The organism is Pseudomonas sp. PSPC2-3 (genome assembly GCF_049898265.1).
Lineage (GTDB): Bacteria > Pseudomonadota > Gammaproteobacteria > Pseudomonadales > Pseudomonadaceae > Aquipseudomonas > Aquipseudomonas veronii.
Genome location: NZ_JAFCXJ010000019.1, coordinates 1 through 55521, shown reverse-complemented (window position 1 = coordinate 55521; position 55521 = coordinate 1). Strand labels below are relative to the sequence as shown.

Sequence of the window (55521 nt, the reverse complement as noted above, 5' to 3'; positions counted from 1 at the left end):
CGCCGGCCTTGAGCGCCGGTAAGGACCCCGTCTTATGTCTCTACGCAAAACCCTGCTTGCCGCATGTTGCGCAAGCGCCTTATTGCCGCTGACAACGCTGTATGCCGCCGAAGCCCAGCAGTTTCCCAGCGAACAAGGCAGCATCAGCGCCACGCCGATCGCCAAAGGCCTGGATCATCCGTGGGCCGTGGCGTTTTTACCGGACAAACAGGGCTACCTCGTCACCGAGCGTCCCGGCCACCTGCGGGTCGTCAGCCCGGATGGCAAATTGTCGGCGCCGCTGACCGGCGTGCCTGAGGTCTGGGCCAAGGGCCAGGGTGGTTTGCTCGATGTGGTGCTGTCGCCGGACTTCAAGCAGGACCGCCTGGTGTACTTGTCATATGCCGAAGGCGGCGGCAAGGGCGGCACAGCCGGCACTGCGGTCGGTCGCGGGCGGTTGGCGGATGACCTGAGCGGTTTGCGCGACTTCAAGGTGATCCTGCGCCAGGAGCCCAAGCTCTCCACCGGCAATCATTTCGGCTCGCGCCTGGCCTTTGACCGCGACGGCTACCTGTTCGTCACCCTGGGTGAAAACAACGACCGGCCCACCGCCCAGGACCTCGACAAGCTGCAAGGCAAGGTGGTGCGGATCTACCCGGACGGCCGCGTGCCGGATGACAACCCCTTTGTCGGGCAACCGGGTGTGCGCCCCGAAATCTGGTCCTACGGCCAGCGCAATCCGCAGGGCCTGGCGTTGAACCCATGGAACGGCACGCTCTGGGAAAACGAGCACGGGCCGCGTGGCGGAGATGAAATCAACATCATCGAACGCGGCAAGAACTACGGCTGGCCCATGGCGACTCATGGCATCAACTATTCGCTGACACCGATCCCCGAGGCCAAGGGCAAGGTGGTGGACGGTACTGTGGCGCCGCACCATGTGTGGGAGAAATCCCCAGCGATCAGCGGCATGGCATTCTACGATGCCGACCGCTTCCAGGCATGGCAGCACAATCTGTTCATTGGCGCCCTGGCCAGCCAGGAGCTGATTCGCCTGCAGTTCGACGGCGACAAGGCGATCCATGAAGAGCGCTTGCTCGGCGGCTTGAATGCGCGAATTCGCGACGTGCGGCAAGGACCGGATGGCTTTTTGTATGTGTTGACCGATGAGGATGATGGGGTGTTGTACCGAGTGGGTTTGAACCAGGATTGAGCAATAAGCCGCAAGCTTCACGCTTGCGGCTACAGGCTAGAGTCCCAACTCCGACAGCCCCGGATGATCGTCCGGACGCCGCCCCAGCGGCCAATGGAACTTGCGCTCGCTGTCCTTGATCGGCATGTCGTTGATGCAGGCAAAACGGTTGGCCATCAGGCCGTGCTGGTCAAATTCCCAGTTTTCGTTGCCGTAGGAACGGAACCAGTTACCCGAGTCGTCGTGCCACTCATAGGCATAGCGCACCGCGATACGGTTATCGCTGAACGCCCACAACTCCTTGATCAACCGGTAATCCAACTCCTTGGCCCATTTGCGGCTGAGGAAGTCTTTGGCTTGTTCGCGGTTGTAGGCGAATTCAGCGCGGTTACGCCACTTGGTGTCCAGGGTGTAGGCCAGGGACACCCGATGCGGGTCGCGGGAGTTCCAGCCGTCTTCGGCCAGGCGGACTTTTTCGATGGCCGACTCGCGGGTAAACGGCGGCAGGGGTGGGCGGGTTTCTGCAGGGGATGACATTGGGCGGCTCCTTAAAACAATAAGGGTTGATCGAAAGTTGCGATGCCTGTGGGGTTAAAGCCCCAATAACGTTCGTGCCATGGATTGCGCCGTATCCGCCGCGGTGGCATCGCCCGTCACCAGGGCCACGGTAATGGCGCCATCGATCAGGATCAGCAGTTGCGCGGCCTGCCGTTGCGGCTCGGGCGTGCCATGGGCTTGACACAGTTCGAGCAGGTACTCGAAGAGTTTGTGTTTATGCGCCTTCGCCAGCAGGCGTACCGGGGCTTGCGGGTCGCCGGTTTCGCCGCTGGTGTTGATGAATGCGCAGCCGCGAAAGTCCGCCGAACCGAACCAGGCCTTGAGCGCGTCGAACACTGCGAGCAGGCGCTCGCCGCTGTCTTCACGGCGTTCCACCTCGGCCCGCAGCCAGTGCATCCAGCGCGCGTCGCGACGTTGCAGGGCCGCGATCACCAGTTCGTCCTTATTGGCGAAATAGCGGTAGATGCTCTTTCGGGAGACACCGGCGGTTTTCACCAGGAAGTCCATGCCAGTGGCGGCGATGCCGTGGCGATAGATCAGCTTCTCGGTGACGTCGAGGATAATGTCGCGGGTAATATCGTTCATGTGTCATACAGTAGAACGATCGTTCTTCTTTCGCAACAAGGTTTTTCACTGACTGGCAACGAGACCTGAGCACCCCCATGGTGTAAGCTCTGGGCCTCTTCGGATTCGACCCATTGCGAGCCTTATGCCGTCGTTCTTCAAACGTTCCCTGTTGCCCAAACTGCGCGCTTTCCCACTCTCCACCGAGGCGATTGAGGTGCTGTCCGGCGCCGCTGCGTTTCGTCGTTGCCTGCTGGAGAAAATTTCCCAGGCTACCCAACGCATCTATATCGTCGCCCTGTACTTGCAGCAGGACGAGGCGGGGCAGGAGATCTACGACGCCTTGCACGCCGCCAAGGCCGCACGCCCGGAGCTGGACATCGTGGTGCTGGTCGATTGGCTGCGCGCCCAGCGCGGGCTGATCGGCGCCGGTAAACAGCCGGGCAACAGCGCCTGGTACCAGGCCATGACCCAAAGCCATGCCACCGAGGTGCCGGTCTACGGCGTGCCGGTGCAGACCCGCGAACTGTTCGGCGTGTTGCACCTCAAGGGCTTTGTGATCGACGACAGCGTGCTGTACAGCGGCGCCAGCCTGAACAACGTGTATTTGCACAAATTCGACAAGTACCGTTTCGACCGTTACCACCTGATCCACAGCGCACCGCTGGCGGATTCGATGCAACACCTGGTGGAGCACGGGCTGATGGCATCCAAGGCCGTGCATCGCCTCGACTTGCCCAACCCGCCGACGACCCGCAGCTTGCGCAACGATATCGGCGACCTGCGCAGCCGCCTCAAGCACGCGGCCTACGACACCACCAGCGGCCAGCTGCCCAACGGCCACCTGTCTGTCAGCCCCTTGCTCGGTGTCGGTAAGAACAACCCCCTGAGCCGGGTGATCCTCGAACTGATCGCCAGCGCCCAGCATCAACTGACCATTTGCACGCCATACTTCAACCTGCCGCTGCCGGTGACCCGGGAAATCAACCGCGCCCTGGCGCGCGGGGTGAAGATCGACATCATCGTCGGCGACAAGACCGCCAACGACTTCTACATTTCGCCCAGCGAGCCGTTCAAGGTGATCGCGGCCTTGCCGTACCTCTACGAAATCAGCCTGCGCCGCTTTGCCAAGCGCCATCAGCCGATGATCGACAGCGGCCAGTTGAACCTGCACCTGTGGCGCGACGGCGACAACACCTACCACCTCAAAGGCATGTGGGTCGACCAGCGTTATACGTTGCTGACCGGCAACAACCTCAACCCACGCGCGTTCCGCCTTGACCTGGAAAACGCCTTGCTGATCGATGACCCCAAGAGCGAGTGGCTGGAACCCCGGCGCACCGAGCTGGCGCAGATTTTCCAGCACACCACGCGCATCGAAGGTTATCAGCAGTTGCAGACCCTGGTGGATTACCCGCAGGCAGTCGGCAAGTTCCTGCGCCGCGTCAGCCGCGTGCGGATCGAGCGGTTGTTGTATCGCATTCTGTAACACGGGCATCGCGCAACGAACTCTCTTGCTGCCTTCAAAGCCTTGAGAGTTCGCCTACACGCAGCGCTGGCCCAGGCGGGTATGTTTTCTCTCGACAGTTCTTAAGGACAAGAACTCTTGCCATTCACTGGTAGAGAGGAACTAGAAATGTCGCCCGTCTCCCCAATCCTTCATGCCCGTTCGCCAATTCCGCTGGCGCTGAGCGCCGCGCCGGCGCCGATTGGCAGCATCATCCCCGAAACCGTTGTGCGCAACCGGCGCGCGGCGCCATCCGACCTACCGGCCAGTGCGGCGCCGCCATGGACCTTGCGGCCAGCGCCGGCCACGTCGGCGGAGGCCGATCATCAGTTACACACGGCGTTGAGCACCTCGGCCCTGCGTCAGTTAGCAGACTCGAGCGTCCAGATTCCCCATGGCGCCACGATTCGTCCAGGCTTCGAGGCGCTGCGCAGTGCCTTCAATACCGCCGAGATGCGGGCCTGGGTCGCCAGCAAAGGGATGGCCCTGGATACCGTCGTGGTCAAACCCGACTCGGTCAGTGGTTGGGTCGTCGACAGTGGGGTAGCGACACAAAAAACCTTCACCTTGAACGACACCTCGGGATGGTGGCAGGTCAGCACCAGGCTGCGCGCCGCCGCTGCCGCCCTGGATGTGGCCGGCAACGGGCTTGCGTATGTGCATCCCGAGAGCGAAGGCTTGTCTCGCAACGCGGTGTTGCAGGGGTATGGTATGACCCCGCCGCACACCGCCGACGAACTGCAAACCGTGCGCCAGGCACTCTCGACGGCGGATTGGTCTGCCTTGTCGCCGGAGGTCAAGGGGCGCCTGGAGCAGCGCAACCTGAGGGCTAGAAAAGTCATCGACGTGATGGACGAGCGCGTGCATCTGGCGGGCACCTTGAGTGAGCGCGTGCGGCACCTCTCCGATGAAGACGAGGTGCTGCTGGCCGACGTGCAAACGCCGATCAGCCGCACCTCGTCGCTGGCGATTGACGGCGCCGACCAGGCAATGGTCAGCGAGGTGCTGGCGTCCCATGGGTTGTCGGTGCCGAAGACGGCGTGGGAGGTGCGCAATATCCTGCGCTGGCTCGACGCTGCGCTGCCGCCAGCGCCGGCGCTGGGGGACTATACGCAGTTGATCGCGCGTCAGTGGGCCCCTGGCGTCTTGTCCGACGCCGACAAACGCTTCGTGGCGGAGTTGAGCGATGACGATACTCCTGGCAACAAGCCTGCGGTGAACCTGCTGCGCGTCCTGGATATCCGCGGGGTGCTTGCTCTCAACAGCGCAGGCACCTTGCGCGCCGACGCTGATCGCTTCCTCGAGCAGGTCCTGAACAGCCCCGTGGCGTTGAACTGGGGCAGGGCCGTGGCGCGCAATCGCCAGTTCCAGGGCGCGTCCGGCAGCGATCAACTCTCGACGCTCGAGGCCAAGCAGTGGGTGCTGGCGGCCATCATGCTGCAAATCGACCCCGACGCCCCGGGACGCCCCGGGACCATTGCCGGCTATGACATCTACCAACCTGCCAACAATGGGCGGACGCTGGCCTCGGTACGCACGGATATCGAAACGCACCTGTGGAAAAAAACCTCACTGGACCCCAAGGTCGCGCCCCTGTTGGCCCACCTGTTTCTGGCCGCTGCCGCCCCTGAGTTTCTGATTCGGGATGTTCCTTCCACGCTGCGCATGGGGTCTGCGGAATGGGCGGATTTGCGCCTGGGCGTGACCTTTGCCGAACGTCAAGGCGGCGCGGGCAGCTCGCGGGCGATGAGTTACCCGGAAATCATGGCGCTTGCCCGACTGGATGCACGCACTGCGGACGAGGCGGCAGTGCTGGATAACCACGGCGTCGACGTGTTGCTGGACTGGGGCTTGATGCAAGGGGTTTACGCCAAGACCGCCGACGGTCGCTATACACCGCAGCACTACGAGCAGGCCAGTGAAGCCTTTCAGGCCCAGCGCGAGCAACTCCTGCAGGCCCTGATGGCGTTCAAGACGCCGCTGCCGACACGCCGGGACCAGGCGGTCGCGAACCTGCAGAAGGTGTTCCCGGAACTCAGCGGGCCCCAGTTGCAAGCGTTGCAGGTCTACGTTGCGGACCCGGACGAGCGCCGCAACATGAAGGTCTCGGAACCCAAGATCCGTTCGCTGATCGAGACCTATATGACCGGCGACCTGGTCAGGGACCGCTGGATGCTGCTGGAGGCTGACACTCCCGGCGCCACTGGCGCTGCAAGAACGCCCTTTTCAAATACACGCCCAAGTCGCACCGAACAAGCCGCCATCGTCAAAAACGTGCGCGCCCTGAATGCCAGGATCAACCGTTTGCCCAGCCTGCCGGGGCAAGTGGTGAGCGAAGTCGACGGCTACCTGGCGAGCCTCAAGCAAGGCTTGGGCATTACCACCAAGCGCATGATCGCCAACTTGCCCCTGGCTGATCGCCAGGCCCTGGAGTATGGCGCCGTCGAGCTGTTTACCCTGCGCGAACAGATCGACGGGGTGCCCACGCTGGACCAGACATCCGCGCAAGTCGAAGCGCGACGAGGGCGCAAAGGCACGCTGATCCGCTGTGACTACAACGGGGGGATCAGCTACTTTGAAGTGTTCCCGGCCAAGATGATGATCGTTAAGCGCACGGACTTACCCGAGCAACTGGTGCTGGGCGGCACCCTCGAAGAGACGCAGCGCACCTACGGACGTTGGGCGCCCTCGACGGTCCTGTTGCAGAACGGCGCAGTGGAGCCGTTCGACTTCAACGCCTACACCTCCGATGCCTTGCCGCGATCGGACGTTTCGTCCGCCGGCATCATTATCGATAAGCTCGGTGATACCTTGCCGGCCGTTCCCGCGGCTGCGGATGGCCGCGTGAGCGCGGCGGTGCCCAACAGCTTTGCATCGCCCCGCAGCCAAGCGATTGTCGACCGGATCCTGCAGGGCAATTTCATTCATCACCGCGACAGTGTGCTCAAGTATGCCCAGGGCCAATTACCCCTTGAGCAACAACGAGAAGTGTCGCAACGCAACGACAGTATTTTGCTGAGCATGATTCCGTTTGTCGGGGCCATCGTGGACCTGGCCAAGGGCAATATCATCGAGGGTACGCGGGGCTTGTTGATCGATACGGCCGGTGCGTTTCTAGGTGGCGCGGGAACGGCGGTGCGCTCGTTGGTCAAATCCACCAAGGTCGTCGCGCCTTTTGGCGCCAAGGCATTCCGCGTGCTGGAAAAGGGCGTGAGCGTGGTCAGCGCGTTTTTGAATCCGGTAGATGGCGCTGCCGATCTGTTGGTCAACAGTGCCAAAGGCGTGCTCGCCTTGCCTCGCGCGTTGAACAGCGCGCCCAACGTGTCGGCGTTCGCGAACATGCTCGCGGCGCAGGAAAAGTTGCGCACATTCTTCGGCGTACACGCGGCAATAGATCGCGCGGTGGCAACGCACAATGGGCACCATCAAGGCGTGCCCATTCGAGCGGTGCAGATGGGCGCGCATTGGTATGCGGCCAATCCTGAAAGCGGCTTGCCGGTCGGTACGCCGTTGGAGGGGTACCGACCGTTGAGCGAGACCTAGAGGGCTCAGTTCAAACCCAGTTTGCCGCGCAGGGTCGACAGGTCTTCAGCCAGGGTATTGACCGGGCCGACCAAGGCTTTGCGGTCGTTTTCCTTGACCTTGTCGTAGGTCTGGAAACCGCCGTCCGCCGTCTTGTACTTGGCCAGGATCGTGTCCACGCTGGCGAAGTTCTTGTCGACCTTGGCCAGGAAGGCCGTGTCCTGTTTCTCGATCTGGCCGCGGAACAGGTCGACGATTTTCTTCGCGCCGTCGATGTTGCCCTGGAAGTCATACAGGTCGGTGTGGCTGTAGCGGTCTTCCTCGCCGGAGATCTTGGTGGCGGCGACTTCTTCGAGCAGGGCTGCGGCGCCACCCACGACTTTCTCCGGCGGGAAGGTCAGGCCGGCCACGCGCGTCTGCAGGTCCTTGACGTTGTTGTTCAGGCCGTCGGCCAAGGCGTCGAGGCCGTGGGTAGTGTTTTCGGCGAACAGGCTGTACTCGATACGGTGAAAGCCGGTGAAGTCGTCGGCTTTCACGCCTTTTTCGTGGTCGTCGACCCGCGAGTCGATGGCCGCGTCGAGGTCGCTGAACAGCTCGGCGATCGGTTCGATGGCTTCATAGTGCACACGGGTCGGCGCATACAGCTGCTTGGCGGTGGTCAGGTCGCCTTTTTTCACCGCGTCGGTGAACGCCTGGGTCTGGGTCGCCAGCTCAGCGATTTGTTCGGTGACGTAGATCTTGTAGTCCGACACCGGGCCTACCAGGTCCAGCGGCGCCGTGGCGGCGAAGGCCGCCAGGGGTGAGAGGGTGATTAACAGCGACAGCGCGAGAGTCGACTTGTTCATGGGACGGTTTCCGCTTTAAGTGTTGGCAGGGGGTTGAACGTGCGTTGCAGCAAGTAGCGTGCGCCCGATGAAATCCTTCGGTCCCGTTGCCCCCGGCAAGGTGAAGAAATACCCGCCGCCGACTGGCTTGAGGTACTCCTCCAGGGGCTCGCCGTTGAGCCGGGTTTGTACGCTGATAAAACCTTTTTCCAGGTCGGCCTGGTAGCAGATGAACAGCAGCCCCATGTCCAGCTGACCGTTTTTGTTGACGCCGTTGGAGTAGTTGAACGGCCGGCGCAGGATCAGGTTGGCCTGGGTCTGCGGCGTGCGCGGGTTGGCCAGGCGGATATGGGCATCGAGCTTGGTCAGCTTGCCTTGCGGGTCTTTGCTGTAATCGGGCACTTGGGCTTCGTGCTGGCCACCCATGGGCGCGCCGGTGGGCTTGATGCGGCCGATGATGCTTTCCTGTTCCTGCAGCGGCGTGCGGTCCCAACGCTCGACAAAATTGCGAATGATCCGCACCGCCTGGTAGCTGCCATTGGCCGCCCAGGCCGGTTCGTCACTGCCGGGCTGCACCCAGACCACTTGGTCCATGGTCTTGGCATCGTTGGAATTCGGGTTGGCCGAACCGTCACGAAAGCCCAGGAAGTTGCGCGCACTCTGCGCAGGCTCGCCGGGGCGGGCGGGCGCCTGTGGCGGCACGCTGCCTTCCTGCTTCCAGCGCACCAGCAGCAGGTCGGGCAGGTTCTTCACGATGTCGCGCAGGGCGTGGATATTGGTATCCGGAGTGTTGGAGCAAAATTGCAGGCTCAGGTCGCCGTGGCACTGCGCCGCTTCCAACGCATCGTTGGGGAAACCGACCATGCGGATCAGGCGCTTGGGTTTGGCTGCGCTGAGGCCGAAACGCTCATCGAACAGCGATTCGCCGACCGATACGGTGATGGTCAGGTTATCCGGCGTAACCACCGGGCCGAGGATGCCCGAATCGGTGGGCGGCAGTTTCGGGTCGACCTGCGGCACGCTGCCGCCGGTCATCAGGAAGCTGATGCGCTCGTTGAGGGTGCGGAACAGCCGCTCCAAGTCGTCGCGATCACCAGCCAGGACATCGAAGGCCACCAGCATGCCGCAGGCCGGGCGCGGGGTGACGATGCCGCTTTGGTGCTTGCCGAAAAAATCGTGATGGTCCTGGGTCTTGTCGCTGCGCGGGGCGGTGGTCACTTGCTCGGCGGCAGCAGCCATGGCCGGGCAGCTCAAGGTGCTGCCGGCAAGCGCGGCACCGGTGGCGGCCATGCCCAGCAGGACGCGACGGCGTTGAAGGTCTAACGGTGGTAAATCACTCATGTATGCGGTCGTCTTCACTGTAGGCCGGAGAGGCCAAGGGCGGGGTCGATTCCATCGAGTGCGGCGGCCAGTACCTTGGCCTTGTCGGCGATCTGCTTGCGCTGATCGGCGGTAACACGGTCGTAGCGGCTGAACTGGCCGTCGACTTTCAAACCATCGAGCGCCGTCTCGAACGCGGCGAGGGCCGTGTCGATGTTCGGCAACAGGTCGGCGGCGGACTTGCTCAGCAGCGGACGCATCAGGTCCACCACCTTGCGCGCGGCATCCAGGTTGGCGGCGAAACCGTTCAGGTCGATATGGCTGTAGCGCTCTTCTTCGCCACTGACGGCGCGCACGTCGGCCAGGCTATTGAGGTTGCGCACCACGATGCTCACCAGTTGTTCCGGTGGCAGCGACTGCGCCAGCAACTGTTGTTTGAGGGTGCCGACGTCGCTCACCAGGCGCTGCGCCAGCGGGGCCAGGCCATCGAGGCTGCGTTGCTGGAACAGGCCGTATTCGAGGCGGTGGAAGCCGCTGAAGGCTGGGTCCTGCTCGCGTTTTTCGAAATAATCGGCGCGGGCGTTGATCGCGTTGTCCAGTTGCGCCAGGCGTTGCGACGCCGCGGCGAGACGCTGATAAGCCTCGCGGGCCGGCACATACAGCGCCTGAGCCTGGGCCAGGTCACCGGCGTCGATCGCTTGTTGCAAGGCGGTCGTGGCCTTGATCAGAGCGCTGGCCTGGCTGCTCAGGTACACCCGGAATTCCGACAACGGCCCGATAAACGCCACCATCGACGGCTTGGCCTTGGCTTGGGCGTCGGATGCCGCCGTCGGCGTTACGTGCAAGGTGCCGCGCGGGTTGCTTAACAGGCCGCAGGTAATTGCATAGTCGCCGGGCAACAGATTGGCATTGATCACCTGGCTCAGGCCCGGCGCGATATTTTCGCGTTCTTCGACCACCAGCACGCCGTCGAGGATCTCCCATTCCACCGCGCGGTCGGAGCGGTTGATGATGCGAAAACTCGCGCGCCCGGCCGCAACGGTCAGTGCGTTGGGTTCGCAGGCGTGGCCGTGAATGGTCACGACGGTTTCATCTTGGTGGGTCTGGCGCTTGGTCGCTGCCAGCTGCGAGGCATAGTAGAACAGGCCGCCGGCGGCGATCATCACGACCGCCGAGCCGGCTACCGCCCAGCGCAAGGCGCGTGGCGGCGAGGCCGGTTGAGGAGTTGGGTTGGACAAGGGACGGTCCTTACGGGTGAGAAACGGAAGAGGGCGCGGCGACCGGCTTGGCGGGTGCCGCGGGCAGGAAGAACATCGCCAGGGCCACCACCAGGTAGATCAGGTAGGCCCCCAGCGTGCTGACGGTCGGCGCATCCTGATAGCCGAACATCCCGGCGAGTACCGAGCCCACCGGGCCATCCATCGGCAACGTCGCGCTGACATCGAACAGCACGCTTTGCAGGTGGTTCCACACGCCGGCTTCATGCAGGGCCTGCACGGAGTTGGCGAGGATGCCGGCGGCCACCACCAGGATGAACAGGCCGGTCCAGCGGAAAAACGCGCCGAGGTTCAGGCGCATGCTGCCGCTGTAGATCAGGAACCCGACGATGATCGCCAGCACCAGGCCGAGCAGGGCACCCAGCGGTGCGCCGGGGCCTTCACTCTGCTGGAACACCGCCAACAGGAAGAACACGGTTTCCAGGCCTTCACGGGCCACGGCGAAAAACACCATCAGGATCAGCGCGGTGACTTGGTGGCGCGAGCCGGCCAGGGCATGGTCGAGGGATTGGTGCAGCGAATGTTTGATCGAGCGTGCGACCTTGCGCATCCAGAACACCATGGAACTGAGTATGCCCACGGCGACCAGGCCGACCACGCCTTCGAACAATTCCTGCTGCTTTTGCGGAAATTCGGCACTCATCAGTTCCAGGCCGCCACCGACCAGCAAGGCCAGGGCCGCGGCGAGGAAGACACCGACCCACACGGCGGGCATCCACTGGCCACGGCCGGTCTGTTGCAAGTAACTGGCGATGATGCCAACGATCAATGCGGCTTCAATGCCTTCGCGCAACATGATGAGAAAGGGAACAAGCATTCGACACCGCAGGGAAACTGGATAGGAAGCTAAGTTGTAACATAATGATACTCATTGCCAAACAAGAAACATTGACCTTTACTGAACGGCGGCTGAACGGTGGTGGCAAAGCTCAAGCGCCCTTATGATGCACCCCACCTTTTGTGCCGTTGGATTGCCCCACACCCATGTCGGAAAAAGACACCATCTCCATCCATCTTGTGCGCGAAGCCCTGTTGCAGAGCTGCGCGTCGGGAGCAGCGAGCGTTGAGGCCTTGAGCAAGGCGGGCATTGCTCCCGAGCTGCTGTTGCAGCCTGGTGCACGTGTCTCGGCCACGACCTACGCTCGGTTGTGGCGCCTGTTGGCGCGGCGCCTGGACGATGAGTTTTTTGGCATGGACCCGCGCCCGCTCAAGTCCGGCAGCCTGGCGTTTCTGTGCCGCGTGGCCATGGCTCAACCGACGGTGGCGGCCGGGCTGGAAACCGGCTTGGCGTTCCTGTCATTGATGTTCGAGCATTTGCCTGCCCAACTGGTGCGCCAGCAAAGCCTGGCGGAAATCGTGCTGCTCGAAACCGAGCCCGAGCCGCGCCGGGCGTTCAGCTATTTCACTTATTGGATGATCGTCCACGGCGTCGCCTGTTGGCTCGCGGGGCGGCGTATACCGATCCTGGCCATCGAACTGCGCTGTCCACAACCGGATTTTTGTGACGATTACCGGGTGATGTTCTCCGACAACCTGCGTTTCGACCGGCCGCGCACGCGCATGATCTTCTCCGCCGATTGCCTCGACCTACCGATCAAGCGCAGCGCCGAAGAACTCAAGCGTTTCCTTGGCCACGCACCGGCCAATATCCTGGTCAAATACCGCGACCCCGACAGCCTGGCCACGCGCATCAAGCACGACCTGCGCCAGATGCCGCCCGACATCTGGCCGGAAACCGACGGCCTGGCCGCCAACCTGTGCATCTCCGCCTCGACCCTGCGCCGCCGCTTGGCGGAAGAGGGGCAAACGTATCAGGGGCTCAAGGACAGCGTGCGCAAAGAGTTGGCGATTGTCTGGCTGGCCGAACCGCAGATCAGCTTTGCCGAAATTGCCACGCGATTGGGATTTGCCGATGCCAGTTCGTTCTACAAGGCGTTTCGTAAATGGGTCGGGTCGAATCCGGGGCATTATCGTAGTTTGATTTTGAACGAGACAAATCGCCTGTGATGGAGTGGGTGTACGGGATAAAGAGCCAAACTCAGGCACGCTCCTCTATCGAGAGATCACTGCGGGAAGAATTAACAAAAAATGCCCGTGCATTGATTGCATGATTGGCAGCGAACATGCCTTGAACATATTCGGGGATGCCTTGTGACCGCTTCACGTTGGGATGGCTTTCAAGAAACGAAAGGCAATCGTCCAGCTTTCGTTAAATAAGGCGATTGCCTTGTATTTTACGTCTGTTTCAGCTTGCTGGCCGTTGGCATCAAAAGCACCCAGACCAGATATGAGCATATGAAACGCCTCGCCATCAATTACGTCGTTTTCATAAAACCGTCTGCCGACTTTTTTAGTTCGTTGGTGGTGATCGATGTCATGTCGTAGTCTTTCAAAAATGCTTTCAGATCATCAATCAACTCTTGTTTTCGAAGCTTCAACGTGTCCGAAGCTTTTGATTCTTCCGTTATCGTGAATGTATTGATAACCTGTTTCGGGTTCTTTATCTGGAACGGGTTAGACGCTTTGGTGTACCTCATTTGTTCCGCGGTCAATAAAACGGCCATAGTGAAATCCTTCATTAGTCGAAACGTACACTTTTATATCGGGCCACTCTTGTACCTACTTTAAAAAAGTGCCGTGACCGAATGGGCCGTGGGGCAAAGAATTGGCTGGATGCGACCAATCCAAGGAGATTTTTACATCAGAAGGCGCTGATGGCCTTCGTGCCCGTTGCATTACTGTGGTCATGTTATTTAACGAAAACAGTCTGTTGGAATAGATGCGAGGAAGTGTCTGACAGCGATTAGCTTGCGAGGGGTAGTCTATTTCCCAAATTGATCTACCGCGTGCAAATCCACCGGCTAAATCCGCGACAGCGCTTGAGCCGTTAATTAGATTACGACGCCATCTTCATTCAATCAGGAATGCATGCATGGCAAGCAACAGGCTCACATCAACCGGTTCCCTTCGCCCACTTCGGCTGAGAGTTTTTTAATGTCTCAGCCCTACGCGTTTATCAATGATTGGCAACAAACCTCAGTTGAACTCAAGGCAAGATTGCGCTTGAGCCAGCACGCCGAAGCCAAGTTCGACAGGCTCAATACCCATATTCGAAACGTTGTGGTGCTGCCGGGGCAGTTGGTCATCATCGGTGATGACTCCACGGCGTTGTGCAAGCCGGAAGAGCATCTGCTGATGCAATCCGCCTGGCGTATCCGCCATAGCGTGATGGCCGAAGGGGGCGACGCCTTTGCCCTGCAAAACTACGATTTGTTGCAGAAACTGCTCGGCTACACGTCGCTCGGTATCGGCACGGCGGGGGATGCTTGGAATCGCCACTTGAAGGCGATCGTCAAAACCCTGGAAGAAATCGATGCCCTGCATAAACAGGCGTTGCGCCGAGGCGGTGGCGCAGCGCGGGAGGAGTTTTTGGCGCGTCGCCAAACGCTGTTCGCCAAACTGGAGGCACAACTGCGCGGGTTCGCCCGTTACGGCACGGGTTTGCGTAATGAAGGCTCGATCAAGAAAATGCTCGGTATTTCCACCAAGAGTTATTTGCATACCGGGGAGATCAGTCGATATGCCGAGAGGATTGCGCGGATTTCCAGGGTGGCGAAAGTGCTCAAGGCAGGGACGCCGTTGGGGATTGCTTTGAGCGCTGCGTCCACTGGGCTGGAGATCAAGGAAGCCTGTTCCACGGGGAGGGAAGAGCAGTGTACGAAGGCTAAGTATGTGGAGGTGGGGAAGCTGGCAGGAGGCGTTTCATTAGGCGCTGCCGGAGGGTTGATTGGATCGAGTTTGTGTCTTGCCGTACTGGTACCAACAACGGGTCCAGGTTCGCTGGCTTGTCTATTAATCGGTGGCGCGGTGGGCGGCGTCGCAGGAGGCGCGCTTGGCAGTAGGGGTGGGGAATTAGTGGGTGAAAAGATCTATGAATATTAACGATTTCCTAAGTTCTCATATCATTTTCTGGTTTGAAATAGCGTTGTGTATTTCACTCGGCGTTGCCTTGCTGATCTATGTTTTTCTGGCCTATCGGCGTTTGGAATACATGGAGCGCCTTCTGAATAAATGCAGTTTCGTTGTGTTTCACGCCCAGTTTTGGGGCAACTCACCGCGAGGGAGAATGATGCGATTCGGCGCGGTCGCAGTAGCAGTATTGCTGCCAAAGCGGAACTTAAAACGTGGTGTCATTGACTGGCAGCAAGTCCAGGAATTTCCTCGCTGCCTGAAAAACTTGTTCCGTGGTATCTATTTCGTCATCGTCGTTGTCTTTATGTACGGCATCGTTTTTTGGCTGCCTAAATGAAATAGTGTTTAGTAGGAATATTTTTCTTAAGTTGCCGAGCCAAAAAGCCCCGTGATCGAATGGGCGGCGGGGATTGGCAGCAGAGGTGGGGAAATGGTGGGTGAAAAACTCTATGAGTATTGACAACTTTCTAAATCCTCTCATCTTTTTTTGGATTGAATTAGCCTTGTGTGTTTCGGTCGTCGTTGTCGTACTAATAGGTGTTTTCCTGGCCTATCGACGGCTGGAATACATGGAGCGGCTTTTGAATAAATGCAGTCTCGTCGTATTTCACTCCCGGTTTTGGGGAAACTCCGCGCGAGGAAGAATGATGCGGTTGTCTGCAATTACAGTGGCAGTACTACAGCCAAAGAGGAATTTGAAGCGCGGCGTTATTGACTGGCAGCAAGTTCAGGAATTTCCTCGTGGCCTTAAAAACCTGTTCAGGGGAATGCTCTTCGTTGGTGTGGTTTTCTTTGCCTTTGGTACCTATTTTTGGCTTTGCAAATAGTGTTAGGTATTGACTATTTCTTAAATTCTCGCGTTATGTTTTGGTTTCTGGTGGCGTTAATACTCTCTATCAATATCGTTGTACTAATAGGCGTTTTTCTGGCCTACCGACGTCTCGACTACATGGAGCGCCTTTTGAACAAATGCAGTCTCGTTACCTTCCACTCTCAGTTTTGGGGCAACTCGCCGCGAGGAAGAATGATGCGGTTATCTGCGGTTGCAGTAGCCGTATTACTGCCAACATGGAATCTGAAGCGCGGTGTCATTGACTGGCAGCAAGTCCAGGAGTTTCCTCGCAGCCTGAAAAACTTGTTTCGTGGTATCTATTTCGTCATCGTCGTTGTCTTTATGTGCGGCGTCGTTTTTTTGGCTGCGTAAATGAAATAGTATTCAGTAGGAATGTTTTTTCTTAAGTTGTTGAGCCAAAAAAAGCCCCGTGATCGAATGGAGTACGGGGTAAAAAACTGGCTGGATGCGACCAACCAAAGAGACTCTTTACATTGTCTGGTACTAGTGACGTTTCGCGTCATTTGCGTTGCCGCAGTCATATTGGTTAACGAAAATATTCCATTGGAATAGCTATTAGGAAGTGTCTGACAGCTATTGGTAGGCGAGGGGAAGTCCATTTCCCAAGTTGATCGACGATGCGCGAATTTATCTGGTAAATCCGCGACAGCGCTTGAGCCGTTAATTAGATTACGACGCCATCTTCATTCAATCAGGAATGCATGCATGGCAAGCAACAGGCTCACATCAACCGGTTCCCTTCGCCCACTGCTGCTGAGAGGTTTTTAATGTCTCAGCCCTACGCGTTTATCAATGATTGGCAACAAACCTCAGTTGAACTCAAGGCAAGATTGCGCTTGAGCCAGCACGCCGAAGCCAAGTTCGACAGGCTCAATACCCATATCCGGAACGTTGTGGTGCTGCCGGGGCAGTTGGTCATCATCGGTGATGACTCCACGGCGTTGTGCAAGCCGGAAGAGCATCTGCTGATGCAATCCGCCTGGCGTATCCGCCATAGCGTGATGGCCGAAGGGGGCGACGCCTTTGCCCTGCAAAACTACGATTTGTTGCAGAAACTGCTCGGCTACACGTCGCTCGGTATCGGCACGGCGGGAGATGCGTGGAATCACCACTTGAAGGAGATCGTCAAAACCCTGGAAGAAATTGACGCCCTGCATAAACAGGCGTTGCGCCGAGGCGGTGGCGCTGCGCGGGAGGAGTTTTTGGCGCGTCGCCAAACGCTGTTCGCCAAACTGGAGGCACAACTGCGCGGGTTCGCCCGTTACGGCACGGGTTTGCGTAATGAAGGCTCGATCAAGAAAATGCTCGGTATTTCCACCAAGAGTTATTTGCATACTGGAGAGATCAGCCGGTATGCCGAGAGGATTGCGCGGATTTCCAGGGTGGCGAAAGTGCTCAAGGCAGGGACGCCGTTGGGGATTGCTTTGAGCGCTGCGTCCACTGGGCTGGAGATCAAGGAAGCCTGTTCCACGGGGAGGGAGGAGCAGTGCAGGCAGGCGAAATATGTGGAAGTGAGCAAGCTAGGAGGAGGGGGTCTGGGGGGGATGGCAGGTGGGTCTATGGCGGCAGCTTTATGTTTCACCGTACTACTCCCTACAACTGGGCCGGGATCATTGAGTTGCCTGTTAATCGCAGGTGGGACCTTGGGCGCGGTTGGGGGCAGTCTTGGAAGCGAGTTGGGTGAGTACGCAGGGGAGAAAATTTATGAATATTGACTACTGGCTCAATCTTCCTCTTAAGTTCTGGTTTAGTGTGAGCGTTCTGTTTGTAGTCCTTAGCATCAATGTAGTCGGCATTTTCCTGATGTATCGACGATTGGATGAAATGGAGGATCGTTTAAATAAATGCAGCCTTGTCACTTCTAACAAACAGTTCTGGGGCGATTCGATACGAGGAAGAATGATTCGGCTGTGTGCCGTCACCTCAGCGGTTGTTATGCCGTGGTGGAACATAAAGCGCGGTACTGTGGATCGGCAGCAAGTTCAGGATTTTCCTCGCGGTCTCAAGCGCTTGCTTCAGGGAAAGATCCTTGGGGAAGTACTTTTTATGACGTCTGCCATATCCAACATATTTTATAAATGGCTAACACGCTGATCAGCGACACAAAAAAAGCCCCATGACCAAACGGACCACGGGGCTAAAAATTGGCTGGATGCGACCAACCAAAGGAACTCTTTACATCATTTGGCACTGGCGGGGGGAACCGCAGGCGCTGTAAGGGGCAGTTATGGGAGTTAGCTCGGCAAGTAAGTAGGAGAGAAACTATATGAATATTGATTGTTTTATTTATCATCCGCTGAAGCTCTGGTTTGATTTGACTCTGTTTTTTTTGGTCTTCATCGCCTTTGTGGTTTTGATATACCTGGCTTATCGAAGACTCGACGAAATGGAATATCTTCTAAACAAATGCAGTCTTATCACACCCAATCAACGTGTTTGGGGTAATTCGATTCGAGGAAGAATGATTCGACTATCTGCCGTCACCGCAGCGGTTGTTCTACCAAAGTGGAACGTAAAACGAGGTGCAGTGGATTGGCAGCAGGTACAAGCCTTTCCTCGTAACCTCAAGCGATTGCTTCAGGGAACCCTGCTTGTTGGAGTGCTTTTTCTAATGAGCGCCACCGCTGACATCTTGTATAAGTGGCTACATCAGTAACTGCGACACAAAAAAAAGCCCCATGACCAAACGGACCACGGGGCTAAAAATTGGCTGGATGCGACCAACCAAAGGAGCTCTTTACATCACTTGGCCGTAGCGACCACCGTATCCGGCTGCCAACCGCCACCCAGCGCCTTGTAGATCGCAACAATCCCGCGATACAGATCAACCTCGGCCTGGGCCTGAGAGTCTTCGGCGGCCAGGCGTTCGCGTTGTGCGTCGAGCAGCACGAGGAAGTCCACGGTGCCTTCGCGGTAGCGGATCGCCGCGAGGTCGGCGGCGGCGCGGCTGGATTCGCTTTGGCGGATCAGCGAGACCAGGCGTTGCTGACGCTTGCCGTAGTCGCTGAAGGCGTTCTCGGATTCTTCCAACGCCAGCAACACTTGCTGCTCGTAGTTGGCCAGGGCGCCATCGGCCTCGGCATCGGCGCCGCGCAGGCGCGCACGCACGCTGCCCAGGTCAAACGCGGCCCAGGTGATGCTCGGGCCGAGGGCCCAGGCATTCGCCGCGGATGAACCGATCTGCGAACCGCGCCCGGCGGTGAAACCGAGGAAGCCGCTGAGGCTGACCCGTGGGAACAGGTCGGCCTTGGCCACGCCGATGCGCGCGGTGGCGGATGCCAGTTTGCGTTCGGCACTCAGAATGTCCGGGCGCCGTTGCAGCAGTTGCCCTGGATCGCCGATCGGCAGCGCCTTGGCAATCGCCGGCAAGTCTTTCGGGCTCAGGTCCACGCTCAGCTTGTCGGGGCGCTGGCCGAGGAGGGTGGCGATGCGGTTGCGCTCGCGCACTTGTTCGGCCTGCAGTTGCGGCACGCTGGCTTCCACCGCTGCGAGGCGGGCGTCGGCACGTTCCACGTCGAGTTGGTCGCCCACACCGGCATCGCGCAGGCTGACGGTGATGGTGCGCGACTCCTGCTGGTTCTTCAGGTTGTCCAGGGCGATGCGTTCACGCAGTTGCGCGCCGCGCAGTTGACCGTAGGCGTCCACCAGTTCGGCAATCAGCGTGACTTGCAACTGGTACAGGTCGGCTTCGGCCGCTTGCTGGTCGGCGTCGGTGGCTTCCAGGTTGCGCTGGATGCGGCCGAACAGGTCCAGCTCCCAGGCCATGTCCAGGCCCAGGTCATAACGCTCGCTGTTGACGCGCTTGGTGGTCTGGCCAGGGATTTGCCCCTTGGCCAGGTCACTGCTGGCGCGGCTGGTGATGGTCGGCATCGCGTCGTTGCTGGCGTCATCGCGGATCGCCCGTGCGGCCCGCAGGCGGGCAAACGCCACACGCAGGTCGCGGTTACCGCTCAGCGACTGGGTCACCAACTGGTTCAGAGTCGGGTCGTCGAACTGCTGCCACCAGATGCCTTCGAATTTCCCGTGGTCGTATTTTTTGGCATCGGCGGCAGCCGTGATATTGGCCGCCTCCGGGGTCTGGGTTGTGTAGTCCGGGCCCACGGCACAGGCGCTCAGCGCCAGGACCAGCAAGCTCGGCAGAAAGACTTTCACACTCATTGCTGTGTCTCCAGCTTCAAGGCCTTGGCCGCTTTGCGCGCGTCCTGGCGCTCCACATAGCGACGGATCAGTACGTAGAACACTGGTGTCAGCAACAGCCCGAAGAAGGTCACGCCGATCATCCCGGAGAACACCGCCACGCCCATGGCATGCCGCATCTCGGCACCGGCACCGCTGGACAGCACCAGGGGCACCACACCCATGATGAAGGCGAACGAGGTCATCAGGATCGGCCGCAGCCGCAGGCGGCAGGCTTCCAGCACCGCGGCGAGCGGGTCGAGGCCTTCCTGCTGTTTATCCTTGGCGAACTCGACGATCAGAATCGCGTTCTTACAGGCCAGGCCCACCAGCACGATCAGGCCGATCTGGGTGAAGATGTTGTTGTCGCCGCCCGAGATGATCACCCCGGTGATGGCCGACAGCAGCGTCATCGGTACGATCAGGATCACCGCCAGCGGCAGGCTCCAGCTTTCGTATTGGGCGGCCAGTACCAGGAACGCCAGCAGCACACAGAGCGGGAACACGAACAGCGCGGTGTTGCCCGAGAGGATTTGCTGATACGTCAGGTCGGTCCACTCGTAGGTCATGCCGTTGGGCAGTTCATCCTTCAGCAGTTTTTCAATCGCGGCCTGGGCCTGGCCGGAGCTGTAGCCCGGTGCAGCGTTGCCGTTGATTTCCGCGGTGATGAAGCCGTTGTAGTGCATTACGCGGTCCGGGCCGGAGGTGTCGCTGACCTTGATGAAGGTCGCCAGCGGGATCATCTCGCCTTTGTTGTTGCGCACTTTCAACTGGCCGATCTGGTCTTCATCCAGGCGGAACTGCTGTTCAGCCTGCACGTTGACCTGGTAGGTGCGGCCGAAGCGGTTGAAGTCGTTGGCATACAACGAACCCAGGTAGATCTGCAGGGTGTCGAAGATGTCGCTGATCGCCACGCCGTGGGTCTTGGCCTTTTCGCGGTCGATGGCGGCATCGACCTGGGGCACGTTGACCGTGTAGCTGGTGAACAGGCCGAACAGCTCCGGCGTGCTGCGGCTCTTGGTGATGACGTTCTGCACTTCTTTGTACAGCTCTTCGTAACCCAGGTTGCCACGGTCTTCGATCTGCAGGCGGAACCCGCCGATGGTGCCCAGGCCCTGTACCGGCGGCGGTGGGAAGATCGCCATGTAGGCTTCCTGGATGTCGCTGTACTTGCCGTTCAGCGCACCGGCAATCGCACCGGCGGACATGCTCGGGTCTTTACGCTCGTCGAACGGTTTGAGGGTCACGAACACGATGCCGCTGTTCGGGCTGTTGGTGAACCCGTTGATCGACAGGCCCGGGAAGGCCACGGCGCTTTCCACGCCCGGCTGTTTCAGGGCGATGTCGGACATGCGCTTGATCACGTCTTCGGTGCGATCCAGGCTCGCGGCGTCCGGCAATTGGGCGAAAGCCACCAGGTATTGCTTGTCCTGGGCCGGTACGAAACCGGTCGGGGTGTGGGCAAACCCGAACCACGTCAGCACCATCAGGCCGGCGTACAGGAACAGCGCGATGCCGCTGCCGCGGATCACCCGGCGCACGGTGCCGACGTAACCATGGCTGGCTTTTTCGAAGAAGCGGTTGAACGGCCGGAACAACCAGCCCCCCAACAGCTTGTCGAGCACCTTGGAGAAGCGATCCTTCGGCGCGTCATGGCTGCGCAGCAACACGGCAGCCAGGGCGGGGGACAAGGTCAGCGAGTTGAAGGCCGAGATCACCGTCGAAATCGCAATGGTCAAGGCGAACTGCTTGTAGAACTGCCCGGTCAAGCCGCTGATGAAGGCCGCGGGAATGAACACGGCGCACAGCACCAGTGCCGTGGCGATGATCGGCCCGGTCACTTCGCTCATGGCCTTTTCAGTCGCCTGGAACGGTTCCAGGCCCAGCTCGATGTTGCGCTCGACGTTCTCCACCACCACGATGGCGTCATCCACCACGATGCCGATGGCGAGTACCAGGCCGAACAAGGACAGTGCGTTGAGCGAGAAGCCGAACAGGTGCATCACCGCAAACGTACCGATCAGCGAGACCGGCACCGCCACCAACGGAATGATCGAGGCGCGCCAGGTCTGCAGGAACAGGATCACCACCAGCACCACGAGGATCAGCGCTTCGAACAGGGTATGCACCACCGCCTCGATGGAACCGCGCACGAAGATGGTCGGGTCGTAGACGATGCTGAAGTCCATGCCTTCGGGGAAGCTCTTCTTCAGCTCCGCCATTTTGTCGCGCACTTCGTTGGAGATCTGGATCGCGTTCGAGCCTGGGCGCTGGAAGATCGGGATCGCCACGGCCGGTTGGTTGTTGAGCAACGAACGCAGGGCGTATTGGCTCGAACCCAGCTCGACCCGCGCGATGTCTTTGAGGCGCGTGATTTCACCGTTATCGCCGGAGCGAATGATGATGTTCTCGAACTCTTCTTCCGTGACCAGACGGCCCTGAGTGTTCACCGACAACTGGAAGCTGGTGGCATTCGGTGCAGGCGGCGCACCCAGCGCACCGGCGGCCACTTGACGGTTCTGCTCGCGAATCGCGGTCACCACATCGGTGGCGGTCAGGTTGCGCGAAGCGGTCTTGTTCGGGTCCAGCCAGACGCGCAGGGAATAGTCGCCCATGCCGAACAGCTGCACATCACCCACGCCGCCCAGGCGCGCCAACTCGTCCTTGATGTTGAGCAAGGCGTAGTTGGACAGGTAAAGCATGTCGTAACGCTGATCCGGGGAGGTCAAATGCACCACCATGGTCAGGTCGGGGGAGGCCTTGTCCACGGTGATACCGATGCGCGTCACTTCCTCGGGCAGCTTGGGTTGCGTGCGCGTCACACGGTTTTGCACCTGCACCTGCGCGTTGTCCAGGTCGGTGCCCAGGGCGAAGGTGATGGTCAGGGTCAGTTTGCCGTCGGCGGTCGACTGCGAGGACATGTACAGCATGTTCTCGACGCCGGTGATCGCCTGTTCCAGCGGCGCGGCGACGGTTTCGCCGATGACTTTGGGGTTGGCGCCAGGGAAGTTGGCACGCACCACCACGGTCGGCGGCACCACTTCCGGGTATTCGCTGATCGGCAGTTGGAACAGCGAGATCGCGCCAGCGATCAGGATCAACAGCGAGAGCACCGCTGCGAAGATCGGCCGCGAAATGAAGAACTTGGAAAAATTCATCTTGAGTCGTATCCCTTAACCGCGTGGAGTCGCGACGGCTGCGAGCTTGGGCGCGGTTTTTTCCGGCGCCACTTGCTCCAGGTTGCTGGCTTCAAGCGCTTGTCGTTGTTGGGCCAAGGCGGCGAGGGTTTCCTTGCTGGCCATCGGGATGGTTTCCGGGGCGACCGGCGCGCCCGGGCGCACACGCTGCAGGCCCTTGACGATAATGGTGTCGTCTTTGTTCAGGCCGCTGCGCACGATGCGCAAACCTTCGATCTTCGGCCCCAGTTCCACCGAGCGGTAGGCTGGCTTGTCGCCTTCCATCACCAGCACGAACTTCTTGCCCAGGTCGGTGCCGACCGCTTCATCGTTGATCAGCACGGCGGAGTAAGTGCCGCTGCCGACCAGTTTCAGGCGGGCGTACAAGCCAGGGGTGTATTCGCCTTTGCTGTTGTCGAATACCGCGCGGCCACGGATGGTGCCGGTGGCCGGGTTGACCTGGTTGTCGACGAAGTTCATCTGGCCCAGGTGCGGGTTGCCGGTTTCATTCGACAGGCCCAGGTACACCGGGGTGGTCGCGCCACGGCGACCCTGGCGGGCGAGTTCGGTGTACTTGAGGTACACGCGCTCATCGGCGTCGAAGTAGGCGTAGACCTTGTCGGTGGAGACCACGCTGGTCAGCGCGGTGACGTCGGCGGTGACCAGGTTGCCAGCGGTGATCTCGGCACGGCTGACACGGCCGCTGATCGGCGCGATGACGCGGGTGAAGCTCAGGTTCAGCTTGGCCAGGTCCAACTGCGCCTGGATGCCGGCGACAGCGGCGCGGGCTTCCTGGGCGGCGGTGGTGCGCGAGTCGGCCAGTTCGGCGGAGATCGCGTTGCTCTGACGCAGGCGTTCGCCCCGTTGCGCTTCGTTATCGCTGCGGGTGGCGGCGGCTTTGGTCTGTTGCAGTTGGGCTTCGAGGCGGCGCACCTCGGCCTGGAACGGGCGTGGGTCGATCTGGAACAGCAGGTCGCCTTTCTTCACGAGGGCGCCTTCGGTGAAGGCCACCTGATCGATCTGGCCGGACACCCGTGGACGGATCTGCACGGTTTCCGGTGCTTCCAGGCGTCCGGTGAATTCGTCCCACTCGTTGACCGGTTGCTCAAGCACCTTGGCCACGCTGATTTTTGCAGGAGGCATGGCGGCCGCTTGTTCCGGGGTTTTGCCGCACGCGCTCATCACCGCCACGGCCAGAATCGCCAGGGGCAAGCGTAAGTGTTTGAGTGTCTGTTCCATGAGGTGTATCCGCCAATGTATTTGAGATGGGCGGATCATGCGCGGGGAGCTGCTAGGTCACGAATCGAATGAAGCAAAGATAACTATCATTCGGAATGATATAAGCGCGGAGTGAGCCCTTTAGTCTGCGGGTTTCATTAGGCAGCTATCAATATGCTTGATGACAAAGGCATGTTGCGCGCGCTGCAAGGAACGCCGCAATGCCTACCTGGCACTGTCGCTCGCTAGCTGCGCAACGATGCGTTCTATCAACATTCTCACCCGTCTGGGCTGAATGCGCGTGGGCGGGTAGACGATGTTCAGCGCTGTGCGGCCCAGGTCGTAATCCTCGAGCACCTCGACCAAGCGGCCGGCGTCGAGATCGGCACGCACGTCCCACACCGATTTCAAGCAAATCCCGTGGCCGGCCAGGCACCATTGGCGGACCAGCGCGCCGTCGTTCGCCACGCGGCGGCCACGCACCATGATCCGGTGGGTCTGCCCGTGCTGCGTGAACGCCCACTCCCGCGAAATATTGACGCCGAAGCGCATCACCAGGCACTCGTGCGCGGCCAGGTCCTCGGGGTGTTGCGGGGTGCCGTGGCGCGCCAGGTACAGCGGTGATGCACACACCACTCGGCGGTTTTCGCCAATCAGACGGGCATGCAGGGTGCTGTCGGCCAGCGCGCCGAAGCGCACGGCGAAGTCGATCCCCTGGCCGACGGGGTCGACATAGCCATCGCTGAGGTTCAGGTCGATGCTGACCTGCGGGTGCTCCTGCATGAACTGCGCAAGGATCGGCTCGATGTATTGGCGACCGAAGTCTTGCGGGGCGCTGAGGCGGATCGGCCCGCAAAGGGTGTCGGCGCCCAGGCGAATGCTGGTGTGCAACTCGTCGGCGTCTGCCAACAGGCGATGCGCGCCATCGACCAGCAGGCGGCCTTCATCCGTGAGGTTGATCGCGCGGGTGGTGCGCTTGAGCAGGCTGGCACCGTAAAAGCTCTCCAACTGCGCCAGCCGTTCCGACACCGAGGCCGGCGATAAGCCCAGTTCCCTGCCGGCGGCAGACAGCCCGCCTTTCTCGACGATCAACAAAAACAGCTCAAGGTTCTTCAGCAGCATTATTCGGTTTTTCCGAAAGTTATTTTTGATTTCAGCTCAATTATCAAAATAAACCTAAAGGACTAGCGTTGCATCCGTGTTTATTCAACGGAGTTACCGTCATGTCATCTGTGAACCTGCAACGGCGTACCTTCCTGGCCCAGGCGGGCGCGGGCGCCGCGGTGTTGACCGCCGGATCGCTGCTCGGCAGCGCCAACGCGAGCGCGGCGCAGGCCGGGCAGAGTGGGGCGGCACCGGCTGCGCGCCAGGCCAAGGGTGGTTTCTGGCCCGGCGACACACGGCTTGTGGTCTCGATCTCGATGCAGTTCGAGGCCGGTGGGCAACCGCTGAAGGGCACCGACAGTCCGTTTCCCAAAGTGGACTTCCCCGACAGCGTGCCCGCTGACCCGGCCACCAATACCTGGTTCGCCTATGGCTACCGCGAAGGCATTCCCAGGCTGCTCGACCTCTGGGATCGGCATGGGGTGAAGGTCACCAGCCACATGATCGGCGATGCGGTGAAGCGGCATCCGCAGTTGGCCCGGGAAATCGTCGCGCGCGGACACGAGGCGGCGGGCCATGGCCCGCGCTGGAGTTCGCAATTTGTCATGAGCCGCGATGAAGAACGCACGTTCCTGCGCCAGGCCGCGAGCATGGTGCAGGACGTCACCGGCCAGCCGGTCAGCGGCTACAACTGCAATTGGCTGCGCCGTGGCCCCAACACCCTGGCGCTGCTGCAAGAGCTTGGCTACGTCTATCACATCGACGATGTGAGTCGCGACGAGCCGTTTATCGAGCAGGTCAACGGCCAGGATTTCGTGGTGGTTCCGTACACCTTGCGCAACAACGACATCGTCTTGATCGAAGGCCGCAACTACTCACCGTCGCAGTTCCTGGAACAGGTGAAGCTGGACTTCGACCAGCTGTACGAAGAGGCCGGCAGCCGGCGCCGCATGATGTCGATCAGCGCCCACGATCGCATCAGCGGTACGCCGCAAATGGTCCGGGTCTGGGATGAGTTTTTGCGCTATGCCAACCGCCACCCCGGCGTGGCCTTCATGCGCAAGGACGCTATCGCGCAGTACACCCTTAAAAGCCCGCTTAGCCTGCGCGAACACGAGACCCTCTGAGCTCATCACCCAAGGAGATTTTTCAATGAAACCCTCACCTATAGCGCGCGTTTGCCTCATCGCCACACTCTTGACCTCGACCTTTTCCGGCGCCGTCCTCGCGGCCAGCACTGAACTGGTCAAGCCGGGTGTGCTGGTGGTGGACAAGAGCCTCCCGCCTGCGCAACTGGCGCTCATGGAAACCGCCGCCCGCCGTTATGACACCTTCTGGGACACCGGCGACGAAAGCCTGGCCCGTGAGGCGCTGGCCGCAGATTTCATCGACAAAACCCCACCGGCCGGACGTAAACAAGGCCCCGAAGGCCCGTTGCTCGCCTCCCGGGCGTTTCGTGAAGCGGTGCCGGACCTGCGTTGCGAGGTCGAACACATGCTCATCGCCGGCGACCGCGTGGTGGTTCACCTGCATTTTCGCGGGCACTTCACCGGCACCTTCGGCCAGATCAAGGGCGGTGGGCAGCCCGTGGACTTTATCGCCACCGATATCTATCAGATCGACAACGGCAAGATCGCCGCCAACTGGCACATCGAAGACAACCTCACCTTGATGAAACAGTTGGGCGCCCTGTAATCCTTGAGAGGCATCGCGTGCCTGACACTTCGGGCCAGGTCGAAGCATGGCCGGGTGGCAATTCTTTACAATTGCGGCTTCTATTAGCCGTTGTGCTGCCACGCGAGGAAACGCCATGACTTCGTCCATCGATCCCGGCCTGCTGGCTATCTATGAAGCCTGGCACGCCAGCGTCTGTGCCGGCGACCTGGCCGCGACGGCGGCGTTGTATGCCGAGCAGGCGGTGTTCGAAACGCCGCTGGTGCTGGCGATCTACCCCGACCACGGCAGCGGCGTGCTGGTCGGCCGGGGGACGATCCAGCGGTTCATGGAGGACAGCAAGCGCCGCTTTCCCAATGACCTGGCTGAGTGGTATCGCAGCGATAAAGCCTTCATCAACGGCCGCAACCTGACGTGGGAATACCCGCGCAAGACGCCGACGGGGGAGCAGGTCGACCTGATGGAAATGATGGAGATAGAAAACGGCTTGATCACCTGCCACCGCGTGTATTGGGGCTGGTATGGCGTGCGCTTGCTGGCGCCAGTGCTGGCGAAGGCGCAAGCGCTGTGAACCCGCGTGCGGCGGTTGCCATCATTGGTGGGTCGGTGACCGGTGTCGCGGCGTTTATCCAACTGGTGCGCGCCGGCAACGCCAAGCGTATCGACATCATCGATCCCGAGGGGCTGGCGGACTCGATTGCCTTCGGCGTCTGCGAGGACGTGCTGTTATGCAATACCTCGGTGCAGACCCTGTCGATACTGGACGATGAACCGCACGACTTTCAGCGTTACCTCCAGGCGCAGGGCATCGACGTCGGCGAAGACGCGTTTGTGCCACGGACCTGGGTGGCGGGCTATCTCAAGCAACGCTATGCCGAGTACCGCGATGTGGCCGAGGCCCGGGGCATTGCACATCGGATCGTGCGGGCGACGGTGCGGCATATCCAGCCGGTCGCTCGCGGCGACTATCGCCTGGTGCTGGATGACGGCGGCGACCTGCGCGCCTGTGCCGTGTTGGTCTGCACCGGCAGTGCCGCGCCGTTCGTGCCGCCGCTGGTCAGCCCGCATGTCGGCGCGCCGGGCATTTTCTCCACGCCATACCCGGCCAAGGCCTGGCTGGACAGCCTGGATAAACCGTCACGGGTCTTGGTGCTGGGCAGTCGCCTGTCGGCGGTCGACAGTGTGTTGCTGCTCTGCGGCGCGGGGCACCAGGTGCTGATGGCGTCGCCTTCCGGGCGTTTGCCGGGCGTGCGTACCGCCACCCCCCGGCGTGGCGCGGTGGCCCTGGATGAAGCGCGATTCGCCCGGCTGGACCTGGAAAACCCCAAGCTGTACTGGCACTTACTGCGCATCGTTGCGCGGGCGACCAAGGCGATCAATGGCCGCTCGCTGCGCGAACAAGTCGATCGCAGCGCGGAGCCCACCCAGCGCCTGCGCGGCGAGGTCGCCTTGGCCCGACGGGGCGCGACGGACTGGCAGAACCTGTTGGTGCAGTGCATGGACCTGGCCGACGTGAAGTTGCGCGCGGCGCCGCCCTCGGTGCGCGTGGCGGCGCTGCAAAACTGCTGGGAAGCGGTCGGGCGTTACCTGTTCGCGGTGCCTTTGCAGACCGCAACCACGCTGCTGCGCCTGATCGACGAAGGGCGCCTGCAGCTGGCCGCGCACTTGCCGACACAGCTTGAGTGGCAAGGTCAATGGCGGGTCCACGATGCCCAGGGGCGTATCGAGGCGGTGGATGCGGTGGTGTGCGCCAGCGGTTTTCATAAACAGTTTTTCCATGCCTCGCGCAACGGCCTTGAGCTGCAGGTGCCGCCGGCAACGCCGTGTACGCCGCCTTATGTGTCAGCGCAGTTGCAGGTCAGCCTGCCCGGCGCCGAAGCGCCGGAAGACATCTGGCTGCTGGGCATGGCCTCGTACCTGGCGGCGCCGATGGTCAATTCGGTGTACCAATCGGTGCGCCAGGCCCGCGAGGTGGTGATGCTGCTCGCCGAGCACCCTTCATTCATGGACAAACACGCAACCGAGGCAGTGGCATGAAAGTGTATGGCGACAGAGGTTCGAGCAATACCCGGCGCGTACTGACGACCGCCGCTTACCTGGGGCTTGAGGTCGAATTCGTCTTCCTCGACCTGTTCAGTGGCGAGAACCGCACGCCGGAGTACCTGGCGCTCAACCCCAACGGCACGATCCCGACCTTGGTCGACGGCGACGTGGTGCTGTTCGAAGCCTCGGCGATCATGATTTACCTGGCGGAACGGGCCGGCTCGTCATTGCTGCCCGCGGGCAATGCCAAGTACGAAACGCTCAAATGGATGTTCTGGGCCGCCGAGCATTTTCGTCGCGGGCCCACGGTGCTGATCGAGCAGCGGTTCATGGACCGCCTCAAAGGCCGCGCCGAGAACCCGACCCTGGTGGCCGAAGCGCTGCAGGCGATCCACCGCTACACGGCGGTGCTCGACGGGCACTTGCGCACCCGGCGCTTTGTGGTGGGCGACGCGTTGAGCCTGGCGGACATCGACCTGGCGGCCCCGCTGAGTCATATCCCGCGGACCCAGGCGCCGTTTCTGGAGTATCCCCATGTGGCGGCCTGGTACGCACGGATCAATGCGCTGCTCGCCTGGCAGCAGAGCGGGGTGGCCCAGGAGCGCCGCATCGCCGAAATCGAGCGCTTGTTCAGCTCGCAACAGGTGCCGGCATAAGGGTTTTCCTGGCCGGGGTCACGGCATGCAGCGGTGCTTCGAGATGGCGCAGGTGCTCAATCCCCAGATGCAGCTTGAATGCCCGCCAGCCCGAGCCGGTCACATGTACCGCGCGCGAGCCGGCGGTTCGGCGCAGCCAACCCAACTGGCAAAAAGTCTCCAGCAGGTGGGTGCCGAGCGGCCCGGCGATGTGGTGTTGCCGTTCGGTCCAATCCAGGCAGCGGCGGGCCTGGAGGTGGTCGTGCAAGCATGGCTCGCCGGCCTGCGGGTTGAGTGACTGCAGCCACTCGGTACCACGCCGGGTGAGCACGTATTCGCGCTCGTCGCTTTCATGGAGAAAACCCTGCTCCAGCATGCCTTGGGTCACCGCTACGCCGACCTGGCCGGCCAGGTGGTCGTAGCAGCAACGGGCAAAACGCAATTCATGGGCCGAACGGTTGGGCAGGCTACGCCACGAACTGGTTTGCGGTGCGACCGCCGCCAGGCTTTCCAGCACATGGGACACATCGGGGCCGGCCAATTGATAGAAGCGGTTGCGGCCCTTGATCTCCACGGTGAGCAAGCCGCCGTCGAGCAGCTTCGCCAGGTGCGAACTGGCCGTCTGCGGCGTCACGCCAGCGGCATCGGCCAAGGCGCTGGCAGACATCGAACTGCCATCTGCCAGGGTGATCAGGATCACTGCGCGCACGGGTTCGGCGATCAGGTAGGCGATGGATGAGATTTTTGGCTGGGTCATTCCGTCGAACTCCGTGCTGTGCCAGGTGAAATCGGATTTCAGGATGACATAAACATAAACACTTCGACACAGCTCGAAGCGTTTATCCCAGAAAGCTGCATATAGTCGAGCCGCCCCCTTAAAGGACGCTCGCGGTCATGACCTCCAACACCCGCTACCAACGACAAGTACTGATTGCGACGAGTCTGAGCTATGTGGTCGTTATCCTCGACACTTCGATTGTCAACGTGGCAGTTGAATCGATTTCCCGCACCTTTGGCTCGGGTATCACCGGGCTGCAGTGGGTGATCAACGCATATACCCTGACCTTCGCCAGCCTGCTGCTGACGGGCGGCCTGCTGGGCGATCGTTTCGGCGCGAAGAAAATCTACGCCGTCGGCCTCGGCCTGTTTGCCCTGGCCTCGGCGTTGTGTGGCCTGGCCACCGACCTGCCGGAGTTGGTCGGTGCGCGGGTCCTGCAGGGGCTGGGCGCCGCGTTGCTGGTGCCGTGTTCCTTGATGTTGATCAACAGCGCTTACCCGCAGACCCACCAGCGCGCCGGCGCCATTGGCGTGTGGGCCGGGTGCGGCGGCATCGCCATGGCGGCCGGACCGCTGGTGGGCGGTGTACTGATCGAGCTGTTCGGCTGGCGCAGCATCTTCTTGATCAACGTGCCGATCGCCCTGGTGGGCGTGTGGCTGACCTCGCGCATCCCGTCTTCGGCACCGTTGGCGCCAAACCGGCACTTGGACGTCACTGGGCAAGTCGCCGCGATTATCGCGCTGGCGACCTCGGTGGCGGTGCTGATTGAAGGGGCGAAGCTGGGGTGGAACTCCGAATGGGTGTACGCCTGCGTGTTTGTGGCCTGTATCGCCTGGTGCGTGTTCTTTGTGACCGAAAGCCGCCACAAGGACCCGATGCTGCCGCTGCAGTATTTCCGCAACCCGGTGTTCTCGGGGGCGACGCTGCTGTCGCTGGCATCGGCCTTGGTGTTCTATGGCCTGTTTTTCCTGCTCAGCGTGTACTTCCAGAGCGAGCGTGGCTGGTCGCCGCTGGACACCGGGCTGGCTTTCCTGCCACTGACCGCCATGGTCACCCTGGGCAGCTTCACCTGCGGCCGGCTGACCCGTGCGTATGGCGCGCGCGCCGTGCTGTGTGCGGGGTTCGGCCTGTACACCGTGGGGTTTATCGGCCTGTTCGCCCTGGCCAGTGACGCACCGTACTGGCGTATCGCAGTGTGCTACCCGGCCGTGGGGTTCGGTGCCGGGATCATCACCCCGGCCGCCACCTCCGTGCTGATGAGTGTGGTCGACCGCGCCAAGGCCGGGGTGGCGGCGGGCACGCTCAATGCCAGCCGCCAAAGCGGCTCCGCCTTCGGCGTGGCGATCTTCGGCGCCTTGCTCACCTCGATTCAGCCCCTGGGCGATGCCATCGACGTCGCCGTCAGCGTCGCCATCGGTTTGTCGTTGCTCGCCATGCTGATGGCCGCCCTGGTGTTGAAAGCGCCGGCGGCGCAACCCGTGGAAAGTTGATGGACCTGCACCTGTAAAGGCAATTGCCCGGCACGTTTTCGTGACATTCGCGAGGCGTCGCTGCACCTGAAAAACATCATCAATAGGGATAATGATCATGAATCTGCGTTCTGCACCTGCAGTTGTCGATATGGCGGGGATCGGCATCGGTCCGGCCAACCTTAGCCTGGCGGCGCTGGCCCAGCCCAAACCGAGCATTAGCGCAGCGTTCTTCGAGCGCAGCAGCGAATTTCAATGGCATGCGGGGATGATGGTGCCCGAGGCCAAACTGCAGGTGCATTACCTCAAGGACCTGGTCAGCCTGGTGGACCCGTCCAACCCGCTGTCATTCCTCGCTTACCTGGCGCAGAAAAAACAGCTGCTCAGTTTTATCAACGCGCATTTCGAGCAGGTGCTGCGCCGCGAGTTCAACCAGTACTACCGCTGGGCGTGCAGCCAGCTGCCGAATCTGCATTTCAACAGCGAAGTGCGTTCGGTGACGTTCGATAACGGCCTGTTCCTGCTCCAGGGCGATACCTGGGCGCAACCGGCGCGCCACCTGGTGTTGGGCACCGGGCAGCAACCGTCGATCCCGGCGTGCGCGCAGGCGCATCTGGGCGATACGCTGTTTCACTCCTCGCAGTACATGACCCGCAAGCGCAGCTTCAAAGACCAGCGCGTGGTGGTGATCGGTGGCGGCCAGACCGGGGCCGAAATCATCCAGCACCTGCTGTCCGACACCGCCGCCTTGCCCGCCAGCGTGACCTGGGTCTCGCGGCGCTGGAATTTTTCGCCGCTGGATGAGTCGCCGTTTACCAACGAGCTCTACACCCCGCAGTACAGCGACCACTTTTTCGCCCAGCCCGAGGCCGTTCGCCGGCCATTGCTGGTCGAGCAAAAACTGGCGAGCGACGGCATTTCCCAAGCGTTGTTGCAGTCGATTTATCGCCGCCTGTACGAGCTCAAGCACGTCTTGCAGCACCCCTGTCACATTCGCCTGCTGCCCGGGCGCGAGTTGACCTCGATTCAGCAGCGCCCCCATCACTGGAGCCTGTTGATGGCGCACGGGCACAGCCAGGTGCAGGAGGAACTGAGTGCCGACACCGCGGTGCTGTGTACAGGCTATGCCTACCAGATGCCGGCGTGCCTGGCGGCGCTCGAATCACGGATTACCCGATGCAACGGCGAGTACGTCTTCAACGATGACTATTCCGTCGCCTGGGATGGGCCGCAGGGCTCGGCCATCTATGTGCAAAACGCCGCGCGCAGCCAGAAAGGCATCGCCGACCCGAACCTGGGCCTGATCCCCTGGCGTTGCGCGAACATCATCAACAGCGTCAGCGGGCAAGCCCTGTACGACTTGGATGAGCCCGAGGCGTTCGTCCAATGGGGCGCCAACGAAGTATTCGACGAGGTCGGCGATGCGCGTTTCGATCGCCTGACCGCTCTCGCCAACTAGACCCAGGAGCCCGGTCATGGAACCCATCACACTTGCCCCCAACGGCAATGCCCCGGTGATTCGAGAAACCGAGGAGCCCGTGGCGCCGGAAGGCGTGCGCCTGTACCTGCACCACTTTGCCGGCAAACTGGCCAATGCGCCGATCCAGTCATCGCGTTTCACCCTCGAGCCACACAGCGCGACCGACGAAGACAAGCACGCCGTGAACGAAATCTGGTTTATCAGCGGCGGCGAGCTGGACGTCTTCTACGACGGCACCTGGCACGCGGTCAGAAATGGCGAAAGCCTGTATTTCGCGCCCTGGCGGCCGCATTTCGCGCGCAACAACGGCACGACCCAGGTCCAGGTGTTTTCGGTGTGGTGGGCATGAGCATGGAGCAGCACTTCGACCTGGTGATTGTCGGAGGCGGCATTATCGGTGCCTGGGCGTTGCATCATGCGACGCAACGCTATCCCCACTGGCAGATTCTGCTGATCGACCGCTACCGCATCGGCGACGGGGCCACCGCCCATTCGGCGGGTGTGCTGCTGGCCACCGGCCGCTCGCCGCGCGAACGGAGCCTGGCCGGGGAGAGCGCCGAGCTGTATCGGGCCCTGCGTGATCGCCTGGGCATCCGCACCACCCAGGCGCCGGTGTACTGGCTGGCCGAACGCAGCTTTAGCGCAGACATCGAGCAGGCCCTGGTCGATGCGCCGGTTCAGCCCGCCGACCTGTGCGCGCCGGACCTGGGCTTACGCCTGGGCGCCTCACTCAAGGTTGGCGCGAACGAAAGCCTGTTGCGTGGCGGCACCGCCGAAAGCTATGAGCCACCGCTGGTGGCGCGGTTGCTGATCGGCCACAGCCTGGCCAGTGCCCATGTGCGCTGCATCGAAGGCGTGGGCGTGCAGCAGATCGATGCGCTGGGCAGCGGCACGCGCATCACCCTGGCCGACGGCGCCACGCTGCGCGCCCGCCGCACCCTGGTTGCCACGGGGCCGTGGGTCAGCGAGCCGCCGTTCGACGCGCTTGCCGCGCGCCATGGGCTGCGAGTGAAGAAGGTGGTGGCCCTGCATATCGACGGCGTACCGCCGAGCAACGCCGCGGCGCTGTTCCTGCCGCAATCCGACGCTTACCTGATGCCATTGGCGGCGCGTAACCAGTGGTTGTTCAGCTTCCGGTGCGATGAATGGGACGTTGCGCCGCGCAAACATGCACTGGAAATCAACCGCCACGATGTGCAGGTGGCCACCCGCACGCTGGCGCACTACCTGCCCGAGCTGGTGGCCCGCTGTCGCGGCGGCCGGGTGTTCTGCGACAGCTACAGCCCCGGCGGAGAGTCGCAGGTGAGCTTCGACGCCGGGCAGAACCTGGTGTTTGCCGGCGCCGGCAGCGGCGCCGGTTTCCGCCTGGCACCGGGCATTGCCCGCGAAGCCGTGGACCTGCTCGTCGCCCAGTGGCCCGATGCGCCCGCTACCGCCAAACCCACCCTTTCTACTGTTTCGATGGATTGAAAAGATGACCGCTATCGCCGCGCAAACCTTCTTCCTGATGCCCATCCCGCCCACTCCGAACGGCAGGCTGCACCTGGGGCATATCGCCGGGCCGTACTTGCGCATGGACATGCTGGGGCGCTACCTGCGCAGCCAGGGCCATCGTGTCGACGTGGTCTCGGCGGTCGACGGCTTCGACTCCTATGTGCTGTGGAAGGCCCTGCAAGAGCAGCGCACGCCCGAAGCCGTGGTGCGCGACTATCACGGGCAAATCGCCCATGACCTGCGCGCGCTGGATGTCGAGGTGGATGACTTCCTCGACCTGGTGCAAGGCCCCTATGCGCAGCAGCATGCGCGCAATGCCCAGCGCACGGTGGAGCGCCTGGTGGCGCTCGGGGTGACGCAAAGCGTGGTCGAACGCGTGCTGTATTGCCCGGACACCCGGCGCTACATGGCGGGGGCCTGGCTGCTGGGGCAATGCCCGTATTGCCGGGCGGGGGCGGGCGGCTATTTTTGCGAAGCCTGCGGCGCGCTGTTTCGCCCGGAAGCCATGCTTGACCCGCAACCGCGCATGGGCGACAGCCCCCTGCACTGGGTTGAGGTCGAAAGCCTGTTTCTGACCGTCGCCCACCCCGAGCAGTTGCTGCAGCGCATGGCGACCTCCGGTGCGCCGGCGTCGATCGTCGAGGTGATTGCGCGCTTCCTGGAACGGGAAAACGGCCGGGTGCGGCTGACCGCGCCGGGCGAATGGGGCGTTGCCTGGAGCCCGGACCGCTTCGGCAACCCGCGCGTGCTGTTCGAATCGGGCTGGGAGTATGCGCTGACCTGCGCCGACCGATCCCAGGAACAGGCGCCCGAGCACGGCCATGCCATGCTGCGCAGCAGCGAGGTGACGACGCTGGTCAGTTTTGGCATCGACAACGCGGTGCTGCTGTTGGCCGGCAGTGTCGCGGTGATGGATGCGTTGCAGGATCACCGCTCATTCGATTACGTGTTGACCAATTACTTCTACAACCTGCAAGGCGCGAAGTTTTCCACCAGCCGCCTGCATGTGGTGTGGGCCGCCGATATCGTCGAAAAGACCCCGGCGACCAGCGACGCGGTGCGTTACTTCCTGAGCCGCGAAAGCCCCGAACAGGGCGAAACCAACTTCGCCGTGGAGGAGTTTGTCGAGGTGGTCAATGTGGACCTGGCCGGTGCGCTCGACGGCCGCATCGACCTGGCGCTGGCCGCCCTCGATCACACGCGGCCGCAGTCCATCGACCCGGCGCTGTGGCCGGCCCTGGAGCTGGCCGTTACGCGGTTGGGGCAGGCCTTCCGGTTGGACGCGGTGTCGGTGCGCGAAGCCTGGGACGTGCTGCATCAATGGATGCAACGCCCCGACCTGGACGTCACCCAGCCCGCCCACGCCTACCTGTGGCTCAAGGGCCTGGCGTACCTGGCCGCGCCGATCATGCCGCGCCTGGCCGAGTACCTGTGGCAGCGCCTGGGGCATGACGGTTTGCCGCTGATCCAGGCGCTGCACGCTGCCTCGCAGCCACGTCCGCAGACCTCGGCGCGCCCGCGCTTTGCGCCGCTGTCGCCGGCCGCATTGGCGCCGTGCCTGCCGGCCAGCGTGGTGCTTGCCGGGGCCACCAGCGATGCATGAATACGCCGACGTTATCGTGATCGGCGCCGGCACCACCGGCACCGCCGCAGCCTGGCACCTGGCGCGGGCCGGGGCGTCGGTCAGGCTGCTCGATAAAGGCGCGATTGCCAGCGGCTCGTCGGGCGCATCGCCGGGGATCGTGCGGGCGTATTATGCCGACCCCGCTCTCAGCTACCTGGCGACGCAAGGTGTGCGGGCCTATCGCGAGTGGCCGCAGCACTATCCCGGCGCATGCGGCTACCAGCGCACGGGGTTCCTGACCGGTATTGCCGGGCACGCGCAAGCGACCACCCAGGCCAATGTCGCGCGTCTGCGGGCAGCGGGCGCGCCGCTTGAATGGCTCTGCCCCGAGCAGATACGGGAACGGGTGCCGGACCTGTACACCGATGGCCTGGCGGGCGCGGTCTACGAACCGGACGCCGGTTATTGCGACCCGCGTCTTACCGCGCGCAGCTTTGCCGCCGGTGCGAGCGCCCTGGGCGCGGTGATCGAAGAGGGCCGGGCGGCGCGGCGGATTGTGCGCCAGGCCGGCCGCGTCATCGGCGTGCAGACCGACTGCGGGTTTATCGCCAGCAGCCATGTGATCAACGCCGCCGGGCCATGGGCCGCCGCACTGGCCGCCGAGTGCGGCGCGCCGCTGCCGATCCACGCCACACGGCAATGCGTGGGCATTCTCGAGGTCTGCGGCGCGGATAAGCCGATGCCGGGCTACTGCGACCGCGACGTCGGCTTCTACCTGCGCCCGGATCGCCCCGGCAGCTACGTGATCGGCGCGCTGGGCGGCGCCGAAGGGGCGCCCATCGACCCGGATGCCTTCGACGGCACCTTCAGCGACACTCAGGTGTTGGCCTACCGTGACCGCGCCGCGCAACGCGTGCAACGTCTACTGGGCGCACAGCCGATCGGGCGCCGCGTGTCGTTCTTCGACGACACGCCGGACGGTAATCCGCTGCTCGGTCCGGACCCGCGCGTGCCGGGGTTGATGGTCGCGGCAGGGTTGAGCGGGCATGGTTTCAAGTTCGCGCCGTTGTTCGGACAGGCGATCGCGCAGTGGGTATTGACGGGGGAGATGTCGGCGGCGATGGCGCCGTTTGCGCTGCAGCGGTTTATAGGCTGACGGGACGTGCTCAGGCTGTTGGTGGAGCAACAGCAGTTCAATAAACTGTACGATCGCGCAGGCTTAGGTTCTGCGTAAGGTGCTGAATTTAAAGGCTTATGGGTTTGGCATGAATTGTGTTGTCAGTCGATAGGCACTGACCCGACAACGGGAGGGATAACCCCCACTTTTCAAAAGAAACCACACCCATGCACAACACCTTGCAACGCACGTTTATTGCCGGCCTGCTGGCAATCGGCACCTTGGGCGGGCTGCTGCCGGCCGCGGCCCAGGCGGCCAATGATCAACAGTTCATCCCGCTGGCGACCTACCGGGTCGGCGCCTACGCCTCCAGCGGCATCCCGTGGTGGGCGGGGGAGATCGACTACTTCCGCTATATCAATGAGGTCGAAGGCGGCGTGAACGGGGTCAAACTGGTCTGGCAAGAGTGCGAGACCGAGTGGAAGACCGACCGTATCATCGAATGCTACGAACGCTACAAGGCCGGCCTCGACGGCGCGCCGACCGGCTTCTTCTTCACCCACAGCACGCCGGCGTCCTATGCGCTGATGGACCGCGCCGCCGTCGACCATATCCCGCTGATCGACGGTGCCGGCGGGCGTACCGAATCGACCGATGGCCGCGTGTTCCCTTACGCCTTCCCGCTGTTGCTCAACTACTACGGCCAGGCGTCGGTGGGGATCAACTACATCGCCCAGCGCGAAGGCGGCCTGGACAAACTCAAGGGCAAGAAGATCGTCACGGTCTACCACGACTCCGCCTATGGCCGCGAAACCCAGGCGGCGATGCAATTGCTCGCGCAAAAGTACGGTTTCGAGAATATCCAGATCCCGGTGGCGGACCCCGGCAACGAGCAGTCGACCCAATGGCGGCAGGTCCGTCAGATCAACCCGGACTGGGTGTTCCTGCGCACCTGGGGCGTGTCCACCCCGGTCGGCATCAAGACCGCCGTGCGTTTTGGCATCCCGGTGGACCGCCTGATCGGAGACGTGTGGGCCGGCTCCGAAGCCGATGTGATCCCCGCGGGCACCGCCGCCAAAGGCTACCAGGCGCTGGCGCCGTTCCCCGGTGGCGACAGCTTCGAGATCCACCGCAAACTCAAGCAGTTCATCCTGGACCCGGGCAAGAGCAACCTCAAAGACCCGAGTTACTTCGGCAAGGTCTACTACAACATCGGCCTGATCAACGCGGCCATTGCAGTCGAAGCCTTGCGCACCGGCCAGGCTAAGTTCGGCAATCGTGGGCTGAACGGTGAGGAAACGCGCTGGGCGTTCGAGCATTTGGACATCGACGCCGCTCGCATCAAGGCGTTGGGTCTCGAAGGCTTGCTCGCGCCGTTGAAACTGTCCTGCGCCGACCACGAAGGCGGCGGTTCAGCCCGGGTGCAGCAGTGGGACGGGCAAAAATGGGCGCTGGTGACCGACTGGGTCCAGGCCGACCGCGCCACCTTGCGCCCGTTGATCGAGGCCAAGTCTGCCGCGTATGCCCAGGAGAAGGGCATCGCGGCGCGCGACTGCGCGGCCGAGTAAGCCTCAACGCAAAACACCCCGGAAAGCCGGGGTGTTTCGCAACGGGTTAACCTATTGAGGCTTTACCAGAGCGCCAAGGTGTAATCGATGTTCACCCGCAGTTCGTTGTCATCGCGAAACGAAGCGGTAGGGGCGAAGTCATTGCGGTACCAGGCATGGCGCAAGCGGAACGCGACGTTCTTGAAGGTGCCGCTCTGCACCACATAAGACAGCTCTATGTCTTTTTCGCTCTCGCTGCGATCACTGCCGCCCAATGCACTCGGTAGTTCGATATGGCTGGCGTCCAGATACCGCAGCATGCCCTTGAGCCCGGGAACCGCCAGGGCGGCGAAGTCATAGTCGTAGCGGACCTGCCAGGTGCGTTCCTTGGGGTTGAGGAACTCGCTGCTCAAGGCGCCTTCACTGACCACCATCGGTTCTGAACCGGCGATGTAGGGCATTGCCGTGTCACCGCTCAGTTGCATGTAACCGAGCCCGAGGCTGTGGGCGCCCAGGCTGTAGGTGCTCATCACGCCGAAGGTGCGGTTGTCGACCTTGCCCGCTTTGGCGGGGCCGTCCTCGCCGCTGATGTGGTAGCGCACATCGGTTTTCACCCGCCCCGGGCCCAGTGGGCGATTGTCGATAAACCCGACGAAGTCCTGGCGATAAATGTCCGCAAGTTCCGCATGGTAGTACTTGAGTGTGAGAGCGTCGGACCATTTGTAGTCGCCGCCGGCAAAGCTGAAGCTGTCCGATTCGGCCGCACCGTTGAAGCGCCGGTTGGGCGAGGCCAGGGTGATCTTCTGGTAGTTGGTCGAATCGCGCTGGTTCATGCGGTCGAGCCAGCCGGCATTGAGCGTCAGGTTGTCGATGTCCTGGGACTTGAGCTGGGCGCCGCGAAAGGTCTGTGGCAGCAGGCGCGTCGGGCTGGCAAACAGGATGGGCAGGTTCGGCGCGAGCGTGCCGCCCTGCAGTTCGGTTTTCGATACTTTGACCTTGCCGGTCAGCCCCAGTTCTGAATAGCTGTCGTTCGGCTGGCGAGTGACCGGGTTGTACGACAGCAGGCCGGTGCCGGTGCGATCGGGGCTGGAGTCGAGTTTCAAGCCGAGCAGGCCTTGGGCATCCAGGCCAAACCCCACGGTGCCAGGGGTATAACCGGAAGTGAAGCGCAGGATGAAGCCCTGCGCCCATTCACGGGTGGCCGATTGCGCCGAGTCGCCTTTGTAGTCGCGGTCGAAGTAGTAGTTGCGTGAGGTCAGCGTGGCCTTGCTGTCTTCGATAAAACCCTGGGCCAGCAGCGCGGGGCTGATGCTGCACAGCGTACCGAGGGCGAGGGTGGTGTGAACCCGTTTCAGAGTACTCATGGACGTTGCCTTTTTATTATTGTTGTCGGGGTTATTCAGGGGCATGCAAGAGGACCCACTGCTGATCCTGCACCGTCACCAGTGCGCGAGCGCGCTGGTCGTGGCCGAAGTGGTCGGTGGCGCTCAGGTTGTACACGCCGTGGGTGCCGACCACGTTGCGGGTCTGCTCAAGCTGGTCGCGCAGTTGCTCGCGAAACGCTGGCGTGCCCGGTGTGCTGCCTTTGAGCGCGGCCGGCACGGCAGCCTCCACCAGGCGCATGGCGTCGTACAGGTAGGCGCCGAATGGCGACAGGCTGTTGGCGCCGTACTGGGCCTGGTAATCCTGCGCGTATTGGCTGGCGATGGCTTTGGACGGGTGGCTGGCGGGCAGTTTGTCCCATACCACCACGGGCCCCACGGGCAGGATCGCGCCGTTCAAGGCTTTGTCGCCGATGCGCAGGAACGCGCTGTTGGCCGCACCATGGGTGTGGTAAATGGTGCCCTTGTAACCCAGGCGCCGCAGTTCGGTGTGGGGCAGGGCCGCGGGTGTGCCGGTGGCGCCGATCAATACCGCATCGGGCTTGCTGCTCATGACCTTCAGGGCCTGGCCGCTGACCGACGAGTCGGTGCGGTTGAAGCGCTCGTCTCGCACCAATTGGATGCCTGCCGCCGGCGCCATCTCGCTCAGCACTTTGTGCCAGTCTTCGCCCCACACATCGTTGTAGCCGATATACGCCAGGGTTTTTACGCCGGCTTTTTGCATGTGCTCGATCAGCGCCTCAGCCATCAAGGTGTTGGTCTGGGCGACGGTGAAAATCCAGGTCTGTTCGCCACTTGCCGGGGCGAATGGGGCCAGGGCGATCTGCGCGGTCTTGCTCTCCTTGGCGATTTGCGCCACGGCCGCCGAGGTGGGCACGGTGGTGGAGCCGATCAACAGGTCGACACGGTTTTCGCTCACCAGTTTGCGCGCGTTCTTGGCGGCGGCCGTGCTGTCGCTGCCGTCGTCCAGTACCACGTATTTCACCGCCTGGCCGGCAATTTCCTTGGGCAACAGGGCCACGGTATTGCGCTCGGGAATACCCAGCGAGGCACCGGGGCCGGTAGTGGAGAGAATCACGCCGACGGTCATGTCCGCCTGTGCGGCGGCAGACAGTGAGGCCAGCAACAGCAAGGGAAAAATCGATCTCATACACGCTCCTGATATTTTTTTTATGGTGTGGCAAAGGCTGTGGCAGGGCGCTACGTGCCGGTAGCGCTGGTGACCTCCATGGCGGCTCGGGTGGGTGGGCGGCCCAGGTAGATTTCGGCCACCTGGGGGTTGTTGGCCAAGGCTTGGGCGCTGCCTTCAAGCACGATTTCCCCGACTTCGAGCACGTAGCCGTAGTCGGAAATCTTCAGCGCGGCGCGGGCGTTTTGCTCGACCAGCAGGATCGACACGCCGCTCTGGCGCAGGGTCTCGAAGATCGTGAAGATTTCGCCGATCACCCGCGGGGCCAGGCCTAGGCTGGGTTCGTCGAGCATCAGCAAGCGCGGCTTGGCCATCAGCGCGCGGCCGATGGCAAGCATCTGGCGCTCGCCGCCCGACAGGGTGCAGGCCGGCTGACTGCGCCGTTCGTACATGCGCGGGAACAGGCCGAAAACTTCGTCGAGGGTCTTCTGGTGGTCGCGAAAGCCACGCCGATGACGGCTGAAGGCACCCAGGCGCAGGTTGTCCTCGACGCTCATCAGGCCGAACAGTTCGCGGCTTTCCGGCACCAGCGCCATGCCCTTGTCGATGCGCTGGGCGACGTCGTGGTGCGCCAGCAGCGGCTGGCCGGCGTAACTCACCTGGCCCTGTGCTGGCAGCAGGCCGATCAGCGCCGCCATCAAGGTGGTCTTGCCGGCGCCGTTGGGGCCGATCAGGCTGACGATCTGGCCTTCCTCCAGGCTCAGGTTGAGTTGGCGTACCGCTTCGACCTTGCCGTGGCTGATCGTCAGGTTGCGTACATCCAGCAGGCGACTCATTCGACACCTCCAAGGTAGGCGGCAAGCACCGCAGGGTTTTGCTGTATCTGCAGCGGCGTGCCACCGGCCAGGCGCTGGCCGAATTCCATCACCACGATCTGGTCGGCCAGGCCCATGACGAACTCCATGTCGTGCTCCACCAGCAGCACGCCGAGGCCTTCGCTGCGCAGTTGTTCGAGCAGGTGGGCGAGTGCCTGCTTTTCGCCATGGCGCAGTCCGGCGGCGGGTTCGTCGAGCAACAGCAACAGGGGATCGCTGCACAGCGCCCGGGCAATTTCGACGATGCGCTGCTGGCCCAACGGCAGGCTGCCGGCGGGGGTGTGCAGGGCGGCGCCCAGGCCCACGCGCTCGATCTGGCGCCGGGCTTCGGCCAGCAGGGCGGCTTCTTCTTCGCGCTCCAGATGCAGCATCGAGCGCAGCAGCCCGGCTTTGCCCCGGGCATGGGCGCCGAGGGCGACGTTTTCCAGGACGCTCATGTCCGGCAACAAGCGCACGTGCTGGAAGGTGCGGCTGACGCCCAGTCGGGCGATGGCACGCGGCGACAGGCCGTCGATGCGCTGGCCGAGAAAAACGATCTGGCCGGCATTGGGCGCCAGCACCCCGGACAACAGATTGAACAGGGTCGACTTGCCGGCGCCGTTGGGACCGATCAGCGCGGTGATTTCGGCGCCATTGACGGTCAAGCCCATGTCCTTGTTGGCCACCAGTCCGCCAAACTGCTTGAGCAGACCTTCTGCGACCATCAACGGCTGCCCGTTGGCGGGCATCGTCCGGCGGGGCAGCGCATGGGCCGGGTGCTCGGGCAGCGGACGGGGTTGTGCCCTCGGGAACAGGCCGCTCAGCAATGGCAACAGGCCGCCACGGGCGTATTGCAGGACCAGGATCACCAGCACGCCGAAGAAAATCATCTCGACGTTGTCGGCGTGCCCGAACAGCTGTGGCAGTACGTCTTGCAGCACCTGTTTGATCAGGGTCAGCAGGGCTGCGCCGAGCAGTGCGCCCCAGAGGCTGGCAACGCCGCCGAGCACGATCATGAACAGATACTCGATACCCATCACCACCGAGAACGGCGTGGGATTGACTACCCGTTGCAGGTGCGCGTACAGCCAGCCCGACAACGCCGCGAGCAGGGCCGCGATGATGAACACCTGCAAGCGACTGCGCGCCGTGTCGATGCCCATCGCCTCAGCCATGCCGGCGGAATCCTTGAGGGTGCGGATGGCGCGGCCCTGGCGGCTGTGCAGCAGGTTGTCGAGCAGCCACAGGCTGATCGCCAACAGCAGTCCAATCAGCAGGCTGAAGTCGGCCGGGTCGCGGACCTGCCAGCCGAACAGGCTGATATTCGGCAGGTTTTGCAGGCCGCCGAAGCCGCCCAGCCCGGGCAGGTTGCCGAACAGATAGAACAGCGCCAGACCCCAGGCCAGGGTGCCGATGGGCAGGTAGTGGCCGGCCAGGCGCAGGGTCAACAGGCCCAGGCTGGTGGCAACCACAAGGGTAATCGCCAGGCCCGCAAGCAAACCGAGCCAGGGCGACAGGCCATATTGGGTGGTCAGCACCGCACTGGCGTAGGCGCCGATACCGACGAACGCGGCCTGGCCGAACGAGGTCATGCCGCCGATGCCGGTCAGCAGCACCAGGCCCAGGGCGACCAGGCTATACAGGCCGATGTAATTCAGCAGCGTGACATGGAAGGTCGGCAGCAGCACTGGTGCCAGGCCCGCCAGAAGCAGCAGGGCGAACAGGGGGATCAGTCGACGGATCATCAGTGTTGCTCCTCAAGGTGAGGGTGCTTCAACGAGAGCCACAGCAGTACCGGGATCACCAGGGTGAACACGATCACCTCCTTGTAGGCCGAGGCGCCGAAGTTGGCGAAGCTCTCCAGGACACCGACGAAAAACGCACTGGCCGCGGCAATCGGGTAACTGGCCAGGCCGCCGAAGATCGCAGCGACAAACCCCTTGAGGCTGATCAGAAAGCCCGAGTCGTAGTACAGGGTGGTCAGCGGGCCGATCAGCACGCCGGAAATGGCGCCGATCAACGCCGCCAGGCCGAACGCCGCCTTGCCGGCCAGCTGTGTGGGGATGCCCACCAGTTGCGCGCCCTTGCGATTCAGTGCCGTGGCGCGCAGGGCCTTGCCATACAGGCTGTGGCCGAAGAACGCGTAGAGCAGGCCGATCAGCAGCAGGGCGCTGGCGATCACCAACAGGCTTTGCAGGCCCACCGGCAGCTCACCGAGCATGAACACCGCTTCGGCCAGGGCATCGGTGCGAACCCCTTCTGCGCCGAACATCAGCAAGCTGATACCCACCAGCGTGATGTGTACGGCCACCGATACGATCAGCAGCAACAGCACCGAGGTCTCGGCCACCCGTTGATACACCAGGCGATACAGCAGCGGCCCCAGCGGCGTGACCAGCGCCAGGGTCAGCAGGATCTGCAACACGGCCGGCAAACCGGCCAGCTCGAAGGTGTCCAGCACCACCCACAGCACCGTCGGCAAGCCCAGGTAGCGTGCCAGCAGGCCGGGCACCCGGCGCGATTGACCACGGCGCAACGCGGCGATGCTGTCCAGTGTGCAGGCGGCCAGCGAGCAGCCGAGCAGCAGCCACAGGGTGCCGGGCATCAGCCCCAGTTGCAGGGTGGCCAGGGTCAGGGCGCTGTAGGTGACGAAGTCGCCCTGACACACCAGGATGGTGCGCGTCACCGAGAACACCAGCACCAGGGCCAGCGCCACCAAGGCATAAATCGCGCCCGTGGTCAGGCCGTCCTGGGCGAGAAACGCCAGTATCGAGATATCCATGAGCGGCCCTCAGCGAGCGGTAGGAAAGGGAGGCGAAGGTGTGCGCCAGCGGGCGTCGGTCAATGCCGTGCCGGGGTGCTGTCGTCGGGAGGGCGAGGTGTCAAGCACGCAGGGAGTGGCCGTGTGCAGGGGTGCATGCAAGTGCATAGTGAGGTACCCGTTTTCTATTCTTATTGTCGTGTGGATAAGCCTGAGGGAGCGCCATACACAGCTTTAAAATACACATGTGAATGTGTATGTATAGACTACGCGGGAGGGTGGGCGCTTTGTCAATAGGCGCCGCTGTAACGGTTTGTTTAAAGGCGGGTTTCTAATCTATGTTGTTGTTTTTAGATAAAAAAATAAAATAATCTTTTTCATCTGAAAAGCTCGGCACCCAGTTCGCGTGCTGCTTTGTGATCTTGAAAGATACATTCATGTATTTTTATGAATGCCGACGCAGGTCGGCATCCGGGCTCAGGCGGGGAGGGTGCAGGATTCGGGGATCAGGATGCCGGCCATGCGCTGGCTGCGTTCCAGGCGTTGTTGCGGGGTGTCTTCGCTGTGCAGCAATGACAGGCTGATCTGGTAGGCATAGATCAGGTAGGCGCGGTCCTGGGCATCGCCACTGGGCACGCCGGCCTGGATCAGCAGGCCTTCGATGTAGCTCAGGCGGTGGCTGTCGACTTCGTCGATGGCCTGGCGCGCCTGCTTGTCGCGGCGGGCCCAGCCGCGAATGCCCAGCTCGATCGAGGCGGCGTCCTTGGCGGTCTGCCCGTGGGAGGGCAGTTCGAGCAGGCGATGCAGTTGTTGCAGCGGCGAGCTGTGGGCATTGCGCAGGTGCAGAATCACATCTTCGGTGGCGCGTGCGCGCCAGTTGCCGAGGATGCCTTCGAGCAGTTCCCCGCGACTTTTGAAGTGGTAGTAGAAGCTGCCACGGGTGATCTTCAATTCCTTGGCCAGGGTATCGACCCGCACAGCGTCGACGCCGCTGGTAACCAGGACTTCCTGTGCCGCATGAATCCAATCTTCCCGCGTGAGGTTGGTGCGTGATGACATTGTCTAGGGGCCTTGTCCAACAAGCTGGATAAGCGCCAGGGCACAGCAGCGTTCGACGCCCGCCTTGGCAGCGAGCCGTCATTCTAACGCCCGGCGCAACGACGAAGCTATTGCCAGCGCACCGACTGTGGCCCGCGCATGGGGGCTGCGTGTGCTCGGATTCTAGAGTACATGTGTGTAGGTTGGCTTTTGGATTATTTGCACAAAGCCACGTTTTTTTAATTGACGCAGGTCAAATCGGTAAATAGCATACAGATACACATCTGTATGTTAAGAATAAGAACCGGAGGCCGACATGAGCGCAAATCCCAAGACTCTGCTTGCAGCAGGGCACCAGACTCACTACCACGAAGCCGGTCAGGGCGAGGCCTTGTTCCTGTTGCATGGTTCGGGCCCCGGTGTATCGGGCTGGGCCAACTGGGCCAATACCGTGCCGGTGTTCGCTGATCGCTGGCGCGTGGTCGTGCCGGACATCGCCGGCTTCGGCTTCACCGAGTTCAAGGACGACGCCAAGTACGACATCAAGCTGTGGGTCAACCATCTGCTCGGCATCATGGATGCCCTGGACATCGAAAAAGCCTCGTTCGTCGGCAATTCGTTTGGCGGCGCGCTGGCCATCGGCCTGGCGGTGTTCGCACCGGAGCGCGTCAACAAGCTAGTGTTGCTCGGCACCCCGGCCGGTGAGTTCGTGCAGACCCCAGGCCTGCGCGGGGCCTGGGAATACGAGCCATCGCTGGACAACATGCGCGAGCTGATGAAGCTGTTCCCCTATGACGTGTCGCTGATTACCGAGGCGATGGTGCAGGCACGTTACGAAGCCAGTGCGCGCCCTGGTGCCCAGCAGGCGCTACGCAAACTGATCCCGCAGCCGGCCGCCGACGGCCCGACCCTGGTCAAGGGCTTTCCTGCGGCCGCGTTGGCCAAGATCGTCGCGCCGACGCTGGTGGTACACGGCCGTGAAGACCGCGTGGTGCCGCCCGAGTGCGGGCTGCTGATCGCCAACAGCATTCCCGATGCCGACCTGCACCTGTTCGGGCGCTGTGGGCACTGGGTGCAGAGCGAGCAGCCGCGCCGCTTTGCCGCGCTGGTCCGCGATTTCCTCAGCGAGTAGGCCGGTATGAGCAGAAACGTTATGGAGCGTGCGCTCTGGCAGCTGTGCGTCGAGCGTGTCGCCAAAGAGCGCTTTCGGCAGGACGCGGTCGGGTTCCTCGGGCGTTTTGCCCTGGAGGAGGCCGAGGTCCGCATGATCGTCGAGTTCGATGTTGCCGGGCTGCAGGCGGCCGGGGTCAACCCGATGCTGACCATGGGCTTCTGGCAGGAGCTTGCCCCTGACCGCAACATGAGCCTCTACAAACAGCGCCTGGGCGCTACCGACGAACACAGCGCGGGATTTTCCGCCGCGCTCAAGGGGTGAACCGATGGGCAAGATAGTAGGCGGCTTCTGGATGCCGCATGACCCGGTAATGTTCGTGGCACCCGACGCGCCGCCGTTGGCGCAACGTGAGGCGGTATGGGCTGCATACGAAGCCTGCGCCGAACGCCTGGCGGCCTTGCAGCCGACCTCGGTGATCATCGTCGGTTGCGACCATTACATTCTGTTCGGCACCCATTGCCTGCCGCGCTATGTGATCGGCACCGGCGATGTGGATGGCCCCATCGATCGCCTGCCGGGCCTGGAACGTGGCGCGGTGCGCAACCATCAAGCGTTGGCCACGCACATTGTCGAGCACGGCGATGGGCAGGGCGTGGACTGGACCGTGGCGCGCAGTTTTACCGTCGACCATTCCTTTTCCATTCCGCACCAACTGGTGGTCAAGCCGGCCGAGGCCTTGCTCGGGCGTGAGTTGCCGAGCATCCCGGTGTACCTGGCGTGCGGCGTTGACCCGTACATCTCGCTCCAGCGGTCGGCCGACCTCGGCCGGCAGCTGCGGGCGGCCGTCGAAGCGTTCGATGCCGACGAGCGTGTGGTGATTATCGGCAGTGGCGGGATCAGTCACTGGGTCGGCACCGCCGAGATGGGCCGGGTGGCTGAAGACTTCGATCGCGAGATTCTCGCCCTCGGCGTCAATGGCGACCTGCAAGCGCTGTGCGCCTACAGCGACGAAGAGATCCTGCGTCGGGCCGGCAACGGCGCGATGGAAATCCGTAACTTCGCCTGCGCCCTGGCCGCCATCGAGCGCCCGCAGGGCGAAGTGATTGCCTATGAAGCCGTACCCGCCTGGGTCACCGGGCTGGGCTTTGTGCAACTGAGTGTGAGGGCCGAGCATGAGCCGTGTATTACTTTGCCAACGTGATGAGCTGGCGCCAGGGGAGCTGAAGAAGGTTGCCCACCGCGAGGGCGACGCCATCTGCGTCTACAACCTGGGGGGCACGTTCTACGCCACCACCGACATGTGTACCCACGCCACCGCTTCGCTGGCCGAGGGCGACCTGGAAGACGACCTGATTACCTGCCCGGTCCACTGGGGCCAGTTCCATGTACCCAGCGGCAAGGCGGTGACGTTTCCCTGCGAGCGCCACTTGCGCACCTACAAGGTCATCGTCACCGACCGCGAGGTGTTCGCCGACATCGCCCTGGAGGCTGACGAGGCGCTGGCCGCCGCCAACAGCCCGGTGTGACCGGGCCGCTGTCCAACCGTATTCCTGTGAGTCTGAACCATGGATAACAACAAACACATACCGCTCAGAACCATTGAAAGCACACCCGCCCTGGGCAACCTCGACCGTATCTGCGACATGGAGGAAGGGCGCCTGTCCGGCAAGGTCTTCTGGGACCCGGCGATCTACGAGCAGGAGCTGGAGAAAATCTTCGCGCGCTGCTGGCTGTTCGTCGCGCACGAGTCCCAGCTGCCCAAGTCCGGCGACTACCTGACCACCTCGATGGGTGAAGACGAAGTGCTGGTGGTGCGCCAGAAGGACGCCTCGATCAAGGTCTTCCTCAATGCCTGCCCGCACCGTGGCAACAAGGTGTGCTTTGCCGAGGCCGGCAACGCCCGCGGCTTTATCTGCAACTACCATGGCTGGTCGTTCGGTGCCGATGGCGGCCGGCTGATGGGCATGCACGAATCCAAATGCTACGAAGAAAGCCAGTTCGACAAGTCCAGGCACGGCCTGCGCGAGGCGCGTGTCGCCAGCTATAAAGGCCTGGTTTTCGCCACGTTTGCCAGCGATGCGCCGACCCTGGAGGAATACCTCGGGCCGATGACCTGGTACATGGACGTGATGCTCGACATGGATGAAGGCGGCAGCGAGTTTCTCGGTGGTTGCATCCGCTCCACCATTGAGTGCAACTGGAAGATCGCCGCCGAGAACTTCGTCGGTGACATCCTGCACGGCGGCTGGACCCACGATTCGGCGGCCAAGGCCATGCTCGGCGGGCCGGTGGCGAATGTCGGCGAGTTGCCCGAGTCGTACTCGGTGAACTGGAATGGCCACGGCTATGAGTTCGCCACCGACGTGGTCGGCAACGCCGCGACCCTGGGCGAGAAAGACATCAACAAATACCTGCACGTGCTGCGTCCCAAGGTGGCGGACCGCCTCGGCGAATTCCGCTCGCGGCTGATCGGGGCGATTTCCTCGTTCACCGTGTTCCCCAACTTTTCCTTTCTGCCGGGGCAAAACACCGTTCGCATCTGGCAGCCGCGCGGCCCGCACAAGATCGAGCTGTTCACCTGGGTGATCGTCAACAAAAACGCCCCGCAGGAGATCAAGGACAAGTGGCGGCGCGGCGCGATGATGACGTTCTCGCCCACCGGGGTGTTCGAGATGGACGACGGCGAGAACTGGGAGTACTGCACCAAGAGCAGCCGTGGCGTGGTCACGCGTTATCAGGACCTGTACGTCGGCCTGGGCATGCATACCCGTCTCGAAAACAGCGAGTTGCCCGGCAATGTGTTCAAGGGCCAGCTCAACGAATGTAATGCGCGGGCGTTCTATCAGCGCTGGAAGGACCTGCTGCAGGCTCCGACCTGGGCCGATGTTCCGGACCGCAACGGCACGCTGCGCTGAGGGGGGCCAGATGACACACGAACAACAGGACAGCCTCGTTTCAGTCGAGGAAACCCGCCGCGTCGAACAGTTCCTGCTGCGCGAAGCGCGCCTGCTCGACGGCGAATGCTGGGACGCGTGGCTGCACGGTCTCAGTGAAGCCATCCACTACTGGATGCCGGGCATCGAGAACCGGCGCCGCGAGGACAAATCCGGGCCCTATCGCCTGGAACACATGGCCTTCTTCGATGACGGCATGCGCGAACTCAAGCGCCGCGTGGCACGCTTCAAGCAGCCGTCGGCCTGGGCCGAGAACCCGCCGACGCGCAACGTTCACCTGATCAGCAATATCGAAGTGTATGCCGGCCCGGCGCCGGGCGAATACCTGGCCTACTCGTGCTTTATCAACGTGCGCAGCCGCGGCCTGGACGAGCATCACCAGATCGCCGGCCGGCGCGAGGATGTACTGCGCCTGGAGGCCGACGGCCTCAAGTTGCTCAAGCGCAAGATCCTGATCCCTAACGCGATGTTGCTGTGCAAGAACATCAACACCTTCCTCTGAGGGCTGGCATATGGCTTGGTTAAAAGGGCAGGTGGCATTGGTCACCGGCGGTACCGGCGGGATTGGCAGCGCCATCGTCCGTCGTTACGTGGCCGAGGGCGCGCGCGTCGCGGTCATGGGCCGCGATGCGGCGCAACTGGCCGCGTTGGCTGACACGCTTGGCGACGCGGTCATCACGATTGAGGGGGATGTGTCGCGGTATCAGGACAATCAGCGTGCGGTGGCGGCGACCCTTGAGGCGTTTGGCAGGCTTGACACCTTCGTTGGCAACGCTGCCGTGTTCGATTATTTCACGCGCCTGGACCGTATTGCCCCGGAAGAGTTCGAGGGCGCCTTCCAGAAACTCTTCGCCACCAACGTGCAGGGTTATCTGCTGGGCGCGCAAGCCTCGATCGAGGCACTGCGCGAAACCCGGGGCAGCATGATCTTTACCCTCTCCAACAGTGCCTTTTATGCCGGCGGCGGTGGCATTCTCTACGTCACCGCCAAGCATGCGTTGGTGGGCATGATTCGCCAGCTGGCTTATGAGCTGGCGCCGGAGATCCGCGTCAACGGCGTGGCTCCGGGGGCGACCAACACGCCGATGAAAAGCCTGGAAGGCTTGAACAGCCGCAGTGTGCCGCTGAACCAGATCCCGGGCTTCGAAGCCGGTGCGGCGCAGGCGGTGCCGTTGCAACGGATTGCCGAGCCCGAAGACCACACCGGGCACTACGTGCTGTTGGCCTCGCGGGAAAATTCCGGCCTGACTACGGCGAACATCATCCACAGCGATGGCGGCTGGGAGATCCGCAGTGCCGGTGCAGCCAAGCCGCGCAAGGCCTGAGCCAGGCCGACGCCTTGATAACTAGAATAAGAGAGATGCGTGATGACAAGAACAAGCCTGAGTGCACCGCAACAGCAACTCCTGAACCTGTTTGCCGGGCTCAACCTCCCGGTCCTCGCGGCGCCGATGTTCCTGGTGTCGGGGCCGGGCCTGGTGGCCGCCTGCTGCCAGGCCGGCATCGTCGGCAGCCTTCCGGCGCCCAATGCGCGAACGGTCGAACAATTGCAGGAATGGCTGGAGCAGATCAGCCGCGAGCGTGAGCTGGCGCAGCAACGCGGCGAGCAGTGGGCGCCATGGATGCTCAACATGATCGTACACAGCACCTACGACCGCTTCGACGCCGAGCTCGAGTTGGTGCGCCGTTATCAGCCGCCTATCGTGTCCACAGCCCTGGGTAGCCCCAAGCGTGTCCTTGAAACCGTACACGCTTATGGCGGCGTGGTGATCGCCGACGTGATCAGCCCGGCACTGGCGCGCAAGGCGGTGGCCGCTGGCGTCGATGGCCTGGTCCTGGTGTGCAACGGGGCGGGCGGGCATACCGGCAGCTACAACCCGTTCGCCTTCGTCGCCGAAGTGCGCCAGTTCTGGGACGGCCCTCTGGGCTTGGCCGGGGCGATTTCCAACGGCCGCGACATCCATGCGGCGCAGGTATTGGGCTGCGATTTCTCGCTGGTCGGAACCCGCCTGATTGCCGCCCATGAAAGCCTGGTGGAAGCCGCCTACCGCGACATGCTGGTGGCCTGCTCGCTGGATGACGTGACCACCACCAAGGCGGTCAGCGGCGTGCTTGCCAACTGGATGCGGCCGTCGCTGGAAAAGGCCGGTATCGACCCCAGCGCCGAAAACCGCGCCAGCATCGACTTTTCCGGTGATATCTCCACTGCCAACAAAGCCTGGAAACACGTGTGGTCGGCCGGCCAGGGCGTAGGCCAGATCACCGGCACCTACAGCGTGGCGCAACTGGTGGACGAGTTGCACCAGGGTTATCGCGAAAGCCGCGCACGTCAGTTGTGAGCCATCCAGAACCGTTCAGGAGCAACCCCATGCACCACGAAAACCTTCAGGCCGCCGCCGCTGCGCTGGCCCTGGCGCGGTCGAGCCGCAGCCCTTGCCCACGCATTTCCGAGCGTTTCGACATCCAGTCGTTGCACGACGCCTACGCCGTGCAAGAGATCAACACCCAGGCCGCCCTGGCTGCCGGTCGGCGCCTGAGCGGGCGCAAGATTGGCCTGACGTCCCTGGCGGTACAGCAGCAGTTGGGCGTCGATCAGCCCGATTTCGGCATGCTGTTTGCCGACATGGAATACCGCGATGGCGAGACCATCGACTGCACCCGGTTGATCCAGCCCAAGGTCGAGGGCGAAATCGCCTTCGTCCTGGGGCGCGATCTCCCTCACCCCGATACGACCCTGGGCGAATTGCTGCGCGCCGTCGACCATGTGCTGCCGGCCCTGGAAATCGTCGACTCGGCGATCGAGGACTGGAAGATCACCCTGGTCGATACCGTGGCCGACAACGCCTCATCGGGCCTCTACGTGCTGGGCAAGACCCCCGTCAGCCTGCGCGGCCTGGACCTGGCGCTCGAAGGCATGCTGCTGGAGAAGAACGCGGCCCAGGCAGCCATCGGCGTGGGGGCCGCGTGCATGGGCAACCCGCTGGACGCTGCGCTGTGGCTGGCGCGCACCATGGCCCTGACCGGGCGCCCGTTGCAGGCGGGCGACGTGCTGTTGTCGGGCGCGCTCGGGCCTATGGTGCCGGTGGTGGCGGGCGACAGCCTGCGCTTGCGCCTCACCCGCCTGGGTGAAGTGAGCTGTCGTTTCGGCTGAGGCCGGCAGGCAACAACCCTGCTACCGGGCTGACGACCCGGTGGCGATTACAACAATAAAACGAGTGAGCAGCGGGCTGATGGCCTGCCGTATTCACGAGGGCGTGCAATGTACGATTTTTTCAATGATCCGACCCAATTGGCCCCTGCCAAGGTGCTGTATGAGGCACGAGCCGACGGCAGCTTCGTGCTGAGTTCCCCCGAACCCCTGCAGCCCTATGCGCGCTGTATCGGGCAGTGGCTCGAACACTGGGCCGTGCAGACACCGCAGCGTGCCTACCTGGCCGAGCGGCGCGGGGCCGGCTGGTTCAGCCTGAACTATGCCCAGGTGCGCCAGCGCGTGGGGGCATTGGCCCAGGGCTTGCTCGAGCTGGATCTGCCGGCGGGGCGCCCGCTGCTGATGCTCTCGGAAAACGATCTGGACCAGGCGCTGTTGACCTTGGCGGCGCTGCACGTGGGCATCCCGGTGTCGACGATTTCCGTGGCGTACTCGCGCAACACCGGCAGCGGGTGCAGCAAACTCAAGGCGATTGTCGAAGTGCTCAAGCCGGCGCTGATTTTCGTCAACGACGGCGATGCCTATTGCCGTGCCATCGAGTTGGTCAACCCGGATTGCCCGGTGGTGGCGGCGCGCAACGCCCAGGAAATTCGCGGGGCGCTGGCCTTGCCGCTGTTGTACAAGGCCGAAAGCCCAGCGGTGATGCAAGCGTTTGCACGGCTCGACGGCGACACCCCGGCGCGCTACCTGATGACCTCCGGTTCGACCGGTGCGCCCAAGGCGGTGGTCAATACCCACGGCATGCTCTGTGCCAACCAGCAGGCGATTGCCCAGTGCTGGCGCTTTCTTGAGCACGAAGAACTGGTGGTGCTCGACTGGTTGCCCTGGAGCCATGTGTTCGGCGCCAACCACAACTTCAACCTGGTACTGCGCAACGGCGGCACCTTGTACATCGATGACGGCCTGCCGTTACCGGGGCAAATCGACCGCACCGTGGAAAACCTCAAGTCGGTGCGACCCACCCTGTACTTCAACGTGCCGCGCGGCTACGAGGTCTTGCTGCCGTACCTCGAGCGCGACGAGGTACTGGCGCGCGCCTTGTTCGGGCGCCTGCGCATGCTGTTCTACGCCGCTGCCGCGCTGCCCCAGAGCAGTTGGGGCCGGCTGGCGGCGTGTGCCACCAAGGTCCGCGACACCCCGCTGTTCTTTGCCACCGAGTGGGGCTCGACCGAGACGTCGCCGGTGGTCACCAACGTGCATTTCGCCGCCGACAAGGCCGGCATCATCGGCCTGCCGGTGCCGGGCACGCAGCTCAAGTTCGTGCCCTGCGGCGACAAGCTAGAGATGCGCGTGCGCGGGCCGTCGGTGTTCCCGCGCTACCTGAAGGACCCGGTCAGCAGCCTGGCCGCGTTCGATGAGGAGGGCTTCTACCGCATTGGCGACGCGGGGCGCTTGGTCGACCCGCAGCGGCCGGAGTTGGGGGTGCAGTTCGACGGTCGGGTGACTGAAGACTTCAAACTCAGCAGCGGCACCTGGGTATCGGTGGGCACCCTGCGTCCACGCCTGGTCAGTGCCTTGGCGCCTTACGTCAGCGATTGCGTGATCTGTGGGCATGATCGCGACGTGATCGGTGCGCTGATCTACCCGAGCCCGGCCCTGCGCGATCTGCTCGGTGCCGCCGGACAACAGATGAACGGCGCACAACTGGCGATGCAGTCCGAGGTGCGCCTGGCCTTGTGTTCGGGGCTGCTGGCGCTGGCCAAGGAATTTCCGGCGTCGTCCCAGCATGCCATGCGCCTGGTGATTCTCGACTCGCCGCCCAGCCTCAACGACGGCGAAATCACCGACAAAGGCTACATCAACCAGCGCATGGCGCTGAGCCTGCGCGCCGAGGCCGTGACGCGGCTGTACGCCGACAGCCTCGAGCCCAGCGTGATCCTCCTCGCTGAAGTCTACGGAGAAGCCGTATGAACCCTGCAAAACTCAAAGTCGCCATCATCGGTTCCGGCAACATCGGCACCGACCTGATGATCAAGATCCTGCGCAACGCCAAACACCTGGAAATGGCGGTCATGGTCGGCATCGACCCGGCCTCCGA

53 protein-coding genes and 1 pseudogene (1 of these 54 only partly in view) are annotated in these 55521 nt (G+C 62.4%); 35 read left to right on the top strand and 19 right to left on the bottom strand.

From position 1 onward, the window contains the following. Both ACP7E3_RS31475 and ACP7E3_RS31470 read left to right on the top strand, forming a co-directional pair. Window positions 1-12, top strand: the 3' portion of a protein-coding gene (locus ACP7E3_RS31475) for a hypothetical protein (RefSeq protein ID WP_126589444.1). 306 nt of this gene lie to the left of the window's left edge; the window shows 12 of its 318 coding nt (coding positions 307-318); its start codon lies beyond the left edge, outside the window; the stop codon is at window positions 10-12. A gap of 22 nt (window positions 13-34) precedes the next feature. Next, the gene (locus ACP7E3_RS31470; RefSeq protein WP_128191507.1) at window positions 35-1192 is read left to right on the top strand and encodes a PQQ-dependent sugar dehydrogenase; all 1158 of its coding nucleotides are present in this window, start codon (window positions 35-37) and stop codon (window positions 1190-1192) included. Window positions 1193-1228: 36 nt separating this feature from the next. Here the strand turns inward: ACP7E3_RS31470 and ACP7E3_RS31465 are convergent, their stop codons facing one another. Further along, a complete protein-coding gene (locus ACP7E3_RS31465) occupies window positions 1229-1708 on the bottom strand; it encodes a DUF1348 family protein (protein ID WP_046383231.1) in 480 nt (159 codons plus the stop codon). Between the two features lie 54 nt (window positions 1709-1762). Further along, the gene (locus tag ACP7E3_RS31460; RefSeq protein WP_017847270.1) at window positions 1763-2314 is read right to left on the bottom strand and encodes a TetR/AcrR family transcriptional regulator; all 552 of its coding nucleotides are present in this window, start codon (window positions 2312-2314) and stop codon (window positions 1763-1765) included. Between the two features lie 124 nt (window positions 2315-2438). Between ACP7E3_RS31460 and pssA the strand changes: the two genes are divergently transcribed. Beyond that, the gene (gene pssA / locus ACP7E3_RS31455; protein WP_017847271.1) at window positions 2439-3782 is read left to right on the top strand and encodes a CDP-diacylglycerol--serine O-phosphatidyltransferase; all 1344 of its coding nucleotides are present in this window, start codon (window positions 2439-2441) and stop codon (window positions 3780-3782) included. A 147-nt stretch (window positions 3783-3929) separates the two neighbouring features. Continuing rightward, window positions 3930-7343 carry a hypothetical protein gene (locus tag ACP7E3_RS31450; RefSeq protein ID WP_426125460.1) on the top strand — a complete coding sequence of 1138 codons (3414 nt, stop codon included), beginning with the start codon at window positions 3930-3932 and terminating at the stop codon, window positions 7341-7343. A gap of 5 nt (window positions 7344-7348) precedes the next feature. Here the strand turns inward: ACP7E3_RS31450 and efeO (ACP7E3_RS31445) are convergent, their stop codons facing one another. Genes efeO (ACP7E3_RS31445) through efeU form a run of 4 tightly spaced genes read right to left on the bottom strand, consistent with a single transcriptional unit; the run spans window position 7349 to window position 11560 of the window. Beyond that, complete coding sequence (efeO, locus tag ACP7E3_RS31445) at window positions 7349-8167, bottom strand: iron uptake system protein EfeO (RefSeq protein ID WP_128191504.1); 819 nt, start codon at window positions 8165-8167, stop codon at window positions 7349-7351. 15 nt (window positions 8168-8182) lie between these two features. After that, the gene (gene efeB, locus ACP7E3_RS31440) at window positions 8183-9487 is read right to left on the bottom strand and encodes an iron uptake transporter deferrochelatase/peroxidase subunit (RefSeq protein WP_026140066.1); all 1305 of its coding nucleotides are present in this window, start codon (window positions 9485-9487) and stop codon (window positions 8183-8185) included. 14 nt (window positions 9488-9501) lie between these two features. Beyond that, window positions 9502-10704, bottom strand: a complete 1203-nt coding sequence (efeO, locus tag ACP7E3_RS31435) for an iron uptake system protein EfeO (RefSeq protein ID WP_017847275.1) — start codon at window positions 10702-10704, stop codon at window positions 9502-9504. Window positions 10705-10714: 10 nt separating this feature from the next. Next, complete coding sequence (gene efeU, locus ACP7E3_RS31430; RefSeq protein WP_017847276.1) at window positions 10715-11560, bottom strand: iron uptake transporter permease EfeU; 846 nt, start codon at window positions 11558-11560, stop codon at window positions 10715-10717. Between the two features lie 167 nt (window positions 11561-11727). Between efeU and ACP7E3_RS31425 the strand changes: the two genes are divergently transcribed. Next, a complete protein-coding gene (locus ACP7E3_RS31425) occupies window positions 11728-12750 on the top strand; it encodes an AraC family transcriptional regulator (RefSeq protein WP_046383234.1) in 1023 nt (340 codons plus the stop codon). 153 nt (window positions 12751-12903) lie between these two features. Here ACP7E3_RS31425 and ACP7E3_RS31420 read toward each other — a convergent pair whose 3' ends face one another. Continuing rightward, the gene (locus ACP7E3_RS31420) at window positions 12904-13038 is read right to left on the bottom strand and encodes a hypothetical protein (RefSeq protein ID WP_268933225.1); all 135 of its coding nucleotides are present in this window, start codon (window positions 13036-13038) and stop codon (window positions 12904-12906) included. A 20-nt stretch (window positions 13039-13058) separates the two neighbouring features. Beyond that, complete coding sequence (locus tag ACP7E3_RS31415) at window positions 13059-13307, bottom strand: hypothetical protein (protein WP_231589909.1); 249 nt, start codon at window positions 13305-13307, stop codon at window positions 13059-13061. A 430-nt stretch (window positions 13308-13737) separates the two neighbouring features. Here ACP7E3_RS31415 and ACP7E3_RS31410 point away from each other — a divergent pair, with 430 nt between their 5' ends. The 7 genes from ACP7E3_RS31410 to ACP7E3_RS31380 all read left to right on the top strand — a co-directional run bounded on the left by ACP7E3_RS31410 (window position 13738) and on the right by ACP7E3_RS31380 (window position 18224). Next, the gene (locus ACP7E3_RS31410; protein ID WP_057005550.1) at window positions 13738-14685 is read left to right on the top strand and encodes a hypothetical protein; all 948 of its coding nucleotides are present in this window, start codon (window positions 13738-13740) and stop codon (window positions 14683-14685) included. After that, entirely contained in the window at window positions 14675-15052 is a 378-nt protein-coding gene (locus ACP7E3_RS31405) for a hypothetical protein (protein ID WP_017849623.1), read from the top strand. The genes ACP7E3_RS31410 and ACP7E3_RS31405 overlap by 11 nt, the downstream gene beginning before the upstream one ends. Before the next feature lie 112 nt (window positions 15053-15164). Next, window positions 15165-15542, top strand: coding sequence for a hypothetical protein (locus ACP7E3_RS31400; protein WP_057005533.1), 378 nt, complete (start codon window positions 15165-15167; stop codon window positions 15540-15542). Next, entirely contained in the window at window positions 15527-15919 is a 393-nt protein-coding gene (locus ACP7E3_RS31395; protein ID WP_232566556.1) for a hypothetical protein, read from the top strand. The genes ACP7E3_RS31400 and ACP7E3_RS31395 overlap by 16 nt, the downstream gene beginning before the upstream one ends. A gap of 416 nt (window positions 15920-16335) precedes the next feature. Then, window positions 16336-17283: a hypothetical protein gene (locus ACP7E3_RS31390; protein ID WP_426125455.1), complete on the top strand. Its 948-nt coding sequence runs from the start codon at window positions 16336-16338 to the stop codon at window positions 17281-17283. Next, entirely contained in the window at window positions 17273-17662 is a 390-nt protein-coding gene (locus ACP7E3_RS31385) for a hypothetical protein (RefSeq protein WP_017847280.1), read from the top strand. Before ACP7E3_RS31390 ends, ACP7E3_RS31385 begins: the two co-directional genes overlap by 11 nt. A gap of 172 nt (window positions 17663-17834) precedes the next feature. Then, window positions 17835-18224: a hypothetical protein gene (locus tag ACP7E3_RS31380; protein ID WP_426125453.1), complete on the top strand. Its 390-nt coding sequence runs from the start codon at window positions 17835-17837 to the stop codon at window positions 18222-18224. Between the two features lie 86 nt (window positions 18225-18310). Here the strand turns inward: ACP7E3_RS31380 and ACP7E3_RS31375 are convergent, their stop codons facing one another. The 4 genes from ACP7E3_RS31375 to ACP7E3_RS31360 form a co-directional block, all read right to left on the bottom strand. Next, on the bottom strand, window positions 18311-19726 hold the full coding sequence (locus tag ACP7E3_RS31375) for an efflux transporter outer membrane subunit (protein ID WP_017847282.1): 1416 nt from the start codon (window positions 19724-19726) through the stop codon (window positions 18311-18313). Next, the gene (locus ACP7E3_RS31370) at window positions 19723-22902 is read right to left on the bottom strand and encodes an efflux RND transporter permease subunit (protein ID WP_126589504.1); all 3180 of its coding nucleotides are present in this window, start codon (window positions 22900-22902) and stop codon (window positions 19723-19725) included. The genes ACP7E3_RS31375 and ACP7E3_RS31370 overlap by 4 nt, the downstream gene beginning before the upstream one ends. A 15-nt stretch (window positions 22903-22917) precedes the next feature. Then, window positions 22918-24159 carry a multidrug efflux RND transporter periplasmic adaptor subunit MexE gene (gene mexE, locus ACP7E3_RS31365; protein WP_046383238.1) on the bottom strand — a complete coding sequence of 414 codons (1242 nt, stop codon included), beginning with the start codon at window positions 24157-24159 and terminating at the stop codon, window positions 22918-22920. A gap of 204 nt (window positions 24160-24363) precedes the next feature. Further along, window positions 24364-25260, bottom strand: coding sequence for a LysR family transcriptional regulator (locus tag ACP7E3_RS31360; RefSeq protein ID WP_046383239.1), 897 nt, complete (start codon window positions 25258-25260; stop codon window positions 24364-24366). A 101-nt stretch (window positions 25261-25361) separates the two neighbouring features. Between ACP7E3_RS31360 and ACP7E3_RS31355 the strand changes: the two genes are divergently transcribed. The 5 genes from ACP7E3_RS31355 (at window position 25362) to ACP7E3_RS31335 (ending at window position 29615) form a co-directional block, all read left to right on the top strand. Then, window positions 25362-26369, top strand: a complete 1008-nt coding sequence (locus ACP7E3_RS31355) for a polysaccharide deacetylase family protein (RefSeq protein WP_426125449.1) — start codon at window positions 25362-25364, stop codon at window positions 26367-26369. 25 nt (window positions 26370-26394) lie between these two features. After that, window positions 26395-26937, top strand: coding sequence for an ester cyclase (locus tag ACP7E3_RS31350; RefSeq protein WP_046383241.1), 543 nt, complete (start codon window positions 26395-26397; stop codon window positions 26935-26937). Between the two features lie 115 nt (window positions 26938-27052). Then, window positions 27053-27487, top strand: a complete 435-nt coding sequence (locus tag ACP7E3_RS31345; protein ID WP_046383242.1) for a nuclear transport factor 2 family protein — start codon at window positions 27053-27055, stop codon at window positions 27485-27487. Further along, window positions 27484-28953 (top strand): FAD/NAD(P)-binding protein, encoded by a 1470-nt coding sequence (locus ACP7E3_RS31340; RefSeq protein ID WP_108523980.1) that lies wholly within the window; start codon window positions 27484-27486, stop codon window positions 28951-28953. Before ACP7E3_RS31345 ends, ACP7E3_RS31340 begins: the two co-directional genes overlap by 4 nt. Continuing rightward, window positions 28950-29615, top strand: a complete 666-nt coding sequence (locus ACP7E3_RS31335) for a glutathione S-transferase family protein (protein ID WP_017847290.1) — start codon at window positions 28950-28952, stop codon at window positions 29613-29615. Before ACP7E3_RS31340 ends, ACP7E3_RS31335 begins: the two co-directional genes overlap by 4 nt. Here the strand turns inward: ACP7E3_RS31335 and ACP7E3_RS31330 are convergent. Next, the gene (locus tag ACP7E3_RS31330; RefSeq protein ID WP_126589499.1) at window positions 29590-30351 is read right to left on the bottom strand and encodes an ArsR/SmtB family transcription factor; all 762 of its coding nucleotides are present in this window, start codon (window positions 30349-30351) and stop codon (window positions 29590-29592) included. The two genes, ACP7E3_RS31335 and ACP7E3_RS31330, sit on opposite strands and share 26 nt — an antisense overlap. Before the next feature lie 137 nt (window positions 30352-30488). Here ACP7E3_RS31330 and ACP7E3_RS31325 point away from each other — a divergent pair, with 137 nt between their 5' ends. The 7 genes from ACP7E3_RS31325 (at window position 30489) to ACP7E3_RS31295 (ending at window position 39064) form a co-directional block, all read left to right on the top strand. After that, complete coding sequence (locus ACP7E3_RS31325; protein WP_046383245.1) at window positions 30489-31862, top strand: MFS transporter; 1374 nt, start codon at window positions 30489-30491, stop codon at window positions 31860-31862. A gap of 97 nt (window positions 31863-31959) precedes the next feature. Beyond that, a complete protein-coding gene (locus ACP7E3_RS31320) occupies window positions 31960-33300 on the top strand; it encodes a lysine N(6)-hydroxylase/L-ornithine N(5)-oxygenase family protein (protein WP_232566559.1) in 1341 nt (446 codons plus the stop codon). 16 nt (window positions 33301-33316) lie between these two features. Further along, entirely contained in the window at window positions 33317-33670 is a 354-nt protein-coding gene (locus tag ACP7E3_RS31315; RefSeq protein WP_046383247.1) for a cupin domain-containing protein, read from the top strand. Then, window positions 33667-34791 (top strand): NAD(P)/FAD-dependent oxidoreductase, encoded by a 1125-nt coding sequence (locus ACP7E3_RS31310; protein WP_236255113.1) that lies wholly within the window; start codon window positions 33667-33669, stop codon window positions 34789-34791. Before ACP7E3_RS31315 ends, ACP7E3_RS31310 begins: the two co-directional genes overlap by 4 nt. Before the next feature lie 4 nt (window positions 34792-34795). Next, window positions 34796-36418: a methionine--tRNA ligase gene (locus tag ACP7E3_RS31305; protein ID WP_082107752.1), complete on the top strand. Its 1623-nt coding sequence runs from the start codon at window positions 34796-34798 to the stop codon at window positions 36416-36418. Continuing rightward, on the top strand, window positions 36411-37535 hold the full coding sequence (locus tag ACP7E3_RS31300; protein WP_057005525.1) for an NAD(P)/FAD-dependent oxidoreductase: 1125 nt from the start codon (window positions 36411-36413) through the stop codon (window positions 37533-37535). Before ACP7E3_RS31305 ends, ACP7E3_RS31300 begins: the two co-directional genes overlap by 8 nt. A 188-nt stretch (window positions 37536-37723) precedes the next feature. Further along, the gene (locus ACP7E3_RS31295; protein WP_426125443.1) at window positions 37724-39064 is read left to right on the top strand and encodes an ABC transporter substrate-binding protein; all 1341 of its coding nucleotides are present in this window, start codon (window positions 37724-37726) and stop codon (window positions 39062-39064) included. Between the two features lie 62 nt (window positions 39065-39126). Here ACP7E3_RS31295 and ACP7E3_RS31290 read toward each other — a convergent pair whose 3' ends face one another. The 6 genes from ACP7E3_RS31290 to ACP7E3_RS31265 form a co-directional block, all read right to left on the bottom strand. Next, window positions 39127-40407, bottom strand: a complete 1281-nt coding sequence (locus ACP7E3_RS31290) for an OprD family porin (protein WP_046383250.1) — start codon at window positions 40405-40407, stop codon at window positions 39127-39129. Window positions 40408-40438: 31 nt separating this feature from the next. After that, complete coding sequence (locus ACP7E3_RS31285; protein ID WP_046486463.1) at window positions 40439-41575, bottom strand: ABC transporter substrate-binding protein; 1137 nt, start codon at window positions 41573-41575, stop codon at window positions 40439-40441. A 50-nt stretch (window positions 41576-41625) separates the two neighbouring features. After that, the gene (locus ACP7E3_RS31280) at window positions 41626-42381 is read right to left on the bottom strand and encodes an ABC transporter ATP-binding protein (RefSeq protein WP_232566609.1); all 756 of its coding nucleotides are present in this window, start codon (window positions 42379-42381) and stop codon (window positions 41626-41628) included. 5 nt (window positions 42382-42386) lie between these two features. Further along, a complete protein-coding gene (locus ACP7E3_RS31275; RefSeq protein WP_177030563.1) occupies window positions 42387-44153 on the bottom strand; it encodes an ABC transporter permease subunit in 1767 nt (588 codons plus the stop codon). Continuing rightward, the gene (locus ACP7E3_RS31270) at window positions 44153-45190 is read right to left on the bottom strand and encodes a branched-chain amino acid ABC transporter permease (protein WP_046486461.1); all 1038 of its coding nucleotides are present in this window, start codon (window positions 45188-45190) and stop codon (window positions 44153-44155) included. The genes ACP7E3_RS31275 and ACP7E3_RS31270 overlap by 1 nt, the downstream gene beginning before the upstream one ends. A gap of 456 nt (window positions 45191-45646) precedes the next feature. Further along, window positions 45647-46228 carry a TetR/AcrR family transcriptional regulator gene (locus tag ACP7E3_RS31265; RefSeq protein WP_017847303.1) on the bottom strand — a complete coding sequence of 194 codons (582 nt, stop codon included), beginning with the start codon at window positions 46226-46228 and terminating at the stop codon, window positions 45647-45649. Window positions 46229-46523: 295 nt separating this feature from the next. Here ACP7E3_RS31265 and ACP7E3_RS31260 point away from each other — a divergent pair, with 295 nt between their 5' ends. The 11 genes and pseudogenes from ACP7E3_RS31260 to ACP7E3_RS31210 form a co-directional block, all read left to right on the top strand. Beyond that, complete coding sequence (locus ACP7E3_RS31260; protein WP_017847304.1) at window positions 46524-47339, top strand: alpha/beta fold hydrolase; 816 nt, start codon at window positions 46524-46526, stop codon at window positions 47337-47339. Window positions 47340-47345: 6 nt separating this feature from the next. Beyond that, on the top strand, window positions 47346-47642 hold the full coding sequence (locus tag ACP7E3_RS31255; RefSeq protein ID WP_032804499.1) for an extradiol ring-cleavage dioxygenase: 297 nt from the start codon (window positions 47346-47348) through the stop codon (window positions 47640-47642). 4 nt (window positions 47643-47646) lie between these two features. Beyond that, complete coding sequence (locus ACP7E3_RS31250; protein ID WP_017847306.1) at window positions 47647-48522, top strand: protocatechuate 4,5-dioxygenase subunit beta; 876 nt, start codon at window positions 47647-47649, stop codon at window positions 48520-48522. After that, window positions 48494-48847, top strand: a complete 354-nt coding sequence (locus ACP7E3_RS31245; RefSeq protein WP_017847307.1) for a non-heme iron oxygenase ferredoxin subunit — start codon at window positions 48494-48496, stop codon at window positions 48845-48847. Before ACP7E3_RS31250 ends, ACP7E3_RS31245 begins: the two co-directional genes overlap by 29 nt. 39 nt (window positions 48848-48886) lie before the next feature. Further along, the gene (locus ACP7E3_RS31240) at window positions 48887-50236 is read left to right on the top strand and encodes an SRPBCC family protein (protein WP_057005521.1); all 1350 of its coding nucleotides are present in this window, start codon (window positions 48887-48889) and stop codon (window positions 50234-50236) included. Window positions 50237-50246: 10 nt separating this feature from the next. Next, window positions 50247-50777, top strand: a complete 531-nt coding sequence (locus ACP7E3_RS31235) for a 3-phenylpropionate/cinnamic acid dioxygenase subunit beta (RefSeq protein ID WP_017847309.1) — start codon at window positions 50247-50249, stop codon at window positions 50775-50777. Window positions 50778-50787: 10 nt separating this feature from the next. Continuing rightward, complete coding sequence (hcaB, locus tag ACP7E3_RS31230; RefSeq protein ID WP_046383256.1) at window positions 50788-51600, top strand: 3-(cis-5,6-dihydroxycyclohexa-1,3-dien-1-yl)propanoate dehydrogenase; 813 nt, start codon at window positions 50788-50790, stop codon at window positions 51598-51600. A 42-nt stretch (window positions 51601-51642) separates the two neighbouring features. Continuing rightward, window positions 51643-52614 carry an NAD(P)H-dependent flavin oxidoreductase gene (locus ACP7E3_RS31225; protein WP_126589493.1) on the top strand — a complete coding sequence of 324 codons (972 nt, stop codon included), beginning with the start codon at window positions 51643-51645 and terminating at the stop codon, window positions 52612-52614. A 29-nt stretch (window positions 52615-52643) separates the two neighbouring features. Then, entirely contained in the window at window positions 52644-53426 is a 783-nt protein-coding gene (locus ACP7E3_RS31220; RefSeq protein ID WP_177030564.1) for a 2-keto-4-pentenoate hydratase, read from the top strand. Window positions 53427-53534: 108 nt separating this feature from the next. Continuing rightward, the gene (locus tag ACP7E3_RS31215) at window positions 53535-55394 is read left to right on the top strand and encodes a feruloyl-CoA synthase (protein ID WP_426125437.1); all 1860 of its coding nucleotides are present in this window, start codon (window positions 53535-53537) and stop codon (window positions 55392-55394) included. Then, a pseudogene (locus ACP7E3_RS31210) lies at window positions 55391-55521 on the top strand (acetaldehyde dehydrogenase); the annotation flags it as partial. The gene ACP7E3_RS31215 and the pseudogene ACP7E3_RS31210, both read left to right, overlap by 4 nt.

What these genes read in the sequence shown, in the direction of transcription:
- ACP7E3_RS31330 (WP_126589499.1), bottom strand. Translation starts at nt 30,351, where the DNA reads ATGACCCAGCCAAAAATCTCATCCATCGCCTACCTGATCGCCGAACCC.
- ACP7E3_RS31235 (WP_017847309.1), top strand. Translation starts at nt 50,247, where the DNA reads ATGACACACGAACAACAGGACAGCCTCGTTTCAGTCGAGGAAACCCGC.
- ACP7E3_RS31335 (WP_017847290.1), top strand. Translation starts at nt 28,950, where the DNA reads ATGAAAGTGTATGGCGACAGAGGTTCGAGCAATACCCGGCGCGTACTG.
- ACP7E3_RS31405 (WP_017849623.1), top strand. Translation starts at nt 14,675, where the DNA reads ATGAATATTAACGATTTCCTAAGTTCTCATATCATTTTCTGGTTTGAA.
- hcaB (WP_046383256.1), top strand. Translation starts at nt 50,788, where the DNA reads ATGGCTTGGTTAAAAGGGCAGGTGGCATTGGTCACCGGCGGTACCGGC.
- ACP7E3_RS31410 (WP_057005550.1), top strand. Translation starts at nt 13,738, where the DNA reads ATGTCTCAGCCCTACGCGTTTATCAATGATTGGCAACAAACCTCAGTT.
- ACP7E3_RS31355 (WP_426125449.1), top strand. Translation starts at nt 25,362, where the DNA reads ATGTCATCTGTGAACCTGCAACGGCGTACCTTCCTGGCCCAGGCGGGC.
- ACP7E3_RS31380 (WP_426125453.1), top strand. Translation starts at nt 17,835, where the DNA reads ATGAATATTGATTGTTTTATTTATCATCCGCTGAAGCTCTGGTTTGAT.
- ACP7E3_RS31460 (WP_017847270.1), bottom strand. Translation starts at nt 2,314, where the DNA reads ATGAACGATATTACCCGCGACATTATCCTCGACGTCACCGAGAAGCTG.
- ACP7E3_RS31465 (WP_046383231.1), bottom strand. Translation starts at nt 1,708, where the DNA reads ATGTCATCCCCTGCAGAAACCCGCCCACCCCTGCCGCCGTTTACCCGC.
- ACP7E3_RS31310 (WP_236255113.1), top strand. Translation starts at nt 33,667, where the DNA reads ATGAGCATGGAGCAGCACTTCGACCTGGTGATTGTCGGAGGCGGCATT.
- efeU (WP_017847276.1), bottom strand. Translation starts at nt 11,560, where the DNA reads ATGCTTGTTCCCTTTCTCATCATGTTGCGCGAAGGCATTGAAGCCGCA.
- ACP7E3_RS31420 (WP_268933225.1), bottom strand. Translation starts at nt 13,038, where the DNA reads ATGCTCATATCTGGTCTGGGTGCTTTTGATGCCAACGGCCAGCAAGCT.
- efeO (WP_128191504.1), bottom strand. Translation starts at nt 8,167, where the DNA reads ATGAACAAGTCGACTCTCGCGCTGTCGCTGTTAATCACCCTCTCACCC.
- ACP7E3_RS31275 (WP_177030563.1), bottom strand. Translation starts at nt 44,153, where the DNA reads ATGATCCGTCGACTGATCCCCCTGTTCGCCCTGCTGCTTCTGGCGGGC.
- ACP7E3_RS31390 (WP_426125455.1), top strand. Translation starts at nt 16,336, where the DNA reads ATGTCTCAGCCCTACGCGTTTATCAATGATTGGCAACAAACCTCAGTT.
- ACP7E3_RS31265 (WP_017847303.1), bottom strand. Translation starts at nt 46,228, where the DNA reads ATGTCATCACGCACCAACCTCACGCGGGAAGATTGGATTCATGCGGCA.
- ACP7E3_RS31305 (WP_082107752.1), top strand. Translation starts at nt 34,796, where the DNA reads ATGACCGCTATCGCCGCGCAAACCTTCTTCCTGATGCCCATCCCGCCC.
- ACP7E3_RS31370 (WP_126589504.1), bottom strand. Translation starts at nt 22,902, where the DNA reads ATGAATTTTTCCAAGTTCTTCATTTCGCGGCCGATCTTCGCAGCGGTG.
- ACP7E3_RS31300 (WP_057005525.1), top strand. Translation starts at nt 36,411, where the DNA reads ATGCATGAATACGCCGACGTTATCGTGATCGGCGCCGGCACCACCGGC.
- ACP7E3_RS31255 (WP_032804499.1), top strand. Translation starts at nt 47,346, where the DNA reads ATGAGCAGAAACGTTATGGAGCGTGCGCTCTGGCAGCTGTGCGTCGAG.
- ACP7E3_RS31345 (WP_046383242.1), top strand. Translation starts at nt 27,053, where the DNA reads ATGACTTCGTCCATCGATCCCGGCCTGCTGGCTATCTATGAAGCCTGG.
- ACP7E3_RS31400 (WP_057005533.1), top strand. Translation starts at nt 15,165, where the DNA reads ATGAGTATTGACAACTTTCTAAATCCTCTCATCTTTTTTTGGATTGAA.
- ACP7E3_RS31270 (WP_046486461.1), bottom strand. Translation starts at nt 45,190, where the DNA reads ATGGATATCTCGATACTGGCGTTTCTCGCCCAGGACGGCCTGACCACG.
- ACP7E3_RS31225 (WP_126589493.1), top strand. Translation starts at nt 51,643, where the DNA reads ATGACAAGAACAAGCCTGAGTGCACCGCAACAGCAACTCCTGAACCTG.
- ACP7E3_RS31415 (WP_231589909.1), bottom strand. Translation starts at nt 13,307, where the DNA reads ATGGCCGTTTTATTGACCGCGGAACAAATGAGGTACACCAAAGCGTCT.
- ACP7E3_RS31295 (WP_426125443.1), top strand. Translation starts at nt 37,724, where the DNA reads ATGCACAACACCTTGCAACGCACGTTTATTGCCGGCCTGCTGGCAATC.
- efeB (WP_026140066.1), bottom strand. Translation starts at nt 9,487, where the DNA reads ATGAGTGATTTACCACCGTTAGACCTTCAACGCCGTCGCGTCCTGCTG.
- pssA (WP_017847271.1), top strand. Translation starts at nt 2,439, where the DNA reads ATGCCGTCGTTCTTCAAACGTTCCCTGTTGCCCAAACTGCGCGCTTTC.
- ACP7E3_RS31245 (WP_017847307.1), top strand. Translation starts at nt 48,494, where the DNA reads ATGAGCCGTGTATTACTTTGCCAACGTGATGAGCTGGCGCCAGGGGAG.
- ACP7E3_RS31385 (WP_017847280.1), top strand. Translation starts at nt 17,273, where the DNA reads ATGAATATTGACTACTGGCTCAATCTTCCTCTTAAGTTCTGGTTTAGT.
- ACP7E3_RS31220 (WP_177030564.1), top strand. Translation starts at nt 52,644, where the DNA reads ATGCACCACGAAAACCTTCAGGCCGCCGCCGCTGCGCTGGCCCTGGCG.
- ACP7E3_RS31350 (WP_046383241.1), top strand. Translation starts at nt 26,395, where the DNA reads ATGAAACCCTCACCTATAGCGCGCGTTTGCCTCATCGCCACACTCTTG.
- ACP7E3_RS31260 (WP_017847304.1), top strand. Translation starts at nt 46,524, where the DNA reads ATGAGCGCAAATCCCAAGACTCTGCTTGCAGCAGGGCACCAGACTCAC.
- ACP7E3_RS31315 (WP_046383247.1), top strand. Translation starts at nt 33,317, where the DNA reads ATGGAACCCATCACACTTGCCCCCAACGGCAATGCCCCGGTGATTCGA.
- ACP7E3_RS31320 (WP_232566559.1), top strand. Translation starts at nt 31,960, where the DNA reads ATGAATCTGCGTTCTGCACCTGCAGTTGTCGATATGGCGGGGATCGGC.
- ACP7E3_RS31250 (WP_017847306.1), top strand. Translation starts at nt 47,647, where the DNA reads ATGGGCAAGATAGTAGGCGGCTTCTGGATGCCGCATGACCCGGTAATG.
- mexE (WP_046383238.1), bottom strand. Translation starts at nt 24,159, where the DNA reads ATGGAACAGACACTCAAACACTTACGCTTGCCCCTGGCGATTCTGGCC.
- ACP7E3_RS31470 (WP_128191507.1), top strand. Translation starts at nt 35, where the DNA reads ATGTCTCTACGCAAAACCCTGCTTGCCGCATGTTGCGCAAGCGCCTTA.
- ACP7E3_RS31425 (WP_046383234.1), top strand. Translation starts at nt 11,728, where the DNA reads ATGTCGGAAAAAGACACCATCTCCATCCATCTTGTGCGCGAAGCCCTG.
- ACP7E3_RS31325 (WP_046383245.1), top strand. Translation starts at nt 30,489, where the DNA reads ATGACCTCCAACACCCGCTACCAACGACAAGTACTGATTGCGACGAGT.
- ACP7E3_RS31360 (WP_046383239.1), bottom strand. Translation starts at nt 25,260, where the DNA reads ATGCTGCTGAAGAACCTTGAGCTGTTTTTGTTGATCGTCGAGAAAGGC.
- ACP7E3_RS31285 (WP_046486463.1), bottom strand. Translation starts at nt 41,575, where the DNA reads ATGAGATCGATTTTTCCCTTGCTGTTGCTGGCCTCACTGTCTGCCGCC.
- ACP7E3_RS31215 (WP_426125437.1), top strand. Translation starts at nt 53,535, where the DNA reads ATGTACGATTTTTTCAATGATCCGACCCAATTGGCCCCTGCCAAGGTG.
- ACP7E3_RS31450 (WP_426125460.1), top strand. Translation starts at nt 3,930, where the DNA reads ATGTCGCCCGTCTCCCCAATCCTTCATGCCCGTTCGCCAATTCCGCTG.
- ACP7E3_RS31375 (WP_017847282.1), bottom strand. Translation starts at nt 19,726, where the DNA reads ATGAGTGTGAAAGTCTTTCTGCCGAGCTTGCTGGTCCTGGCGCTGAGC.
- ACP7E3_RS31290 (WP_046383250.1), bottom strand. Translation starts at nt 40,407, where the DNA reads ATGAGTACTCTGAAACGGGTTCACACCACCCTCGCCCTCGGTACGCTG.
- ACP7E3_RS31240 (WP_057005521.1), top strand. Translation starts at nt 48,887, where the DNA reads ATGGATAACAACAAACACATACCGCTCAGAACCATTGAAAGCACACCC.